Below are 57,671 nucleotides of genomic sequence, written 5' to 3' on the forward strand. Positions count from 1 at the left end.
CGTCTTGTGTTGCTGTTTTATGTTACTGGGTAGGGTTTTTCATCATGCTTAATACTGTATGCCCTCACAGTTAAGTGTGTGATCGTGCGGAACTACAAAGCGGCATAAGTCATTGAAAGAAAAGGATATTAAAGGCAAGTCATTGAAATGGCACTATTAATTAAAGATAACTGTATCAATTGCGACATGTGCGAGCCGGAGTGCCCTAACGGTGCCATTTATTACGGGCCGGAGATCTACGAAATAGATCCGGATCTGTGCACCGAGTGTGTCGGACATTACGATAAACCAACCTGCATCAGCGTCTGCCCCATCGACTGCATCATTAATGACCCGGAGCATCAGGAGACCGAAGAGCAATTGTGGGACAAGTTTGTGATCCTGCATCCTCCGCAATAACAAAACCGGCCATTAAGGCCGGTTTTGTTCGTGCTTACCTGCCGGGCTCGGGCAGAGCTTCATTACTGGGCATCAGGAACCACACCACCAGTCCGGCACAGGCCAGCAACAGCCCTCCCAGCACCGGCTGATTCATTTGTGGCAGCATACCTTGCCCCAGCAGGAACAGGCCTCCTCCCAGATTGGAACAGCCCCCCAGCAGGGCTCCTGCGGTACCGCTGTGCTGCGGAAAAGGAGACACTGCGGCAGACGTGGCCACCGGAAACAGTAATCCGGCACCGGCGAAATAAAGACCGCCGCCGGCCACCAGCCCCACCAGCGCTCCTTCCGCAGAGAAACTACCTGCCAGCACCAGCAGAGCACCACTCAACAGCCCCAGACAGGCCCATCCCTGCATACGCCGTACCGACCAGTTGGACGCCTTGCAGGAGGCCAGCATGGCACCACCAAAATACAGGGGTAGAGGCAAAATAAACAACAGGCTGATCTCGGTGCTGGTCAGCTGATGCTGTGCCGCCAGTACACTGAACACCGCTTCATAAAGGATAAGGCCAGCGAAAGTGGCGATCAGCATGCCGAGCTGACGACGAAAGCTGCCATGATGCAATACATGTTGATAGGCAGGCAGCATGGGTTGCACATGCCGCTGCGCAATGGGCAGGGTCTCTCGAAACCACATCATCATCACCAGCAAAATCACCAGTCCCAGCGTCAGCAGGAAGCCATACATGGATTGCCAGCCATAATGCAGATTGAGCCAGCCACCGGCCAGGGGGGCCAGCAACGGGGCCAGCATGATTCCCATCGACACATAACCGTTGTAACGCACCAGCTCGGCACCGTCAAAGCGGTCGCGCATAAGACTGCGGCACAGGCTGCCGGCCGCCGCCGTGCCCGCGCCTTGCACAAAGCTGCCGACCAGCAACATGGAGTAGACCGGAAACAGCAGGATCAGGGCCGATCCCAGCGCATACACCGATAAGCCGGCCAGCAATACCGGGCGACGACCATGACGATCCGACAGCGGCCCATAGATAAACTGGAACAGACCATACGGCACCAGATAAAACGCCATCACCAGCGGCAAGGCCTGGTCGCTAACCCCCAGGGAATCGGCCATATCACCCATGGCGGGCACATAAAGTGTCTGGGTCATCTGACCCGCAGCCACCATCAACACAGTCAGCAATACCAAGGACAGGCCCGGCATGAACGTTTTCTCCCGAAAAATGAGCAGGCACATGATAAGGCTCACATCATAATTAAGGGACAAATCCACTGGCAATGAAGATTCATACGAGGTTTTATAATGGCCAGACTCAGTTTTTCTAATCGAGCCGGTAGCGATAGCTGATGCCCCAGGTAGTCAGACCGTCATTGGGCTGTTTTAGTCCGGCGTTAGACAGGTGCCAGGCCTCCAGTGCCAGGCTGTGCCGGCCCAGCATCACTCCCAGGCCTGCCCGGCTGTTGAACTGCAACTGGGTAGACAACTCCCGCTCTCCCAGCCGGGTCTGGTTTATCCAGGCCGGTCCCACTCCTGCATACAGCAGCGGGCTCAGCCCCGGACTATCCCACATATACACCAGACCAGGCACCAGGCTGATTTGTGTCAGCTCATCGTCGTCCGAGGTCCAGTAACTGCCATCCAGGTTAAGTGTTATATCAAGCTTTCCCGAACGTATTGTCCGCCATTCCTTCTGCCACTGTATTCCCAGCCCGTAGCGCTCGGCACCATCTCCCCAACCTGCGGAAATCCCCCCTGCCGGAGTTCCTCCCCCCAAAACCGGGAACGGCAGCACCAGCAAAACGGCCCATAGCCAGAACTTGCCCTGATCCATCACGGCTTACCTCATCCTTACCAGTCTGTGTGAATTTTAGACAGCCATTTTAATCCTTGCCTGCCTTGTCGACGCTGGTATAATTCGCGCTCGAATTTTGTTCTTTAACATCAAGTGGGTCTTCTCATATGCATCCGATGCTGAATATTGCGGTGCGCGCAGCGCGTAACGCCGGTCAGGTTATCGTCAAGGGTTTTGCCAATCCGGACAATCTGGAAACTCGCCAAAAAGGCCAGAACGATTTCGTTACCAATGTCGATCTTGACGCGGAAAGTGCCGTAATAAACACCATTCGTAAGTCTTACCCCGAGCACACCATTATTGGTGAAGAGTGCGGTGAGCTGACTGGCAGCAATCCTGACTACCAATGGATTATTGACCCCCTTGATGGCACCACCAATTTCATGAAGGGTGTCCCCCACTTCGCTGTTTCCATCGCCCTGCGGGTGAAAGGCCGCACTGAGCAGGCCGTTATCTACGACCCGATCCGTGATGAACTGTTCACCGCGAGCCGTGGCTCCGGTGCCCAGCTCAACGGCTACCGGATCCGTACCGGCAAGGCCAAAGATCTGACCAACACCGTGCTGGCCACCGGCTTCCCGTTCAAGCAAAAACACCAGGCCGACGCCTATCTGGCCATGTTCAAAGACCTGTTCGTACAGTGTTCCGACATTCGCCGTGCCGGAGCTGCCAGCCTGGATCTGGCCTATGTCGCCGCCGGCCGTGTTGATGGTTACTGGGAGCTGGGTCTCAAGCCCTGGGACACCGCCGCCGGCAGCCTGATTGCCCGTGAAGCCGGTGCCATCGTTACCGACTTTGTGGGTGGCCACAACTTTGACCGCAGCGGCAACGTGGTCTGTGCCAACCCCAAGGTACTGAAAGTAATGCTGTCTACCATTCGTGAGCACCTGCCCGAATCTCTGGCCAACTAAACCCGGCCAGCAGCAAACATGCAAGCCCCGCCCGATGCGGGGCTTTTTTGTACCTGCGAGCCCGGGCAGCCCAGACCAATAACAAGGTTTACCCCCTGCTGAGCCGCCGAATACCTGTCTTTAGCACCGTCATTAGCTGGCAAACGGTTATCAGTATGCAGATAATGCGTCTTTCTTCTCTGCTGTCGCCCACGGGGCCGGTGTCATATGCCATGGCTCTCCGCCTTCGCGGAGATGACCCCCCCTGGCTTCTTGCTCGGGACGTGCCTTGCCTGCCCCTTCGCAGAACAAGGGAATGAGATCAGACCTTTTCCTTGCTCAAGCAATGGCATAGCCTGGGACGATGCCCGGCTAAAACCTGACCTGCATACATACCTTTCCTCTTACAGCGTTCTCCTCATCGACATACAAAAAAGCCCGCCGGGGTCACCGGCGGGCTTTTTATTCAGCGTGGAACGGGCTTAGCCGTTCAGGCGCTTGTCATTACGACGGGGACGGAACTTGCCACGCTCACCGCCACGGTCGTCTTTATTGCGGAACTGGCGACGGGGCAGCGGACCACCTTCGTACTTGGCCAGGTTCAGCGGACGCTGACACACACGTACTTTCTGCAGCACCTGTTGCAGCTCGGACGGAATACCTTCCGGCAGATCCACGGTGGAGAAATCGTCGTGGATCTGGATCTGACCGATAAAGCGGGACTCCAGATCTGCCTCGTTGGCAATGGCGCCTACCAGGTGGCCCGGCTTGACGCCGTGCACCCGACCCACATCCACCCGGAAGGTTTCCATGGCCACACCGGACACATCATCCTTGCCACCACGACGAGGACGCTCGCCACGCTCGGGACGATCACCACGGCCACGAGGTTCACGGGCTTCACGCACGTCCGGACGACGGGCCGCCATCGGCTTGTCTTCCACAAACAGCGGACGATCGCCTTGCAGCAGGCGGGCCAGACCGGCAGCCAGAGCAGCAGTATCCATACCATCAGCCTGCAGCTCGGTCACCATTTCAACAAACGGTGCCAGGGCCTTTTCGTCAGCATCTACGCTGGTGCGAATGCGGGCCTTGAAGCGCTCCGCACGGATCTTGTTGATCTCGTCGGCGGTGGGCATTTTCATTTCTTCAATCGGCTGGCGAGTATGACGCTCCAGGTTGTACAGGCTGCGCTTTTCACGGCCGGTTACAAACAGAATCGCGTCACCTTCACGACCGGCACGACCGGTACGGCCGATACGGTGCACGTAAGATTCGTTGTCGTGGGGCATGTCATAGTTAATAACATGGCTGATACGCTCAACGTCCAGACCACGGGCAACCACATCGGTAGCCACCAGCACGTTCAGGCGACCATTCTTCAGACGATCCACCACTTTTTCCCGCAGCTTCTGGGGAATGTCACCGTGCAGAGCTTCACAGGCATGACCTTCGCGGGTCATCATTTCTGCCACGTCTTCGGCGTCCTTACGGGTACGCACAAATACCAGACAGGCATCCATGTCTTCGGTTTCCACCAGACGGCACAGGGCTTCCTGCTTGGGCATACCACGCACAAACCAGTAACGCTGACGAATGCTGGCGTTGGTACGGGTCTTGTTGGCAATGCGCACTTCCTGCGGGTCTTTCAGGTATTTCTGAGCAACACGCTGAATGGCCGGCGGCATGGTGGCAGAGAACAGGGCAATCTGACGGGTATCCGGGGTGTGCTCCAGGATCCACTCTACGTCATCGATAAAGCCCATACGCAGCATTTCGTCGGCTTCATCCAGTACCAGCGCCTGCAGGCTGTCCAGCTTGAGGGTGCCACGACGCATATGGTCCATCACCCGGCCGGGAGTGCCCACCACGATGTCAACACCGCGCTTGAGCGCACGGATCTGGCTGTCGTAGGCCTGACCACCATAAATGGACACGATACGAATATCTTTCTGATGTTTGGCGTAGTTTTCAAAGGACTCCGCCACCTGAATGGCCAATTCCCGGGTCGGGGCCAGCACCAGCACCTGCGGGTAGGCGTTGCCACCGGTGATACGGCTCAGCATCGGCAGTGCAAAAGCGGCAGTCTTGCCGGTACCGGTCTGGGCCAGGCCCAGCACGTCGCGCCCGGTCAGCAGAGTCGGAATGGCGGCGGCCTGAATGGCAGAAGGCTGCTCATAACCGGCATCGGTCAAAGCTTGAAGAACGGCAGGCGCCAGCCCGAGATCGGCAAAACCGGGTACTACAGAAGAATTTGTCATTTAACAGTTCCGAAAAAATAAGATGTCGGCGGACTGATACAGCAAAAGGCCGGGAACAGCCCTACTCACTCGAAGTGAGGGCTTTCCTTCACACAAAAGGTGTCACACATGAATACACAAGGCTAATCTGGCCGTTTTTGTCTCAACACCGCCATGCTCGACCGGCTGGAATACACCAGACAGCCATACTCGTCATGGATGTCGATCTGCCAGGCTTGTGTCGTCGCGCCCAAAAAAGAGGGGACGTGCGCTGCCTGTTACCAGGCCGCTTCGTTTGGCGCGGACGTGATTTGCATTAGCTTTCTGCTCAACGCAATAAAAACCCGCTTCAACGCACATAATTGGCAGCTACTTAAACCCAGGGTTTCGGCCAACGTGATACTCACGCTGCCATGTAACATGCCAAGAGGCTGGTGAATACGATAACTTACATCAGGAGGCCTGTGCAAAAGTCGTGATTCACTTCACAAAAGGTCATGCCCAGCTGGGCTACGGGCGCATTCTCTGATAAATGGGGACAAGTGTCCAGCGTAAATTCATGTTTCCATATATTTAACTGCTCGGGACCGGGAAGTACCCGGTCCCGAGGCGTTACCGCCGGCCTTTTATTTTTCCCACAATAAAGATCAGCAGCACGGCTCCTGCTACCGACATGATCAGAGACCCGATAATGCCGGTGGCTGTCAGTCCGATAAACCGGAACACAATGCCACCGAGAAAGCCCCCTACCAGACCAACCACGATATTGCCCAGCAGACCGAAGCCTTCTCCTTTCATCAGATTACCGGCAATCCAGCCAGCCAGAGCACCGATAATCAATCCCAAAAGCAGACCCATATGTTTCTCCTTGTTAGATTACGCCAGCAAGCTTAGCAAGGCCTGCACCGGATGGCGAAGCCCTTCCCCTTCGATGCGTTTGACCTGACTGCGGCAGGAAAAACCGGTGGCCAGACAACGCTCTCTGGGCAATTTACTCAGAGGATCGGCCCAGCTCATGGCAAATAGGGTTCGGGAACCTTCGACATGTTCCCGCTCATGGCCATAGGTACCGGCCATGCCACAGCACCCTACTGGCACAGCTTCCATTTTGGCTCCCAGGTGAGCAAAAATACGGCTCCAGTCCTGGTGTGTACTGGGCTTGGCGGTTTTTTCGGTACAGTGAGCAAACAGATGCCAGGGCTCGCCGCTCTGTTCCCGGGACGGCACCTGCTCCAGTACGGTCAGCAGCCATTCCTGAGGCAGCAACACTTCAAAGCTGCCCCGGGCCGGGCCCAGTACCTTGGCATATTCATCCCGGTAACAGAGCACCAACGACGGATCCACCCCCACCATGGGAATGTTTAGCCGGGCCAGCCGGTTAAGGAACTGGGCGCTGTCGGCGGCCATACCGGCGAAGCGGCGCAAAAAGCCCTTTACATGAGCCGGCTTGCCGTTGGGTCTGAACGGCAGCACCACCGGATTAAAGCCCAGTGCCGTGGCCAGGCGCACCAGATCATGCACAACACCGGCATCGTAGAAGGAGGTAAAGGGATCCTGCACCACCAGCAGGGTTTGAGCCCGCTCTGCTTCGCTCATGGCCTGCAGCTGTTCAAGATCGAACTGGGCTGCCGGCCCCTTGCCAAGGCGTTTTTTCAGGCTGGGCTGGCTGAGTGCCGGCATGTCCACCATGCCAAGCAGTGAGGAGGTACTGCCCTGTATCCACTTGTGATTCATGATGGGGTTAAACAGGCCCGGTGCTTTGGCCATCCAGGGGGTATAACTCTCCACCCAGGACACCAGATAGTCTCTTGGCGGGCGCTGGTAACGCTGATAATACAGCTGCAGAAAACGGGCGCGGAAGGTAGGTACATCCACCTTGATCGGGCACTGACTGGAGCAGGCCTTGCACGCCAGACAACCGTCCATGGCCTCTTTGACTTCGTGCGAGAAGTCGTATTCACCCCGGCGCTTATCGAGGGTATGTTTGATACGCAGCACCATGTTCTTGACGCTGGTGCCCCGGCTTTGCACTGCAGCCTCTCCGGCCATGGGATCAAAGCCCTGAGCCGAGAGCTGACGCAGCCATTCCCGTACCAAACCGGCCCGGCCCTTGGGAGAATGGCGGCGGTCGGCGGAAAGTTTCATGGACGGGCACATGGGCGAACGCACATCAAAGTCAAAACACAGGCCATTACCATTGCAGTCCATGGCCTGGGTAAAGCCATCGCGCACATGCACCGGGATCTGACGGTCAAAATAACCACGCTTGGTGGCATCCACCGACACCAGCTGCTCCAGGCTGTCCAGCGGAGTACAGATTTTACCCGGGTTAAGACGGTTAAAGGGATCAAAGGCCGACTTGATGCGACGCAGCTCGGTAAACAGCACCTCGCCGAAAAAGGTAGGGCTGTATTCGGAGCGAAAACCCTTGCCGTGCTCACCCCACATCAGGCCGCCGTATTTGGCAGTAAGCGCATTCACCTTGTCGGAAATACGCCGCAGCATAACCTCCTGCTCCGGATCAGTCATATCCAGGGCCGGACGTACATGCAGCACGCCGGCATCCACATGGCCAAACATGCCGTATTGCAGGCCGTGCTCGTCCAGTAACCGGCGAAACTCCATGATATAGTCGGCAAGATGCTCGGGAGGTACGGCGGTATCCTCCACAAAGGCCACCGGCTTTTTGCGGCCTTTGGCATTACCCAGCAGGCCCACCGCCTTTTTACGCATACCATAGATACGGTTGATTGAGGCCAGATCATCACATACCTGGTAACCAATCACCCCGGCTTCACCCCGTTCAATCAGGCCATCAAGGCGGGCGCACAGCGCCTCAACCTTTTCCCGCTGGGCGGTTTCGTTCTGATCGGCATATTCCACCATATTAAGGCCATCCATGACCTTGCCCGGCACGTCCTGAATCAAATCACTGACCGAGTGCCAGACGATGTCTTCCCGGGCCAGGTTAAGTACCCTGGAATCCACGGTTTCCACCGACAAGGCCTTCGCCTCCACCATCAGGGGGGCATTGCGCAGGGCCGATTCAAAGCTGTTGTATTTGACGTTGACCAGGGTGCGGTATTCGGGAATAGGCGTCAGATCCAGCCAGGCCTCGGTAATAAAGGCCAGAGAGCCTTCCGAGCCGCACAGAATGCGGGTCAGATCCAGAGTGTGGCTGGCCTTGTCGTAGACATGACGCAAATCGTAGCCGGTAAGAAAACGGTTCAGTTTGGGAAAGCGCCGCTCAATTTCCCCGGCGTTACCGGTCACGCTGTGATACACGCAACGGTACAGCTCCCCTTCCCGGCTGTCTTCTTCCAGTTTTTGCTCCAGCGCCTCGCCGGACACCGGGCCGGTTTCAATCAGGGTGCCGTCCACCAGCACGGCCGTCACACCCAGCACATGGTCCGAGGTTTTGCCATACACCAGCGAGCCCTGCCCGGAGGCGTCGGTATTGATCATGCCCCCTACGGTAGCGCGGTTACTGGTAGACAAGTCCGGCGAGAAAAACAGCTTATGGGGGGCCACCAGCTGGTTGAGCCGATCCTTGACCATGCCGGTCTGAATACGTACCCGGCGACCATCGGCGTCCATGGTCACCAGCTGGTTCATGTGACGGGACACATCCACGACAATATTGTCATTCAGCGACTGGCCATTGGTGCCGGTACCGCCGCCCCGGGGTGAAAAGCGAATGTCTTTGTAAGCGTCCTTGGCCGCCAGGGTCAGCATCACGACCAAATCCTGGGAAGAGCGCGGAAACACCACTGCCTGCGGCAGACACTGATATACACTGTTGTCAGTAGCCACCGCCAGCCGGCTGGCATAGCTGCGCTCTATATCGCCGCGAAAACCGCTGTCGGCCAGTGCCTCAAGAAATGAATAATAGGTGGGGGTTGTCTGCTGCTGCAGCGCTAACCTTGGGATCATGACCTGCGTCCCCTTTGTCCTTGTCGATTACGCCCGAAGTGGCGGCCATTATACACCGCCATGACATTTGAGCGAGCGCCTGAAAGGCGTCCGGACTGCTTACTCTTCGGGAAACTCTGGATTCACGGTGATCAGATGATTAAGAAAGCGCGCAAATAATGCCCCCTGAGAGTCTGCCCCCAATTTGGCATATAAGCGTTTACGGTGATTCCGGACCGTGCCGCTGCCAATCCTCAGCTGCTCGGCAATCATATCGTTATCCAGGCCCTGCACCAGCAAAGAGGCTACCTGGCTTTCACGCCGGGTCAGCCGCCCCCGGCCAAAGTTTGCCAGCGCCACGGCTACCTGCTCTGCCATGTTGGCCGGTCCGGGCGGGGACTGCGCCAGTGAGCCTGTCCCCGCCGGCCAATGCCGGCGGCACAGTGCGCTGAGCAAAGGTAACTGCATACGCAGCGCCGTCTGCTCTGCCGGCGTAAACGGCCGGCTCTGCAGACGCCCGAAAAAGATCATCAACCACTGCTCTCCAGCCAGCTGGATCACCAGTCCCAGCTCTTCCTGCCAGCCGGTCTCCTGATAAAAGTCCGCCAGATAATCAGGCGACATGCCCTGTGCCGTGGCCAGAGCACGTAACGAATACACCCCTTCCTGAAGGCCCTGGCTTAATGCCCGGCAGAAGGGATCTTCGGCATAAAGCCCGTTGAGATACTGCTGGAACAGCAATTCACGCCTGTGCTGCAGATTATCAAATAAATAGATCGCAGGACCGCTGTGACGGTAGCTCACCATCAGCAGGCAGTCACAACCGACCCGGGCCTGTAACAACTTCGCCAGCATACGGGGAAAGGCGGGACTTCCGAGTGCATCAATGACCTGTGCCAGCAGAGTCCCGTCCGGTTCTGTCATCATGGTATTTATCAAAGGTCGTCGTGATTATTGCAAACTGTCCCATAAAGGACATACCGATACCAGAATGTTCCGTTCACTATCGGACTTTTATCTGCGGAGCCCTGATGAGTAACACCTCTTTCCTGCTGGACGACTTGCACCGGCGCGGCCTGATTGCCCAGTCATCCGATCCTGCTGCATTAGCGGCCCATCTGACGGAAGGACAACGCACCCTTTATTGCGGCTTTGATCCCACCGCCGGCAGCCTGCATATCGGTCATCTGGTGCCACTGCTGATGTTGCGCCGGTTTAAAAATGCCGGCCACCGGGTGGTCGCCCTGGTCGGTGGCGCCACCGGCATGATTGGCGATCCCAGTTTTAAAGCCGGTGAGCGTTCGCTGAATGAGCCCGATACAGTTGCGGCCTGGGTTAACGAGCTGAGTGCCCAGATAGGCCGGTTACTCAACTCCGGCGACCATACCGAAAGCAAGCTGGTCAATAATGCCGACTGGATGGGTGGCATGGATGTACTGAGCTTTTTGCGGGATATCGGCAAGCATTTTTCGGTGAATGCCATGATGGCACGGGAGTCAGTGCGCCAGCGGCTGGCCCGCCCCGAGCAGGGCATTTCCTTTACCGAGTTTTCCTACTGTCTGCTGCAATCGTACGACTACGTCATGCTCAATCAGCACCACGACTGTACCCTGCAGATTGGCGGCAACGATCAGTGGGGCAATATTACCAGTGGCATAGACCTTACCCGCCGGCTTAACCGTCAGCAGGTATTTGGTCTGACATTGCCGCTGATCACCAAGGCCGACGGCACCAAATTCGGTAAAACCGAAAGCGGCACCGTCTGGCTCGATGCCAGTAAAACCTCGCCCTATGCCTTTTACCAGTTCTGGCTGAATACCAGTGATGAGGATGTTTACCGCTTTCTGCGTTACTACAGTTTTCTGGAGCTGGCAGAGATAGAGGCGCTGGAAGCCAGCGACCGGCAACGTAAAGGAAAGCCCGCGGCACAACGTGTGCTGGCCCGGGAGCTGACCCGGCTGGTACATGGCGAGCAGGCCCTGGCAGCGGCAGAACGTATCAGCCAGGCGCTGTTTTCAGGAGAATTTTCTCACCTGAGCCTGGATGAACTGAAGCAACTGGAGCAGGATGGTATTCCCATGACCCGCATTGACGCCCCGGCATCTGCCGATGACCTCAGTGTCAGCCAGCTGCTTAAGCAGTGCCGCCTGGCTACTTCGTTACGCCAGGCCCGGGAGCTGATCACCAACGGAGCCATTGCCCTGAATGGTACTGTCATCACCGAAGATGACGGCACTCGGCCGTTGCTGCACCAGCGCTACCTGATCCTCCGCCGGGGAAAAAAACAGTTCCATTTACTTAAGTTTGAAGACTGAACCGGCTCAGGCCACTTACCGCCCGTTCTTTTTCGCACCGGTGCGTACTGCAGTGCGGGTACCTGAACGGCCCGCTCCCGCCACTCCCCGGCGCTCCCGTCCGCGGTTTGCCGCCGGCTTGCCACGGGCGGCCGGTGCTTTATCCCTGATACGCGGCCCCTGGCGGGCCGCCTTGGGCTGTTCCAGCACTGAGGCTTCTTCGGTCTTGCTGGAGCCTGCAATCATGCGGTTAATCAAGCCAAGCTCTTCCTCGCTGACATAGCGCCACTGACCCGGTTTCAGGTTGCCAAGGTTAATATTCATGATCCGCACCCGTTTCAGGCTGGTCACCCGATAGTCGAGATATTCCGCCATCCGGCGGATCTGCCGGTTCAGCCCCTGAGTCAGAGTAATATTAATGGTTCTGGGGCCGATTTTGCGCACCTTGCAGGGCTTGGTCACGGTATCAAGAATAGGCACTCCTGCCGACATTTTGGAAACAAAATCATCGGTGATCGGCTTGTCCATGGACACGATATACTCTTTTTCATGCGCATTACCGGCCCGTAATATTTTATTGACGATATCGCCGTCATTGGTCAGCAGGATAAGCCCGCAAGACGGCTTGTCGAGGCGACCGATAGGAAAGATACGGGCATGATAGTTGACCGCATCCACAATGTTTTCAGGCACGGCACTGTCAGTGGTGCAGGTAATGCCAATCGGCTTGTTGTATACCAGGTACACGGCTTTTGGCTTGGCCCGCAGCGGTTTGCCGCGAATGGTGATCTTGTCGGCATCACTCACCCGCACACCCATACCGGCCACCTCACCGTTTACCTTGACTACCCCCTGCTCAATCAGCCGGTCGGCTTCCCGCCGGGAGCAAATACCGGTTTCACTGATGTATTTATTCAGGCGGGTATCAAGATGGGTGGCAGTCATGGAAGCTCCTTACCGGTTATAAAATACAGCCGGGCAAAGATCATGTCAGGCAGGCCAGGCTAAACCGCGCCAGTGTAAGGCCCCACCCTCCCCCCCGCAAGCGCTGGGCTATGCTCCGTGAGAGGAAGCATGTCTCGCTGGTACGTTTGTGCGTATTCGTCGGTTAAAGCGAACAACCACGTTATGGCTTCGCGGTGCGTTCGCTCAGACCATGTCCTGAAAAGTCACAACCAGCGCCTTACCCGGGCACAATAGTCGGTGTAGGATGATCCAAAACGCAGGCTCAGGGCGCGCTCTTCGGCGGCAATCTGCACCCGGTTCATATAGGCAACAAATACCACCAGGCCCAGCAGGGCCGGCACACTTTGCAGCCATAATGCCCAGGCCAGCAGCAGTAATGCATCTCCCAGATAAATGGGATTGCGGGAATACGCAAACACACCCGTGGTCACCAGGCTGCTGGTCCGCTCCGGAGTAAAAGGCAACAGGGTGGTGTTGGCCCGGGACATGGTGACTGCCGCCATCAGCATAATGCCAATGCCGGCCAGCAAGGGCCCAACGGCCAGCCAACGCGGCCAGAAATCGTGTTCCTGTGGCAACAGCCACATCAGGCCGGCTACCAGCACCGCAATGGCCGGCGGCGGCAGCCACAATAAAAAACGGGCCTTGTTCATGCTTCCCCCCTGACCACGTCGGCCACCTCTGTGGTCACCACTGGTGTGTGATAACAGCGGGTCATGCGCAACGCTTCATAAAGGTCGGGGTAAACCAGCACACCTTCTTCACCCACGCGGATACCCGCTTGTTGCAGCCAGTGGGTCATCTGGCTGCGCCTTCCGGCCATCACCATGTGAATGCCTCTGCGTTTCAGCTCTTTATGCAGCTCCCCTACCACGCTCATCACGCTGATATCCTGATGGGTAAAACAGGAAACCGCATCAATGATCAGACAGTTGGGCTGAGCCTTTTCCTCGCCAATCAATGCCAGGACCCGGCGTTTGAAATAGGCTGCATTAAAGTAGGTGAGCGGCGAGTTAAAACGGTAGATCAGCACACCGGCAATGGCCTTGACCTCTTCATTGCGACCAAGGGTATGCACCACGCCTTCCTCATTCATGCCCATCAGCTGATCCGTCGGTCGCATGACATTACGCAAAAACTGAAACAGCCCCAGTAATACGGCCAGCGTAATACCCGGGATCACCCCCATAAACAGCACACTGATAAAGGTAATCCAGGCCAGCCAGAAAGCGGGCATATCGGACTTGCGCAAGTGCCACTGGCCACGCAGATTAATCAGCGACCATGACGCCATTACCAGCACCACACCCAGCGCTGCGGTAGGAATGTACTGCAACGGCTCGGTAAGAAAAAACGTCACCAGCGCAATCGCTCCAGCCGCGACGATCGAGACCATCTGGCTCTTTCCCCCGTTGGCATCGTTCACCGCTGTACGGGAGTCGGCCCCACTGATGGCAAACCCCTGGGAAATCGCCGACGCCAGATTGGCCACGCCCAGCGCACGAAATTCCCGGTCGGCATCAATATCGTAACCATTGCGGGCAGCAAAGCTGCGGGCAGTGAGCATCATGGACACAAAGCTCACCATGGCCAGGTTCAGTGCCGGCAGCACCAGATCCCGCATCAGTCCCGGCGGAAACTCCGGCAACTGAAACTCGGGGAGCCCTTCCGACAGGCTGCCCACCACGGCAATGCTCAGCCGCTCCGGCCCCACATACCACAACAGGCCGGCTACCACCGCCAGTGCCAGCAAACTGCTGGGCCAGAGTGGCCGGTAACGCCGGCACAGCAGCATAATCACCAGCGTCAGCATACTGATCCCCAGAGTTGGCCAATGCACCAGTGCCAGATAATCAGGCGTGGCAACCAGGCGTTCAATCAGTTGGGATTCATCGAAGGTAAAGCCCACGATCCGCGATAGCTGCCCCACCATAATGGTGATGGCCACCCCGTTGAGCAGGCCGAGCAGAATAGGGCGGGACAAAAAATCCGCCAGCACACCAAGGCGAAAATAACTGGCGGCCAGACACCATAGTCCGGTCATGGCGGTCATGGTCATGACCAGCTGCCAGTGGCGGGTAGCATCGCCGGCGGCCAGCGGCGTGACCACGGCGGCAATGACGGCACAAGTGGCGGCATCCGGCCCCACGATCAGCTGGCGGGAAGTGCCAAACAAGGCATAGGCAATCATGGGTAAAATACAGGAATACAATCCTACCACCGCACTCACACCCGCCAGCTCTGCGTAAGCAATGGCCACCGGCAGTGCCACTGCCGCTACCGACACCCCGGCCCGCATATCTGCCGTCAGCCAGTCACGACGGTAATCCAGTAACGCAACCAGACCGGGCACCCACCGTGACAATGTAAAGAAGTCCTGCATATTCCGATATTTTCCTTTGCCCACGAGCCGGTACTCTCTGTGCCCAATATGAGCCAGATGGTACTCATTGGCAATATATTGATATTATTATCAGTAGGTTACAAATTAACCGGCAATAATATGACTGCCTTTATACAGTCATATGACTACCTCACCGTGGTTAAATTAACATTAATCGCTGCTTGCCATGAGTTAAACATTTGGCTGACGGGACAGTTCAGGCGCGGAGTTCAGGCTGTTGATAATAAACAGCCATGTCGGTAGTGAGGATTTTTGAGCCTGCCTCCGTGCAACGTTAGCGGGGCCCGGATTATCGCAGCACCAGCACCGGACTGCGGCGAAAACCAGCACAGCCCGGCACCAAGGCCTGCCAAAAACACTGACTGCCCGGATAGGGCCTGCACTTGGTAAGTAATTAATGGCTTAGTTGAGAATATCTTCCAGTATGTAACGGACATTTTCGGTCGCCAGATCCACCAGCACCGCCTTATTGTCTACACGGCGCCATTCATAACCTTCATAGTAAGGCAGGCGCTCACGAAGACGAGGATCAAAACGCTTGGCAATACCCGGTGGCAACGGTTTTCCCCTGCGCAGATTTTTGGCAATGCCCGGTGGCAGACTGCGTCTGTCTCCGTAATCCAGCCAGTCTCTGTGCTCCCGGAACACACGACGCAACAACAACTCGTCAATACTCAGGTCACGCTCATAGCGGCGATCCCGCTGCTGCCGGTATTCACCCCTGTCTTCACGATGTTCACGCCACTCTTTATGATTGCGGCTGTCTTCACGCTGCCATTGCTGCTCTTTGTGCCGCCCTGGTGCATGATCTGGTCCCTTTCCTTCCGGGGGCTGTGCCTGTACCGGCAATGCCAGTCCGGCCAGCATCATCGACGCGACTATCATCTGTCTGTTCATGGCGACCTCCGCCCGTTTGCTATTTTCTTTAACTTTAGTGCGGATAAGATTGGCTGACTATCGCCCGGAAGCGATGGCGGGACGAATATTGGCGTACCCATAAAAAAGCCCCTTGCAGGGGCTTTGGCGTTACTTTGCGGCGAAGATGGCTCAGGCCAGTTCGACCACATCGAAGTCAACTTTAGTGTCCACATCGGCGTCATAATCCACGCCGTCCAGGCCAAAACCAAACAAGCGCAGGAACTCATCCTTGTAGCCCTGATAGTCGGTGAGCTGGTAAATGTTGTCGTCCTGCACCTGTTTCCAGATCTCGCGACAGGCATTCTGCACTTCGTCGCGTAGTTCCCAGTCATCCAGACGCAGGCGGTTTTGCTCGTCTACCGGTGCCGGCTGACCGCTGTAGAGGCGATCGAAGAACAGACGCTGAATTTGCTCAATGCATCCTTCGTGAATACCCTGCTCTTTCATCACCTTGAAGGCCATGGAAATGTACAGTGGCATGACCGGAATGGCGGCAGAGGCCTGGGTGACCACGGACTTCAGCACTGCCACATGAGCGTTGCCGCCTTTGGCCTTGAGCTTGCTATCGATGGCGTGAGCGGCGCGATCCAGGTCTTCCTTGGCCTTGCCCAGGGTGCCGTGCCAATAGATGGGCCAGGTGAGATCGGTGCCGATGTAGGAATAAGCCACGGACTTGGCACCTTCCGCCAGCACGCCGGCGTCTTCCAGGGCATTCATCCACAGTTCCCAGTCCTGACCGCCCATCACCTGAATAGTGTCGGCAATTTCCTGTTCGTTGGCCGGCTCGACCACGGCTTCCACCAGCACGTCCTTGTTGGTGTCCAGGGCGGTGGACTTGTAGGGCTCGCCGATGGGCTTGAGCGCAGAGCGCACCAGCTCACCGGTGTCGGGCAGCTTGCGCACGGGAGACGCCAGGGAGTAAACCACCAGGTCGATTTCGCCCAGATCCTGTTTGATCAGTTCGATCACTTTTTCACGGCACTCGTTGGAGAAGGCATCGCCGTTGATGCTCTTGGCATACAGGCCTTCTTCCTTGGCGGCCTTGTCAAAGGCGGCGGCGTTGTACCAGCCGGCGGTGCCGGTCTTCTTCTCGGTGCCCGGCTTTTCAAAGAACACGCCAATGGTGGCGGCGCCGCTGCCAAACGCGGCGTTGATGCGGGATGCCAGACCGTAACCGGTTGATGCGCCGATCACCAGCACCTTTTTCGGCCCCTGCGCCAGGGTACCCTTGCCTTTGACGTAGGCGATCTGCTCACGTACATTCGCCTCACAGCCGACCGGATGGGTGGTGGTGCAGATAAAGCCACGAACCTTGGGTTTGATGATCATAGGAATGGTTGCCTCGGTTATTACAAACGATAGGCGCTAAAGATACCTTATTCCGGGGCAAATGTGAGGCCCGAATTGCTGGCCTGCCGCCTGTATCACGATGCAGCGGCAGGGCAAAGGGTGTCTGCTTCGCCACACCCTCTGCACCAGGGCCGAAAATTGCTCCTGCCTGTTCGGCATTCCCGCCGTCCATAGCAGCAGAGCCCCCTATGAGACGAGTTTGCTCGCCGTGACGAGGTATTTCGATCCGACCAAATATTCGGTGAATATTCACAGCGGGTTGAAATAGCACGTGGCATGTCCTTACCGCGTGCCGGCGACGTAGTCCCCTTTGACCGACGATGTGCACTGCCTTGCAGACCAAACGGGCTTCAAGCTTTGGTGAGATAAATGTTTACGTTACGTCCCTATCAGCAGGAGGCGGTTGACCGCACTCTTGACTACTTCCGCCGTCACAGTGAGCCGGGCGTGCTGGTACTGCCCACCGGGGCCGGCAAGAGCCTGGTGATCGCCGAGCTGGCCCGGCTGGCCCGGGGCCGGGTGCTGGTACTGGCCCATGTACGCGAACTGGTGGAGCAAAACCACGCCAAGTATCAGGCCTATGGCGTGGAGGCCGATATTTTCTCCGCCGGGCTCAAACGCCGGGAGAGCAGCCGCCAGGTGGTATTTGGCTCGGTGCAGTCGGTGGCCCGCAACCTGGACGCCTTCAGCGGTTTTAGCCTGGTGATCATCGACGAGTGCCACCGGGTCTCGGACGACGATAGCAGCCAGTACGCTCAGGTTATTCATCATTTACGCCAAAGCAACCCGGCACTCAAGGTACTGGGGCTCACCGCCACCCCCTACCGGCTGGGTCTGGGCTGGATTTACCGCAGTCACCATCATGGCATAGTCCGCAGCCGGGGCCCGCGTTTTTTTGAACACTGTTTGTTTGAGCTGCCGCTACGGCTGATGATCAAGCAAGGCTATCTGTGCCCGCCGGAACTGGTGGACGCCCCCGTGGTGCATTACGATTTCTCCCGGCTGTATGAGCAGGGTCTGTTTACCGAGCAGGCCCTGGAGCGTGAGCTGGCCCGCCAGCCCAGGGTTACTCCCCATGTAGTAGAGCAGATAAAAGACTACGCCGAAGACCGGGAAGGCGTGATGATCTTCGCCGCCACCGTACGCCATGCCACCGAGGTAGCCGGCCTGCTGCCCGCCGAGCACACCGCCCTGGTGACCGGCGACACCCCGGGCGCAGAGCGAGACGCCATTATTGCTCGCTTCAAGGCCCGGGAGCTGAAGTTCCTGGTCAATGTGGCGGTACTCACCACCGGCTTTGATGCTCCCCATGTGGATCTGATTGCCATTTTGCGCCCCACCCAGTCGGTGGCCCTGTATCAGCAGATCATCGGCCGTGGCCTTCGCCTCAGCCCGGGTAAAACCGATTGCCTGGTGCTGGACTACGCCGGCAATAACATGGACATTTTTGCTCCGGAAGTAGGTGAGCCCAAACCCAACCCCGATACCACCCAGGTGCAGGTACCCTGCCCCGCCTGCGGTTTTGCCAATATATTCTGGGGCAAGACCGATGCCGAAGGGCGAGTGCTGGAACATTTTGGCCGCCGTTGCCAGGGACTGTTTGAAGATGACGATGGTGAACGGGAAGAATGCGGCTACCGGTTTCGATTTAAAAGCTGCCCCCGGTGCCTGGCAGAAAACGACATCGCCGCCCGCCAGTGCCACGACTGCGGAGAGGTGCTGGTCGACCCCGATAAAAAACTGAAAGACGCACTGGCACTGAAAGATGCCCTGGTGCTGCGCTGCGCCGGCCTGACGCTTGAAAGCAGCAACGGAAAATACGGTCCGGCGCTGAAAGTCACCTACCACGACGAAGACGGCACCGAGCTGCAGAAATGGTATGCTTTCGACACAAAGGGCCCCAAGGGGCGCTTTTACAAGGAATTTGTACGTCCGCACTGGCCGGCACCGGGCACAGAGCCGGACTTTGCCAGCCTGGAGCAGGTTCTGGCCGTTGCATCCCGCTTGCGCCATCCGGATTTTATCATTGCCCGGGCCCACAAGCGTGGCTGGCAAATACGAGAAACTATTTTTGATTATCAGGGTCGGTTTCGTACCGCCCATGCGTTATAAGAGAGCTTATGAAACTGTTTGCAAATGCCCTGCTGTTATTCTTTAGCGCCAGTGCTGCCGCCATTGAGCCCCCGGCTCATGGCCAGAGCGCCTGGATGCTGGCCGATGTCACCACCGGTAAAGTGGAAATGCGCCATCAGGATGAACTTCTGATGAAACCCGCCTCCACTCAGAAACTGGTCACCGTGCTGGCTGGCGCGCTGGCACTGGGCCCAGACTGGCATTATGAGACCCGCCTGCACTACCGGGGCGACGTGAGTCAGGGACGCCTAACTGGCGACTTATTGATCGATTTCACCGGTGATCCGACCCTCACCAGGGAACAACTGGTCTCCTTATTACGGCGCAGCGGCATTCGTCATATCAGTGGCAAGGTACTGCTAAATCAATACCGTTTTACCGGTTATAACAAAGGTAACGGCTGGTCATGGAACGATTTGGGCGTGTGCTATACCGCCCCCGCCGCCGCACTGATTCTGGATCGCAACTGTGTACAGGGGGCTCTTTATGCCCGCACCGGAAGCCCGGCCCGTGCCACCGTGCCTGCCCATCAGCCCATCAGTGTCAGTGCCGATGTCGCGGTACTGAAACGTGCCGAGCGGGAGCAGAATTTTTGTGAGCTGGAGCTGGAGATGACCCCGGCCAATCATTATCACCTCACTGGCTGTATCGGCCCACGCAAGGAGCCCTGGCCACTGCGCTTTGCCATTCAGGATGTATCCCACTGGGGCAAGCAACTGACCGGCTGGGCACTGAAACAGGCGGGAATTCAGCTTTCAGGCCACATTGAAGACAGCCGGACTGATGCCAGCAGCTGGCCGGCCCTGGCCAGTCACCAGTCACCTCCCTTTACCGAGCTGGCCGAACAAATCCTGGTGCATTCAGACAACCTGTATGCCGACAGCCTGCTGCGCACCCTTGGTGCCCTGCACTTTCAGCAGTCCGGCAGTTTTCGTAACGGCACTCAGGCAGTACGCGAGATCCTGAAAACCCAGGCCAATATCGATCTGGGCCCTTCCTGGCTGGCCGATGGCTCCGGGCTTTCGGCTCATAATCTGCTGCGGGCAAAAGATTTGATGGCGGTACTGCTCACCATCAGCCGGGACCCACGCGCTCAATGGCTGATAGCCCGGTTGCCGGTGAGCGGTGAAAGCGGCACCCTGCGTTATCGTAAAAGCGTGCAAAGCCCGGTACTGAAAGGCCGGGTAATTGCTAAAACCGGTACTATTGCCCATGTGCAGAACCTGGCCGGCTTTATTGACACCACCCATGGTGAGCGCAAGGCCTTTGTGCTGCTGCAAAATGGTCTTTCCATCAGCCCGGAACAATCTGACGCCATGGCTGCTGGCAAGCTGGAATGGCCGGCCCGCCGCTTTGAACGCAGCTGGCTGGAAGGAATAACCGAGCGGACATCCATTGTCAGTACCAATCAATGATTCATAAATTAACGATTTTTGCGGCAGTCCGGCTTGCACTATACTGCCGCTCGTCAACCTAGAAGGAGAACAAGATGTTTGCAGTGATTTTTGGTCGCCCCGGCTGTCCTTTCTGTGTTCGCGCCAAGGAACTGGCAGATAAACTTTCTGCCGAGCGGGACGATTTCAAGTACCGTTATGTCGATATTCATGCTGAGGGAATTTCCAAGGAAGATCTGGAAAAAACCGTAGGCAAACCGGTAGAAACCGTACCGCAAATCTTTCTTGACCAGGCACACATTGGCGGCTTTACCGAGTTTGAAGCCCATGCCAAAGAGCACCTGGGCCTTTACAACTAAGTTTATTGAAAGACGGCCAAGCGCCGTCTTTTTGGTGTGTTTCACGCCAACCTTGCCAAAAAATCACCATTTTCAGCATTTTTTTCGCCCAAAGCCGTGTTCAGCCTCTTTTCATTCGGCAGCCAAAGCTCCATCATGGGCCATTACTTATCAGTACTGCCCACAGCCACTCAGACTCAGCATACCGGTACATACCGGTTTTTTCTGTCCGGGACCTGATCAGGCAGCCGCACGATTCCGAGGCCGTAAATACTCATGCATTCCGTAGAAAAATCCCACAAGCTGGACAACGTCTGTTACGACATTCGCGGGCCGGTTCACAAGGAAGCCCGTCGCCTTGAAGATGAAGGCCACCGCATTCTCAAGCTCAACATCGGCAACCCGGCACCGTTCGGCTTTGAAGCACCGGAAGAGTTGCTCAAAGACGTGATCCTGAACCTGCCTACCAGCCAGGGCTATTGTGATTCCAAGGGGTTGTTTTCTGCCCGTAAGGCAGTAATGCAGTACTACCAGCAGAAAGGTCTGCGTACCACGGATCTGGATGACATCTACATCGGTAACGGCGTATCCGAGCTGATTGTAATGGCCATGCAGGCACTACTGAACAATGGTGACGAAATCCTGGTGCCTTCTCCCGACTATCCGCTGTGGACGGCGGCAGTTACCTTGTCCGGCGGCAAGGCCGTGCACTATATGTGTGACGAGCAAGCCGACTGGTATCCGGATCTGGATGACATCAAATCCAAAATCAGCCCCCGTACCAAGGGTATTGTGCTGATCAACCCCAATAATCCTACCGGGGCCGTCTATGGCAGTGAATTTCTGCTGGAAGTGATTGAAATCGCCCGTCAGAACAAACTGATTATCTTTGCCGACGAAATTTACGACAAAATTCTCTACGATGATGTGGCTCACCATTCGGTCTGTACCCTGTGCGATGACGTGCTGGTGGCGACCTTTAACGGCCTGTCCAAGAGTTACCGCGCTGCCGGTTTCCGTCAGGGCTGGATGATGCTGAGCGGTCCAAAACACCAGGCCAGGGACTACATTGAAGGACTGGAAATGCTTTCCTCCATGCGGCTGTGTGCCAACGTACCCATGCAGCACAGCATTCAGGCGGCACTGGGGGGATACCAGAGCATTAACGAACTGGTGCTGCCCGGTGGCCGGTTGCGTCGCCAGCGCGACCGTGCCTGGGAGCTGCTGAACGAGATCCCCGGAGTGAGTTGCGTCAAGCCCAAGGGGGCCATCTATATGTTCCCCAGGCTGGATCCCAAGGTGTATAACATCAAGGACGATCAGAAGATGGTCTACGACCTGCTGCTGCAGGAAAAGATGCTGATCGTACAGGGAACTGGCTTTAACTGGCCGAAACCGGATCACTTCCGTCTGGTGACACTGCCACGGGTCGACGACATCACCGATGCCGTCGAGCGTATCGCCCGCTTCCTCAAGCATTACCAGCAGTAATCCCCCGATTTGCAGAACCATGCGCTTTCGTCGGACAAAGCGCACTGCGTGAAGGACACGGTGAAACCGACACGCTTCTCCCTCCTCGGGAAGCTCGAAGCGTGTCGGTGGAGCGCAACCGCACTGCTGTTTCAAACTGTCAGCTAAAGCAGCGGGCTCAGCAGATAAAACAGATTCTCCAGCAGACGTTTGCGCAACGGGCGCTTGCGCCACTCCATCCAGGACAGCGGCCGGGCATCCGCTAAATAGCCGTCTGCCAGTTGCAGCAGCTCACCCATCGCCCGGCCATCGTCGATCAGCAGGGTCATCTCAAAGTTCAGCCAGAAACTCCGTTTATCCAGGTTCACCGTTCCCACCAGACCAAACTGATGATCCACCAGCACGCATTTGGTATGCAGCAAACCGGCGGAGTAAAGATGAATTTCCACACCGGCACGTAACAGCTCATCAAAAAAGGCGTTGCAGGCATGATTCACCATGCGTGAATTGTTTTTCTCCGGCAGCACCAGCTGCACTTCCACGCCCCGGTCAGCGGCGGAGCACAACGCCGCCACCAGCGGATCATCCGGCACGAAATAAGGTGTGATCAGTACCAGCCGGCGACGGGCCTGATACACGGCACACAGCAGACTCTGGCTGATGGCATCACCGCCCATAAAAGGACCTGATGGCAACAGCTGTAATTTAAGCTGGTTGTCCAGACAGCGGATGGGGTGATATTCCAGCTGCTCCAGCAGCCGTTCACCGGTTTCCATTTCCCAGTCCCACACAAACAACGACCAGATAATAGGGACAATGGGGCCACGAATACGCAGCATAATATCTACCCACTGACCAACGCCGGCGTTTTGCTTGAAACAGGCGGGATCCACCAGATTCATTGAGCCGGTATAAGCTACATCGTCATCGATCACCACCAGCTTGCGGTGCATACGCAGATCCTGTCGCTCAAACAGTACCCGAAAGGCACCCACCGGCAACACTTCCACGACTTTGATGCCGGCCTCTTGCATACGCCGGGGCCAGCGGCTGCGAAAGAAATCGGCGCTGCCTACCGAATCCAGCAACAGGCGACAATCTACCCCACGCCGGGATGCCGCCATCAGGGCATGAGCCACTTCATCTGCCATGCCGCCGGCATGCCAGATATAAAATTCCATATAGCAAGAGCTGCGGGCCCGTTCGATATCCTCAATAATAGCCCCCAGAATATCCTGTGGCTGCTGCAACAGGGCCATACCGTTACCACTGAGCATAGGCATATTAAAACGGGCCTTGACCAGCTCATAAATAGGCCTGACCTGATCGTTCACCTCAAACTGCTGGCCGGGAAAACGAGCGACCAGCACATTGATCCAGTCAGCATGGGGGCGATACATGGCCCGTGCCCGCTCGGCCCGCTTACGGCCCAGACGCACTTCACCGAACAGGATATAGGTGGCAACACCCAGCACCGGAATAGCATAAATCAGCGCCAGCCAGGCCAGAGAAACTCCCACCGGCCGGCGTTTCATAATGACCCTGAAAGTCACCCCCAACACCAGACTGGTATGCGCGGCAAACAGCAACCAACCTATCAGGGTATAGATATAATCGTTCAAAAACGCCTTGCTCCTTATTGATGAGACGGGGCAGACTGTAGCAAATGACTATTCACATAGTGAGTACAGCTTTATGAAAAGTATACTTTTTCTCCTTCTTTTTGGCGTTTCTGCGGCGCTCTCTGCACAAACCCTGACACTGACCGAGCAACAACTTAACCGTCAGCTGTCGACACAGCTGGGACGGGAATATCCGGTGAACCTGGGTGACTGGCTGAAAGCCGGGGTGCGCCTTGCCGATTTACAGGTCGCCCTGGGCCGGCAGGAGGCCGACAAGGCCCGGGTATCAGGCCGGGGGGTGGTGACTATGGAGCAGGGCGGGGTACGCCGGGACTGGGATATCAGTGGCGATTTCAGTGCCCGCCCCCGTTTCGACAGTGAAGAAGGTGCCCTTTACCTGGATGAATTTGAACTGCTTGGCTATCAGCTGAATAACAGTGACAGCAGTCCACAGGCCGGCTTCGTCATGCCATTATTGCTGCAAAGTCTGGCCGACTACCTGTCCCGTTATCCGGTATACCGGCTGGATGAACAGGATCCACTACAACGACAGCTGAAAGAAAGTGTGCTCGGTATCAGCATCAGTCCGGGGCAGCTGACCCTGCAAGGGCTGGAATAAACCCCGGCACCCGCTCTGCCGGCAACGGCCCAGTGACCAGTTCACCCTGAATCTGCCGGCAGCCGTACTTTTGTAAAAACACAAGCTGGTTTAGCTGTTCAACACCACAGGCTACAGTATCCAGATTAAGCGTACCGGCCAGTGATAATAAAGACCGGACTACCGCATGGTCAAAGCTGTCCATGTCACCAGCCAGCAGACTTCGGTCAAGCTTGATACCATCAACAGGCAGGGTTTTAAGGGTATCAAAACGGAACCGGCCACGACCGACGTTATCGAGATAAATGGCGGTGCCGGCATCGCGAAATGCCGTGAGCACCCTCAGTAATGACTCACTGCGACGCATAATAAAATCGCTGCGCAGCTCCAGCTCAAAATCCGCCGGGCTCACCCCCTGCCGTTGCAAAATATCGAGCAGACGCAAAATACGCAATTGCTCCAGCTCCGGCTCCAGACCGCTCATATTCAGGCTGATACGTCCGTGCCAGCCCTGCTTCTGCCACCGAGAGTGCTGCACCGCAGCTTCAGCGCACACCCATTCCGCCAGTTTTCCCAGTAACCCGGCATCCCTGGCCGCAGGTAAAAATACATTGGGCATCACCACCCCGAGTGCAGGATGGCGCCATCGCAACAAGGCCTCCACGGCTGGCAGAGACACCTTCCCAAGGGTCATGCGGGGCTGATATTCCAGGTACAGCTGGCCCTGCTCCAGTGCCTCCCGAAAGTCCTGCGCCAGACAATTACGCTGTTCCAAGCGGGCAAAGCTTTTGCTGTCAAACAGAGAGATATGAGAACGGCTGCGGCTTTTTGCCTCATACATGGCGGTATCGGCGTAACGCAACAAGGTTTCGATCTCCAGCCCGTGATGAGGGTAAAGGCTGATGCCGATGCTGGCCCCCACGCTCAGCTCATTATTTTTCACCCGTATGGGTACTTCCAGCTGCTCCAGCAGCCTGCCGGCTCGCTCAAACAACACGCTTTCTTCATTAATATCGCGCCATACCAGTACAAACTCATCACCACCAATGCGTGCCACCATTTCATTCGCACCGGCCATTTGCTGCAGCCGGCCGGCCAGCGCCTGCAGCACCCTGTCTCCGATTCCATGACCAAAGCCGTCATTAATGGGCTTGAAACGATCCAAATCGATAAATAACAGTGCCAGCTGTTCATCGGGCTCCAGATCAAAACTGATACGGTTAAACCAGTCTAATAGAAAGGCACGGTTGGCAATGCCGGTCAGGCTGTCGTGGTGAGCGAGGAAACTCAGTCGTTCTTCTGACTGACGAAGCCGGCTGATGTCGTCGAGAATACCGATAATATAGGTAACAAGGCCGGCATCATCACGGATCAGCCGCAACATCAGCCAGTGAGTGGCAACCTCACCATGGCGGGTAACCTGCTCGACTTCCCCCTCCCATTGATCCTGATATTGCAGACGTTTCCAGATGCGGCGGTAATAACTGCCATTGTGCAGCCCCTTGCTCACATGAGTGATATGCCGGCCAAGCAAGGTATCTGCATCCAGCTCGCAATGCAGACAAAAGGCCGGGTTCACTTCCATTACCCGGCCCCGGGCATCCATCACCACAATACCCTCTCGTGTGCATTGCATGATTTGTCGCGTCAGTGCCAGAAAGCCGGCAGGCGGGCTTAACCGATACGCCGTGCCGCTCCCGGACACGGTGGCGTCAGCCCGGTGTAACCAGTTGTTTTTATCCATCGTGTGCTCTTGCTTGATTAAATAGCCTCGTCTTATCCACAAAGCGGGCAAGTGTTTTATTTTTGAGCGGAGACATCATATAGACTCAAACGACAAATAAAAAGCCCGCGTGTCGCGGGCTTTTTATTATGGGATGCAAATAGCAATTTAACCGAGTTGCTTGCGCGCATTGCGGAACATGCGCATCCAGCCACCGTCCTCGCCCCAGTTATCCGGGTGCCAGGAGTTGGCCGCGGTACGGAACACCCGTTCCGGGTGCGGCATCATAATAGTGACCCGGCCGTCTTCGCTGGTCAGGCCGGTAATGCCGTTGGCGGAGCCGTTGGGGTTGAACGGATAACGCTCAGTCGCCTGGCCGTGGTTGTCGACAAAGCGGAGGGCCACGGTACCGCTGGCCTCCAGAGCGGCGATGTCGGCACGCTTGGGCTGTACCCGGCCTTCACCGTGAGACACGGCGATGGGCAGGCGGGAGCCGGCCATGCCGGACAGGAACAGGCTGGGAGACTGCTGCACTTCCACCAGGCTGAAGCGGGCTTCAAAACGCTCGGAGGTATTGCGCACAAAGTCCGGCCAGTGGGCCGCCCCCGGGATCAGATCCCGCAGCTGAGACAGCATCTGACAGCCGTTACACACACCCAGGGCAAAGCTGTCATCACGAAGGAAGAAAGACTCAAACTGAGCACGCAAAGCCTCGTTAAAGAGGATACTTCTGGCCCAGCCGCCGCCGGCACCCAGCACGTCACCGTAGGAGAAACCGCCACAAGCCACCAGGCCGGCAAACTCATCCAGACGCAGGCGACCGCTCTGCAGATCGCTCATGTGCACATCCACAGCGCTGAAACCGGCCCGGTCAAAGGCGGCCGCCATTTCCATGTGAGAGTTGACGCCCTGCTCGCGAAGGATCGCCATTTTCGGATGCACCCCCTTGGCAATAAAGGGCGCGGCAATGTCTTCCTTGGGATCAAAAGTCAGCGACGCAGACAAACCGGGATTGTTTTCCAGTTTGGCCTCGAACTCGGCCTGAGCACACTCGGGGTTATCGCGCAGGGCCTGCATACGGTAGCTGGTTTCAGACCAGAGCCGACGCAGCTCGGTACGGGACTCGGCGTATACTTCACAGCCATCGGCCAGCAGACGCAGGCTGTCATCCTGATTCAGACCGCCAATCACATGAGTGCAGGCAGCCAGGCCGTGTCCAGCCAGACAGGTGAGCACCGCTTCCTTGTCGTCGCGACGCACCTGCAGTACGGCACCCAGCTCTTCACTGAACAGCGCCGCCAGATGATCACTGCCCAGCAGATCCAGTTCCACGGTCAGACCAGTGTTACCGGCAAATGCCATTTCCGCCAGGGTCACAAACAGGCCGCCATCACCCCGGTCGTGGTAAGCCAGCAGCTTTTTCTCTGCCACCAGCGCCTGCATGGCGTTGAAAAAGCCCTTGAGCTGCTCGGCGTCATCCAGATCGGCTGGCTTGTCACCCAGCTGGCGATACACCTGGGCCAGGGCGGACGCACCCAGACGGTTTTTGCCGTTACCCAGGTCGATCAGAATAAGATCGGTGTCGCCCTTATCGGTACGCAGCCACGGCGTGACCGTACTGCGCACATCGGTCACCCGGCCAAAGGCAGAGATCACCAGCGACAGCGGCGCAGTCACGCTGCGGTCTTCGCCATCCTGCTCCCAGCGGGTCTTCATGGACATGGAGTCCTTGCCCACCGGAATGGTGAGACCCAGCACCGGGCACAGCTCTTCACCCACCGCCTTGACCGCGTCATACAGACCGGCGTCTTCCCCCGGGTGACCGGCAGCAGACATCCAGTTGGCAGACAACTTAATGCGGTTCAGCTCACCGATTTCGGTCGCGGCGATGTTGGTAATGGCTTCAGCCACCGCCAGGCGGGCGGAAGCGGCAAAGTCGAGCAATGCTACCGGGGCCCGCTCGCCCATGGACATGGCTTCACCGGCATAGGTGTCGTAGGCGGCGGCGGTGACCGCGCAGTCGGCCACCGGCACCTGCCAGGGACCGACCATCTGATCCCGGGCCACCAAGCCGGTAACGGTACGGTCACCGATGGTGATCAGAAAGCCCTTGTCGGCCACGGTGGGCAGGGTCATCACCCGCTCGGCGGCGTCCTTCAGGTTGATGCCGGACAGATCCAGCGCCGGGCTCTGGTGTTGCTTGCTTTCCACGTCCCGGTGCATTTTGGGCGGCTTGCCCAGCAGCACCTCCAGCGGCATGTCGATGGGCTGATTGTCAAAGTGCTCATCGTGCAGGCTGAGATGACGCTCGGCAGTGGCCTCCCCGATAACGGCATAAGGCGCCCGCTCCCGGCGACAGAAGGCTTCGAACTCGGCCAGCCGGTCGTCGGCCACCGCCAGCACGTAGCGCTCCTGGGATTCGTTACACCAGATCTGCAGCGGGCTCATGCCCGGCTCGTCGTTGGGAATGTCACGCAGGTTGAAGCGGCCACCGCGGTCGCCGTCGTTCACCAGTTCGGGCATGGCGTTGGACAAGCCGCCGGCGCCCACATCGTGAATAAACACGATGGGGTTGTCGTCGCCCATGGCCCAGCAACGGTCGATCACTTCCTGACAGCGACGTTCCATTTCCGGGTTATCGCGCTGTACCGAAGCAAAGTCCAGGTCTTCACTGGACTGGCCGGAAGCCATGGAGGAGGCCGCGCCTCCGCCCAGGCCGATGTTCATGGCCGGGCCACCCAGCACCACCAGCTTGGCACCCACCGGGATCTCGCCTTTTTCCACATGCTCGCCACGAATGTTGCCAAGACCGCCGGCGATCATGATGGGCTTGTGGTAACCGCGCACTTCCTCGCCGTTAAAGCTGGAGACCTGTTCTTCATAGGTACGGAAGTAGCCGAGCAGGGCCGGACGGCCAAACTCGTTGTTAAAGGCTGCACCACCCAGGGGACCGTCAATCATGATGTCGAGGGCGCTGACGATGCGCTCGGGCTTGCCGAAGTCCTGCTCCCAGGGGCGATGGTAGCCGGGGATTTTCAGGTTGGAGACGCTGAAGCCCACCATGCCCGCCTTGGGCTTGGAGCCCCGGCCGGTGGCGCCTTCGTCACGGATTTCACCGCCGGAGCCGGTGGCTGCGCCCGCGTAGGGTGAAATGGCGGTGGGGTGGTTGTGGGTTTCCACCTTCATCAGGATATGAATGTCTTCCTGATGGTAGCGGTATTCACCCGATTCGGGGCTGGGGAAAAAGCGCCCCGCCGGCGAACCGGCCATCACGGCGGCGTTGTCTTTATAAGCGGAGAGCACGTACTCGGGCACCTGCTCAAAGGTATTCTTGATCATCTTGAACAGCGACTTGGGCTGCTCGACGCCATCGATGGTCCAGTCGGCGTTGAAAATCTTGTGCCGACAGTGCTCGGAGTTGGCCTGGGCAAACATATAGAGCTCAATGTCGTTGGGGTTGCGTCCCAGCTTGGTGAAGCCATCGAACAGGTAGTCGATTTCATCATCCGCCAGCGCCAGCCCCATGCGCACGTTGGCCTCAGCCAGGGCCTCGCGCCCTCCACCTAGAATATCAACCGAGGTCAACGGTGCCGGCTCGGCCTCGGCAAACAGACACTCCGCCTCAGCCAGGGTGGCAAAGGTCACTTCGGTCATGCGGTCATGTAGTAAATGACCCACCGCAGCCAGCTCGGCCTCGGTCGGCTCACGCTCAAAGCTCAGGTGGTAGACAATGCCACGCTCAATGCGTTTAACCTGGGACAGGCCGCAGTTACGGGCGATGTCAGTGGCCTTGGACGACCAGGGAGAAAGGGTTCCGGGACGGGGAGTCACCAGCACCAGGCGGCTGCCGGCGGCGGGCGTGATGCCCTCTGCAGGACTGTCGAGCAGCTGGGCCAGGGTTTGCCGGCCAGCGTCGTCAAGTTCCGCGGCCAGGGCGACAAAGTGCACATACTCGGTTTCAATGGCCGACAGCGGCAGCGCCTGTTCCTGGGCACGACGGATGATCGCCTGGGTTCTGAAACCGGATAAGGCCGGTGAGCCTCTCAGTATTTCCATAGTGGCTAATTCTCAAAGCGTGAGTGTATGGGGGGTTCTTGAACTGGCGGTATTATAGGTTTACGCCCCTGCCCTGTCGACGCCCATTTGCCGCAGCACTCACTGCCAGAGTGACGTAAAAACCGGCAATAACCTGACCAAAGCGCCGGCTTTTGCTATAAAATGCCGGAGTTTTCATATCAGGAGTTGCCATTGCTGACCATGCGAATGTTTACCGGAACGGCACTGCTGCTTGCCCTGCTGGCCCTCGGCGGCTGTGATACCGACCAACCCGCCAGCACCCAGCAGGCTCATATTCAAGCTCGGGGAGAGCTGAGGGTCGGCACCCTTTATCACCCGCTTTATTACTTTTTGCGTAATGAGCAGGAAGAAGGGCTGGACTATGAACTGGCCCAGGGCTTTGCCGATCACCTGGGCGTTCGCCTGACCATGGTGCCGGTATACAGCCTGGAAGAGCTGTTTGCCCTGCTTGACCATGGCCGGGTCGATATGCTGGCCGCCGGCCTGGTTGGTACCCTGGTACGGCGTGAGCATTATCGTTTCGGGCCGGCGTTGTATGAAGTCGCGCAGACCCTGGTGTATCGCAAGGGCGAAGCCCGCCCTCAGGAACTGGAACAGCTGAATGGCACCATTAAAGTCATGGCCGGCTCCAGCCAGGCCGAGTGGCTCGGACATCAGCAGGAAAACCAGCCGGAGCTCAGCTGGGAGCCTCTGAAGGATACCGATGCGGAAGATCTGCTCCGCCAGGTAGCGGAAGGCCGTGCCGATTATACCCTGGTGGAAGATACCCTGCTGGCCCGTACTCAGCGTTATTACCCCGGTATTGATGCTGCCTTTAGCCTGCCTGACTCTCAGCCGGTCTCCTGGGTCATGGACCAGCGCGACGACGACAGCTTGCTGGCCGCCATGCTGGACTATTTCTCCGGGCAACGTGAAAACGGTACCCTGGCCCGCTTGAATGAAAAGTACTTTGGTCATATTCAGGACTTTGATTACGTTGACACACGCACCTTTTTACGCCGGGCTGAATCATTGCTGCCGCAGTATCGCCCTCTGTTTGAACGTCATGCCGGCCAGCTGGACTGGCGATTGATAGCAGCAGTGAGTTATCAGGAGTCCCATTGGGAACCGGATGCCCAGTCCTATACCGGCGTACGCGGAATGATGATGCTGACCGAAGACACCGCCCGCCAGGTTGGTGTGGATAACAGGCTGGATCCGGAGCAAAGCATTCGTGGCGGAGCCAGCTACCTGGATTCCCTGATTGAGCGGCTGCCGGAAAGTATTCCGGAAGGCGAGCGAGTCTGGTTTGCGCTGGCGGCCTACAACATTGGTCTGGGACATTTACTGGATGCCCGTCGCATCACCCGGCTGAGAGGTCAGAACCCGGATGCCTGGGCAGAAGTAAAGGAAAACCTGCCGTTACTGCATCAACCGGCCTGGCACCGGAAAACCCGCTATGGCTATGCCCGCGGCCGGGAAGCACAAAAATTTGTAAACAACATACGGCAGTATTATCAAAGCCTGCAATGGCTGTATAAACCGACAACAGACAACAGCCTGACTGCCGCGCAACATGAGAGCCAGCCAACAGAATCGGCGCTTTAACAGGATTGTCACTTTACGCCGTTATCGTCGGCTGATAATACATGAAGTGCCGCCCTGCGGCGGCCATCACAATAAAGGATAACTGTAATGCTGAAGAGAAAACGCAAGCTGCCCAAACAACACAAGCCGGCTGCCGGCTCACGCCGCCGCCTGATGATGCAGGATGTGCGGCGGAAAATATTGCGCAGAAGCACCACCTATTTTCTGACTCAGGCCAGCTTTGAATAACAGATTCAGCGAATAGTGATCACACCACACTTGGCGCTGCTGGCCACCTTGTGTGAGACACTGCCCATTACCAGCCCGGCCAGATCACCCAGCCCGCGCGTACCCAGCACGATAACTTCAACACTCAGGACCTCGGCCTGCTTCAGAATGGTCCGGGCGGGCTCACCCTTTTCCACATGGGTATGAATATTGTTCACGCCCAGTTTTTTGGCCTCGCCTTCGGCACCGGTCATAATACGGTTAGCAAGGACTTCCATTTCCTTCAACTCATCACCGATTGCCACGGCCCCAATGCCCCAGATCAGCGTGGCCTCATGAGGCAATACCTCGGGTACATGTAAAATATGCAGCTCGGCGTTATCCACCTTGGCAAGATGACAGGCCAGTTCCAGCGCCTTACGGCCTGGCCCGGAGCCATCTACCGCCACCAACAAAGACTTGTACATAATTTCCTCCATAGATTAATGGGTCGTTATTTATACCAAGCCTAGGCGGGACTTTGGCAGGGTGCAAAATCATGGCCCATCAGCAGATCCGGCGTTGTGGTTGGGGCCGTGCTTTATGTACTGGATCTCCGCCTGCGTGGAGATGACATCATTATCCGTCACTCCCTCGTAGAAAGGAATCCAGGGCAAACGGCTGAGGAATGACACCACTATTCGTCACTCCCTCGAAGGAGGGAGTCCAGGACAGACGACTGAGGGACCTGTTTTTTGCGGCTCTGCTGATCCTGAGCTGTGATTGAGGGCGGTGCTGTATGTACTGGATCTCCGCCTGCGCGGAGATGACCCTATTATTCGTCACTCCCTCGCAGGAGGGAGTCCAGGGCTGGCGACTGAGGGACCTGTTTTTTGCGGCTCTGCTGATCCTGAGCTGTGATTGAGGGCGGTGCTGCATGTACTGGATCTCCGCCTGCGTGGAGATGACGAGAGCTGAAAACGGCGTCAGAGAAAAATATCCAGTGTAAGGCCTGAAGAATAGGCTTGGCCATCAAACAAAAACGCCGGCTTGGCCGGCGTTTTTTATCACTGTTTATCTTTTCTTGATGTGTTTCATCAGACGCTTGCGCTTGCGCAGCTGGGTGGCGGTCAGCTTGTTCTTCAGACCGGCGTAAGGGTTATCCCCTTCCTGAAACTCCACCCGGATGGGGGTTCCCACTACCTGCAGTGAACGGCGGAAATAGTTAATAAGATAACGCTTGTAAGAATCGGGCAGATCTTTCACCTGATTGCCATGCACAATGATACGCGGCGGGTTATAGCCCCCGGCATGCGCGTACTTGAGCTTGACCCGGCGACCACGCACCAGCGGCGGCTGATGATCATCCTGAGCCATCTGCATAATGCGGGTCAGCATGGAAGTATTCACCCGTTTGGTGGCCGAGGCATAGGCTTCCTTCACCGACTCAAACAGGTTGCCGACACCACTGCCGTGCAGTGCTGAAATAAAGTGCAACCGGGCAAAGTCGATAAAGCCCAGACGCCGGTCCAGTTCTCGCTTGATATCATCGCGCACATCCTGGCTCAGGCCATCCCATTTGTTCACCGCCAGCACAATACTGCGGCCGGCATTCAGCACAAAGCCCAGCAAACTGAGATCCTGATCAGAAATCCCTTCTCGTGCATCCAGCACCAGCAACACCACGTTGGCATCTTCAATGGCTTTCAGGGTCTTGATCACCGAGAACTTTTCTACTGCCTCATGGACCTTGCCGCGGCGACGTACACCTGCCGTGTCGATCAGGACATAATCCTGCTCATCCCGTTGCATGGGAATATACACCGAGTCCCGGGTAGTGCCGGGCATGTCATACACCACCACCCGCTCTTCACCCAGAATGCGGTTGGTCAGGGTCGACTTGCCCACATTGGGACGGCCCACAATCGCCAGCTTGATGGGGGCATCTTCAAAAGGAAGGGCGTCTTCCTCGATCACCTCATCAATGACCGCCATGGCGTCTTCCAGCATGGCATCATCAAATTCCAGCTCGTCTTCGTCGTCGGCCATGGCATCATCTTCGCCATCAGCATCGGCAGACAACTCTTCAAGCTGCGGTGCCAGAGCGGTTTCCAGCAAGGTCAGCACACCCCGGCCGTGCGCGGCGGCGATCTGATAAATATCCCCCAGTCCCAGCTGATAAAATTCACCGATGGCTGAGTCCGCATCGATGCCGTCCGTCTTGTTGGCGACCAGCAGGGTTTTCTTCTGACAGCGACGCAGATGAGCGGCAATCGCTTCGTCGGCAGAGGTCAGGCCAGCGCGGGCATCCACCATAAACAGCACGACATCGGCTTCATCGATGGCAGCCAGTGACTGCGACGCCATTTCCAGTTCAATACCCTGCTCACTGCCGTCGATACCACCGGTATCCACCACGATGTATTCCAGTTCATTAAAACGGGCCTGGCCATATTTCCGATCCCGGGTCAGTCCCGGAAAGTCTGCCACCAGCGCATCGCGGGTGCGGGTAAGGCGGTTAAAAAGAGTGGATTTGCCCACATTGGGGCGGCCCACCAGAGCCACAACTGGCATCATAAAAAACATCTCCAAAAAACAATAACGGCTCCTGATTGTTGGGATCAGGAGCCGAGGGCAATACCGTGGAACTCACTCAGGGGCGGGCTATCGCCATCAGCTCACCATCACGGCTTTGCACATAAAGCGTATCTCCGGCGACCACCGGGGCCGCATACAGGCCAGCACTGTCAACGCGCTCCAGCGACACCAGTCTGCCGGTGCTGCGATCCAGCCAGTAGAGGTAACCTTCCGCATCTCCTGCCACCAGATAATCACCAAATACCGCCGGTGCGGTCAGATGGCGGTTCTCCAGCCCGGTATTAGACCAGACTTCACTGCCACTGCGGGCATCCACCGCAAACACATGGCTGCGGCTGTCAGTGATAAACAGCAGGCGGCCATCGGTACTCAGATCCTCCGACCCCTGATACTGGCGTTTCCACAGTTGCTGGCCGGAAATCAGCTGGTGTGCGGTCAGCTGTCCATTATAAGCGATGCTGAACAAAATATCGCCCAGGATCACCGGTCTGGCGGCCACATCAACCATGCGCTCCAGCTCGGTGGCCCCTTTGGGACTGGCGATACGGGTATCACGTACCGGCTGGCCATTGGCCAGCAGGGCAATACCCAGCCGACCGTCTGCCCGGCCGTACAGCACGGCACCGCCGGCGGTAATCGGCGTCGCCATACTGCGCAAGGTCAGACTGGGCTGCTCGTTGCGCAGCAGCCACTGCTGTTCGCCAGTGGCAGAGTCAAGCGCAACCAGATTGCCGGCGCTGGTGTGTACCACCACCTTACCTTCATCCACTGCCGGCGCGGCCAGCACTTCGCCGGGCACATTCTGCGTCCAGAGCAAGGTGCCGTCAGACTGGGAAAGCGCATATACCACACCATTTTCCGAGCCGAAATAAAGGTTGCCGTAGGCTGCGCTCAGCCCCCCGGCAAGGCGCGGGCTGCGCTGATTTTGATTTATCTCCAGTTCGTCCAGCTCGGCTTCCCAAAGCTCATCACCGTTATCAGCATCAAAGGCCTTGACGACCCCATTGCGTGACGCAGCAAACAGACGGTCGCCTTCAACAACCGGACGCAGCTGGGAATAATAATCCCCAACGCCATTGCCTACCGACGATGACCAGCGGGTATCGATATCAAAGGCATTATCAATATCGGGCAAGGAGCTGGGCGGTGCCACCGGCGTCTGACTGGAGCAGGCTGCCAGGCTCAATGCCAGTGCCAGCGGAAGCAAAGTGTGAAGCGATTTACTCATGCTTATTCTCCCTGAGGCGATGCCGCGGCCAGATTATCGAGTTTCAGGGCAAGGGCCGGGTTTTCCGCTACTCCGCCGGCGGTGCGGGCCTGCTCATAGGCGGTGCGGGCCTGATCGGGCTGGTTCTGCGCCAGATAAAGGTCTCCCTGTACTTCCGCTTTTTGTGCAGTAAAGGCATCGCCGGTTACCTTGTCGAGCTGAGTCTGCGCCAGGCTCAGTTCGTTGGCAGCAATCAGCACCCGGGCCAGGCGCAGCGCAATAGTATTACTCAGCACAGCATCCTTGGTACCCGCCAGAGCTTGCTCCAGCTGAGCTCTGGCCAGGGCCAGATCATCGGCCTTCACCGCTTCCGCCGCCAGCAACATGGCCGCCAGCTCGCCGTAGTTATTGCCCTGATTCTCACTGACAAAAGCAGCGGCACGGTCAAAAGCCGCACTGCCCTGCGTGGCCAGATCCCGGCTTACCTGTTCAAAGGCCTCTGCACCGGCAGAACGGTTTTCCATCTGATGAGACTGGTAATAACGCCAGCCAAACAGGCCCGCCAGGCCAATGGCAGAGCCCAGAATAATGGCCTTGCCGTATTCGTGCCACCAGCGCTTGATGGCTTCAATCTGTTGTTCTTCTGTGCTGTAAATATCCAACTCAAATCCCCTTCTGTTCGAGTAGTTTAACCAGCTCACTCTGGGCAAGGGTCTGTTGTTCACCCTGCCCGCGCAGATATTTCACCGTGACCTGACCATTGGCGACTTCATCCTCTCCGAGGATCAATGCCACGGCAGCACCGCTTTTGTCGGCCCGCTTGAGTTGTTTTTTAAAGTTGCCACCGCCACAGTGACTCATCACCCGCAGGCCGGGTAATGAGTCGCGCAGCAACTCGGCCAGGGCAAAGCCTGCCACCCGTGTGCTGTCTCCCATCATGGCCACATACACATCGGCCTGGGCCGGCTCCTCCGGTACCAGGTTCAGCGTTTCCAGCAACAGCACCAGCCGCTCCATTCCCATGGCAAATCCCACCGCCGGCGTGGCCTGACCGCCCAGCTGCTCAACCAGGCCATCGTAACGGCCGCCGCCACAGACGGTGCCCTGAGCACCCAGACTTTCGGTCACCCACTCAAATACGGTGAGGTTGTAGTAGTCCAGGCCGCGCACCAGCCGTGGGTTGATTTCAAAGCCGATGCCGGCCGCTCTCAGCAACGCCTGCAGCCCTTCGAAATGCGCCTTTGTCTCTTCGCCGAAATAGTCGGACAGCACAGGGGCGTCAGTCAGCAATGCCTGTACTTCAGGGTTCTTGCTGTCGAGTACCCGCAGCGGGTTGGTGTGCATCCGCCGGCGGCAGTCTTCATCCAGGCGGTCTTCATGCTGCAGCAGAAAGTCTACCAGTGCCTGCCGGTATTTCGCCCGTTCATCGGGCTGCCCCAGGCTGTTTAGCTGCAGGGTCAGATGCTCGCTCACGCCCAGCGCCTTCCAGAAACGGGCGGTGAGTGTAATCAGCTCGGCATCAATGTCCGGACCATGCAGACCAAACACTTCCACACCAAACTGATGAAACTGCCGATAGCGGCCTTTTTGCGGACGCTCATAGCGGAACATGGGGCCCATATACCACATGCGTCGCTCCTGGTTGTACAGCAGGCCATGTTCAATGCCGGCACGTACACAACCCGCCGTTCCTTCGGGCCGCAGGGTCAGGCTGTCGCCGCTACGGTCTTCAAAGGTATACATTTCCTTTTCTACCACATCGGTGACTTCGCCGATGGCGCGCTGAAACAGGCCGGTCACTTCCATAATGGGCAGGCGAATTTCGCTGTAACCGTAGGCGCTCATGGTGTTGCGCAGCACGGCTTCCGCCTGTTGCCAGGCCGGAGTCTGCTCCGGCAGGCAGTCGTTCATTCCTCGGATTGCTTGAATTTGTTTGGCCACAAAAAAGTTCTCTGTGTTAAATCAATTGAGTAAAAAGCGTGGTTCAGTCTTTGTCCTGCACAGGTATGCGGGCAGCGGGATCCATCATGGCAACCTTGGCGCGAATGCGTGCTTCCAGAGCATCGACCAACCCGGTGTTATCAAGCCGTCCTACCCGCTCGCCACCCTCGTAAAAGGCGCTTTTGCGCTGCGCACCAGCCAGTCCCAGATCAGAAATCAACGCTTCTCCCGGACCATTGACCACACAGCCGATAATGGACACATCCATGGGAGTAATAATGTCCTCCAGCCGGTTTTCCAGGGCATTCACGGTGCCGATAACATCAAACTCCTGACGCGAACAGGACGGACATGCGATAAAGTTAATGCCACGGGCGCGGATCCGCAGGGACTTAAGAATATCAAAGCCAACCTTGATCTCTTCCACCGGATCGGCAGCCAGGGAAATACGTAGCGTATCGCCAATCCCTTCCGACAGCAGCATGCCCAGGCCGATGGCAGACTTCACTGCACCGCTGCGAAAACCACCGGCTTCAGTAATGCCCAAGTGCAGCGGCTGCTCAATCTGACGGGCCAGCTCGCGATAGGCCCCCACAGCCAGAAACACGTCCGAGGCTTTCACACTGACCTTGAATTGATCAAAGTTGAGTCGATCCAGAATCTCGACATGGCGCAAAGCTGACTCCACCAGCGCCTGGGGGGTCGGCTCACCGTACTTTTCCTGCAAATCCTTTTCCAGCGAGCCACCGTTGACTCCGATACGAATGGGAATGCCCTTGTCACGGGCACAGTCCACCACAGCCCGAACGCGATCCTCCCGACCAATATTGCCCGGATTGATACGCAGGCAGTCAGCACCGTATTCGGCTACCTGCAACGCAATGCGGTAGTCAAAATGAATGTCGGCCACCAACGGTATGCTGGTGCCGGCACGAATCACTTTAAAGGCTTCGGCCGCCTCCATGGTGGGCACAGATACTCGTACAATATCGGCACCGGCTTTTTCTACCGCCCGGATCTGGGCCAGCGTGGCTTCTATATCCGTGGTTAAGGTGTTGGTCATGGTCTGCACACTGATGGGGGCGTCGCCTCCCACCAGCACGGAGCCGACACGAATTTGCTTGGACTTGCGGCGGATAATGGGAGATTCGTGTTGGGACATGGTTCGCTCTTGTTCGTTACATCAGGATTGCGGCACGGTCAGGCGGGCAACCCGTCCGGCGCGAAAAGAAGACAGATCCACTACCTTGTTAAGGTATTCGACACTGGCCGCCTGCGGTGCACCCAGCACCAGCCGGAACGGCGGTTTGCCCTTGAGCTCGAGGCGGTCGCTGGCGGTTTTCACCCCTTCAGATAACACCCGGCCTTCAGCATCAGTAATTTTTATCCAGCAGTCGGCACTAAAGCCCAGCACCAGCAGCTCGGGATCCGCCTCAGGGGTGATTTCGTCTACGGCCGGCACCTGCTCCACAGGCTCTGCAGACACTTCATCGGCAACCGGCTCTTCGTTAACGGCAACAGGAGAAGAAACCGTCTCTGCGTTCTCAATCTCAGCTCCGGCAATAGGTGCCTGGTCTGCGCCGGCTTCCGGCAATGCCTCTGCCACCGGCTCGGCAGAATCAGCAACCGGGGCTTGCGTTAACGCCGGCTCGTCTGCAATAGAAGCCGACTCCCTGAAGTCATAACCGGCACCGCTGTTTTGCCACCACCAGAATACCAGTGAGGCCACCAGCCCCAGTACCACCAGCCAGCTGATGAGTTTCAGCCACTTATCACTGGCCTGCTGGCGGGTCTTTTTAGAAAAGCTTTGCATCGGAGCCGGCCCGGCACTGCGCAACTGCGCCATCCCGGCCATACCGTCAAAGGCAGCCAGTGTCTGTTGCTCGTTTACGCCCACCAGCTTGGCATAGGCTTTTACATAGCCCCGCAAGAAGGTCAGTGCCACACCAGCTTTATAGTGGTCCTGATCGATAGACTCAATAACGGCCAGGCGCAGGTTCAGCCGGCGAGCCACTTCCTGCTGGCTCCAACCTCGGGCTTCACGCGCTTCCCGCAGCATGTTGCCGGGGCCGGTACCACTGTTATTTTGTTCTTCTCCCGAAGGAAACTGTTCTTGATTATTCGTTGTCATGTGTCAGGAATCGCTCGGCTTGTTCTGAATCCGGAAATAAACGTACCAGCTCGGCCCCCGTCTCTCGGGACTGCGCTCTCAGGCCCAGCGCATTTGCACTCTGCACCATCAGCCATAAACTTTGCGCACTGGGTGCATGTTGCTGCTGGTAACGTTCAAGATAAACCCGGGCCATCGCCGGCTCATTACGCTCGAGCTCCAGTCCGGCAAGACCAAGCAACACCTGTTGCCTGTCAGGACTATACTCCAGCGCCCGGCGATAGTATTCCCGTGCAGCGCTTTCACGACCATTTTTAACCGCACACAAAGCGGCGTTCTCAAGGGTGTCAGCGACTCTGGCATAGCCTGATGCGGCCATTGCCCTGCTGAACATGACATCAGCCCGGGCAAATTGTTCCCGAGCACACAAAAAAGCACCGTAATTGTTCAGTCCGTCACCATGCTGAGGGTCCAGCCGCAACACCTGCTGATAGTGCTGCTCTGCCTTGTCATATTCCGCCACCGTCTGGTAAAAGTAGGCCAGCGCCAGATAAACATCAGGATTGCTGTCATCCTGCTCCAGTGCACGCTCAAGATTAAATTTGGCCTGGCCGGTATTTCCCTGACGCAAGTAAGCCAGGCCAAGGTTCATACGGGCCTGTGCCGCCTGAGCTGGTTCGAAGGTCACATCTGCCACCTGCCGGCCCTGACTCAGGTTAACCGTTTCACTGACACAGCCGGCCAGCGTGCTTGCCACCAGTACCGCCGGCAACAGAAGGGCCCTTTCCATTCCTCTTCCGCCCGTGTTCTTTGAAGTTAAACCATTGTGACGGATATACTTTGTTCCTGCATCCGTTTTTTCATGGTGCGCTTGGTACGGTCGATCACATCCCCTACCAGCTGACCACAGGCCGCGTCAATGTCGTCTCCGCGGGTCTTGCGAATGGTCACGGTATTGCCATACTGCATCAGCACCTTGTTGAAGCGATCAATGCGGCTGTTGCTGGGTTTGCCGTAGGGGTTACCCGGGAAGGGGTTGAACGGGATCAGATTGATCTTGCAGGGCAAGTCCTTGAGCAGCTCGGCCAGCTCATGGGCGTGCTGCATGTCGTCATTCACATGATCGAGCAGCACATATTCAATGGTCACTTTGCCGTGGTTGGCGTTGGACACCGCCAAGTAACGACGAATACTGGCAATCAGCTCGGCAATATTATATTTGTCGTTGATCGGCATGATCTCGGAGCGCAGCTTGTCGTTAGGGGCATGCAACGATACCGCCAGCGCCACATCGATCATGTCGGCCATTTTGTCGAGAGCCGGAACCACGCCGGAAGTAGACAGGGTAACGCGGCGCTTGGACAGACCAAAACCATAGTCTTCCAGCATCAGCCGCATGGCCGGCACCACATTATTAAGGTTAAGCAAAGGCTCGCCCATGCCCATCATCACCACATTGGTAATGGGCTTGCGACCAGAGTCTCGCACAAACCCTACCCGGCTGGCCGCACGCCAGACCTGGCCGATAATTTCCGACACTTTCAAATTACGGTTAAATCCCTGCTGGGCAGTAGAGCAGAACTTGCAGTCCAGCGCACAACCCACCTGAGACGACACGCACAGCGTGGCACGGTCGCCATCGGGAATATACACCGTCTCTACTTCCTGATCGCCCACCATCATGGCCCACTTGATGGTGCCATCGGCCGACTTTTTCTCGACACTGATCTCAGGTGCGCGAATTTCGGCACGCGCTTTCAGCTTGCCACGCAATACCTTGTTGATATTGGTCATCTGATCAAAGTCATCGCAACCGAAATGATAAATCCACTTCATCACCTGATCGGCACGGAAAGGTTTCTCTCCCATCTCCTGAAAGAGTGCTCGCATGCCGTCACGATCCAGATCCAGCAGATTAATTTTGGTTTCACTCATCGGTTGCCTCACGCGTTTTGACCAGAGCCCACAGGGCGCGAAATTGTACAGAGTTTAGCATCGGGTTGCCAGTGGCAAGCGAAACCGGGTCCGTCTGATACCAATCAAAGCTCCTCAAGTCTCAGTTCATCCGAACCGGATATAAAAAAAGGCGCCGAAGCGCCTTTTTATGCCCTTTACTCGCGATTAGCGAGTACGCGGACAAACTTCTTCGTCGCTGAAGAAGTAAGCGATTTCGCGGGCAGCAGACTCGGGAGCATCGGAGCCGTGCACAGCGTTTTCGTCGATGCTGTCGGCGTAGTCGGCACGCAGAGTACCAGCCAGCGCATCGGCAGGGTTGGTAGCACCCATGATTTCACGGTTGCGACGAACGGCATCTTCACCTTCCAGTACCTGAACCATCACAGGACCAGAAGTCATGAAGTCAACCAGCGCCTTGAAGAAAGGACGCTCGCTGTGCTCAGCGTAGAAGCCTTCAGCCTGCTCGCGGCTCAGGTGAACCATTTTGGAAGCAACGATTTTCAGACCAGCAGACTCAAAACGGCCATAGATGGCGCCGATCAGGTTTTTGGCAACAGCGTCGGGCTTGACGATAGAAAAGGTACGTTCGATAGCCATAGGGGTATCCTTTAAATCAACAGGTTCTGTTTTCGATAGTAAAAACGCGCGGATTATACGAAAAGCGGCGGCGAGTTAACACCGCCCGCAACGATTTTTATTCTGCCTGCGCCCCGGACACCTGCGCCAGCATGGCGGCAATGGTACGCACCCCATGCCCCTTACCACCGGCAGCCCAGAGATCATTGGGCACTTTCTGATAAGAGCCAGAAAGATCCATATGCACCCAATTGCAGCCATTATCCGGCACAAACCGGGACAGGAACGCGGCCGCCGTGGATGCGCCGGCCTGACCTTCCCCGGCATGCACATTGGCCATATCCGCAAAGGCAGAAGGCAACAGGCCCTGATGGAACGGCTCCAGCGGCAATGACCAGGCTTTCTCGCCCTCCGCTTTCGCTGCCTGCACCGTTTGCAGCGCCAGCTCTTCATTCATACTGAACACCGCATTATAATCCCGGCCCAGAGCCATTTTGGCTGCCCCGGTGAGCGTGGCGGCATCCAGAATAAAAGGCGCACCGGTAGCAGAGGCGGCCAGCAGACCGTCGGCCAGAACCAGCCGGCCTTCCGCATCGGTATTCAGAATTTCTACGCTCAGGCCATTTCGGTAGGTCAGAATATCGCCCAGCTTAAAGGCGTGACCCGATACCAGGTTTTCGGCACAACACAGAAACAGTTTTACCCGCTGGCTCAGACCACGGGCAATGGCCAGCGCCAGTGCACCGGTTACGGTGGCGGCCCCGCCCATGTCGGATTTCATCACCGACATGCCGTCTGAAGGTTTTATGCTGTAACCGCCGGAGTCAAAGGTAATCCCCTTACCTACCAGGCAGGCCGCCACAGGGGCCTCGGCATTGTCACCAGGGTTAAAATCCAGCTCCAGCAGTGTGGGCGGGCGGCTGCTGCCCCGGCCCACTTCATAAATACCGGTATAACCCAGATCTTTGAGCTGTTCACCGCTGTAAATCCGGTAGGTCACCGCCTCCGGGGCCAGGGACTGAATAAACTTGCCCGCTTCGGTCGCCAGCGATGCCGGATAGATATCTTCGGGCGTACCGTTGATCATTTCCCGCACCCAGTTGATGGCCGTGCTGCGGGCATTAAACTCCGCCAGATCGTCAGCGCTCAGCTCCGCCAGTTCAAGCTGCTGGCCGCCCTTGGCATTGTAGAAACCCTGCGCAAAAGCCCAGCTGTTTTCAAGGGTCCAGTCGTCACCACAAAGCGCCACATCCTTGATCCCCATGCCGTCGAGCTTGCGGCCGGCCTGTTGTACCCGGCGCGCCGGCTCACCATGGCCATCCAGGTGCACCCGCACCTCGTCATTCTGAAAGCTGAGTAACGCTTTGTCGCCCCAGCAAGCTGGGGCTGCGTCGGTAGTCAGCATCACCTTCATGGTTGCAGACATCATGACTCCTTGTTATTCGATAAACATCGTTTGTTCGGATCAAAAAAGCCACAGTATCACTGTGGCTCTTAATAAAGCTATATGCAGTCAGCAGACTGGCGCTTACGGCTTAAAGCTGACAGCGTTCAGTTAATCGTATTCATCCATCCAGGCGAGAATGATCGCTTCCAGAATACGCTCATTGGAGTGCTCCGGCTCATCGTCAAACTCGTCCAGATCACAAATCCACCGGTGCAAATCAGTAAAGCGTACGGTTTTAGGATCCACCTCGGGGTAATCTTCCAGCAATGCCAGGGCAATGTCCTGACTGTCGGTCCATTTAAGGCTCATATTGGCTCCTTATTATCCCCGTTATGCTTACCGGATCAGTGGCTTTCCGACACCATGTTGACAGTATACAGCGGAATCTCCACCACCAGATCTTCGTTGTCAACGACCGCCTGACAGCCCAGCCTTGATTCCGGCTCAAGACCCCAGGCCTTGTCCAGCATATCGTCTTCCAGCTCGGTGCTTTCTTCCAGCGAGTCAAAACCTTCCCGCACGATCACATGGCAAGTGGTGCAGGCACAGGATTTTTCGCAGGCATGCTCAATATCAATACCATTACGCAGTGCCACATCAAGTACGGTTTCACCGTTCTGGGCATCGACGGCCGCCCCTTCGGGGCAAAGCTCGGCATGAGGCAAAAAAACAATTTTCGGCATGGTTACACCTTGTCCACTCGTTGACCAGCCAGCGCCTTGCGAATGGAAGCATCCATTCGGCGGGCGGCAAAATCGGCCGTTTGTTTGTCGGTTTGTTCAATGGCAGCTTTAATGGCGTCCGCATTATCACCCTGAGCCGCCTGTTGCAACGCCTCCAGCGAGGCAATCACCGCAGCCTGCTCCTGCTCGCTGAGCAGTTCATCACCATCGGCCTGCAGCGCACTGATGATGTTTTCCACCACCCGGGCCGCTTCTACTTTCTGCTCCGCCAGCATACGTGCAGCGATGTCTTCTTCGGCATGCTCAAAAGAAGCCTTAAGCATGCTGGAAATATCTTCTTCCTTCAGGCCATAAGAGGGTTTGACCTCAATGCTGGCCTGCACCCCGGACGATTTTTCCAGGGCACTGACAGACAAGAGCCCATCGGCATCAACCTGAAACATCACCCGGATATGAGCGGCACCGGCCGCCATCGGCGGAATACCGGTCAGTTCAAAGCGGGCCAGAGAGCGGCAATCAGCCACCAGCTCGCGCTCTCCCTGCACCACATGAATGGCCATCGCCGTCTGACCATCCTTAAAGGTGGTAAACTCCTGCGCCCGGGCCACGGGAATAGTGGTATTGCGGGGAATGACCTTTTCCACCAGGCCACCCATGGTTTCAAGACCTAGCGACAGCGGAATGACATCCAGCAGCAGCATGTCGCTGTCAGGCTTGTTACCAATCAGAATGTCGGCCTGAATGCTGGCACCAATGGCCACCACCTTGTCGGGATCGATGCTGGTCAGCGGCTCGCGGGCAAAGAACTCACCCACTCGCGTCCGCACCAGCGGCACCCGGGTGGAGCCCCCCACCATCACCACATTCTGTACTTCATCCTGTGTCACCCCGGCGTCTTTCAGTGCACGGCGGCAAGCCATCAGGGTTTTGTTAACCCAGGGCTGAATAAGCGCGTTGAACTGCTCCCGGGTCAGCTCACCCTGCCACTCCTGCCAGCACACGGTAACCGTGTCGCTGTCGGTCAGGGCAATTTTGGCCGCGCTGGCGGCATCCAGCAGGTTACGCTGCTGTGCCGGTGTCAGCTCGGTCACGCCGGCCTGAGCCTGAATCCAGTCGGCCAGGGCGTGATCAAAGTCATCTCCGCCAAGGGCAGAATCACCGCCCGTGGCCAGTACCTCAAACACCCCTTTGTGCAGACGCAGAACGGAAATGTCGAAGGTGCCGCCGCCCAGGTCAAAGACCGCAATCACCCCTTCCTGCCCGGAATCCAGGCCATAGGCGATGGCGGCAGCGGTCGGCTCATTAAGCAGGCGCAGTACATTCAGCCCCGCCAGCTGAGCCGCATCTTTGGTGCCCTGACGCTGAGCGTCGTCAAAATAGGCCGGCACCGTGATCACCGCCCCTTCCACCGGGTTGCCCAGCGCTTGCACCGCTCTGTCATTCAGCTCAGCCAGAATATCCGCAGATACCTGCACCGGGTTCTTCACGCCCTGGGGCGTATTCAGCTCAATAATGCCGGCACCGGTGTCACGAAAATCATAAGGCAGCTTGTGCACCGGCACATCGGCCAGAGCCTTACCCAGCAATCGTTTCACCGAGACAATGGTGTTTTGCGGATCCAGCTCTGCTTCGTGCTTGGCGTTGTAGCCAACACGTTTCTCATCCTGGGTGTAGTGCACCACCGAAGGGAGCAGCTCCCTGCCCTGTTCATCGGCCAGGGTTTCAGCCAGGCCACTGCGCACCACGGCAACCAGCGAGTTGGTCGTGCCCAGATCGATGCCAATGGCCCACTTATGCTCGTGCGGAGCCGCGCTCTGGCCCGGCTCGGAAATTTGTAACAATGCCATGAGATTCAGAATTCCTGCTGCGCGTCTTCTACCCGCTCAAGTTCGGCGTGCAGTTTGGCCATAAATTTCAGTTTGCGGACCGTGTCGGCGGCCGGCTCCCAATCACCGGTGTTCAGCTGTCGTTCCAGCTCACCGTAATAATCGTCAGAAGCCTGCTTCAGCTCCCGATCAAACGCCATGATGGCAGCAAACACGTCGCCGGCAGCAGGAATATCTTCCAGCTGCTCACGCCATTCCATTTGCTGCATCAGAAACATGGGGTCTTTCAGGGTTTGCTGCTCGCCCCGAATATCCACGCCTTGCAGCGATAACAGATATTCGGCCCGGCCGAGGGGATTTTTCAGGGTAGAAAAAGCGTCGTTGATGCGGGCGGCCTGTTGTACCGCCTGCAGGCGCTCCCGCTCAGGGCGGGAGGCGAATTTATCAGGATGGAACCGGGTCTGCAGCTGACGGTAGGCCTGTGCCAGCGCCTCACCGTCAAGCCGGAACTGTGCCGGCAGGCCAAACAGCTCAAAGTAGTTCATGCTGTCTTCCTTAAACGTTAAAGCTCTCGCCGCAGCCACATTCCCCGGTAGTGTTGGGGTTGTTGAACTTGAAGCCTTCGTTCAGTCCTTCTTTAACAAAGTCCAGTTCGGTGCCATCCAGGTAAACCAGGCTCTTGCTGTCGACGATCACCTTGACCTCGCCATGCTCGAACACCTGATCGCCTTCGGACAGCTCATCCACAAACTCCAGCACATAAGCAAGCCCGGAGCAGCCGGAAGTTTTCACCCCCAACCTCAGGCCAATGCCTTTGCCTCTGTTGTTAATAAAAGCCTGCACCCGCTGGGCGGCCGAGTCGGTAATGGTGATCGCCATAATAACTCCGTTACGCCAGGTTCTTTTTCTTTTTGTAATCGTCAATGGCCGCTTTGATCGCGTCCTCTGCCAGAATGGAGCAGTGGATCTTCACCGGCGGCAATGCCAGCTCTTCGGCAATATCGGTGTTCTTGATGCTGGCAGCTTCGTCCAGGCTCTTGCCTTTTACCCATTCGGTGATCAGCGAGCTGGAGGCAATGGCCGAACCACAGCCGTACGTTTTGAACTTGGCATCTTCAATAATGCCTTCTTCAGTGATTTTCAGCTGCAGTTTCATCACGTCGCCACAGGCGGGCGCGCCAACCATACCCGTCGCAATGCTGGGGTCGTTTTTGTCAAAACCGCCGACGTTACGGGGGTTTTCGTAGTGATCAATTACTTTTTCGCTGTAAGCCATGATTCAATTCCTCTCGCAATCCGTTAACACCTTAATGGTGTGCCCATTCTACTTTGTCCAGGTCTACACCATCTTTGAACATCTCCCACAGCGGAGACATTTCGCGCAGGCGCCCGATGGACTCATTCACCAAACGAATGGCGTAATCAATTTCTTCTTCCGTGGTAAAACGGCCGATGCTGAAGCGAATGGAGCTGTGCGCCAGTTCGTCGTTCAGTCCCAGGGCCCGCAGTACATAAGACGGCTCCAGGCTGGCAGAGGTACAGGCTGAACCGGAGGATACCGCCAGATCTTTCAGAGCCATCATCAGTGATTCACCTTCTACGTAGGCGAAACTGATATTAAGAAGGCCGGGTACCCGCTGTTCCAGGTCACCATTGACATGCACTTCTTCAATGTCTTTCAGGCCATTGAACAGGCGCTGACGCAAAGCCAGAATGTGCTCGCCTTCGGCCTGCATTTCTTCTTTGGCAATGCGGAAGGCTTCGCCCATACCAACAATCTGGTGGGTTGCAAGGGTGCCGGAGCGCATACCGCGCTCATGCCCGCCACCGTGCATCTGGGCTTCCAGACGAACCCGCGGTTTGCGGCAGACATAAAGGGCGCCAATACCCTTGGGACCATAAATTTTGTGGGCCGACATGGACAACAGATCGATATTCATGTCCTGCACGTCCAGCGGAATTTTACCGGCACTCTGGGCACCATCCACATGGAACATAATCTTGCGGCTGCGGCACAGTTCACCAATGGCCTTCACATCCTGAATAACACCGGTTTCGTTATTCACATGCATGATGCTCACCAGCACGGTATCGTCGCGCAGGGCACCTTCAATCTGCTCAAGAGTGAACAAACCATTGGGCTGAGGCTCCAGGTAGGTAACCTCATAGCCTTCCCGCTCCAGCTGACGGCAGGGATCCAGCACCGCTTTGTGTTCGGTTTTGGAGGTAACAATGTGTTTGCCCTTTTTGCCATAGAAATGGGCAATTCCCTTGATGGCCAGGTTGTCAGACTCGGTCGCACCGGAGGTAAATACGATTTCCCGCGGGTCGGCGTTGATCAAATCAGCAATCTGGTTACGGGCGATATCTACCGCCTCTTCCGCCTGCCAGCCAAACCGGTGGGAGCGGGAAGCCGGGTTACCAAAAAAGCCATCCGGCGTCAGGTATTGCATCATTTTTTCGGCAACGCGCGGATCTACCGGGCAGGTAGCCGCATAGTCGAGATAAATGGGCAGTTTCATCATATTCTCCGTTACAACGCTGCCCTTTTCGGCAGTCTTGTCATCGACATTTTAAAGTTGAACTTTAACGCTCACAGCCTGTTCCTGGCTATCTCCCAGGTTCAGCATGCTCAGGTGTTTGTCTTGCTGTCCGGATATGCGCCGGACTTCGTTCTGGCTGACCAACTCCGCCAGGGTAATGGCATCAAGAAAATTGCTGATCCGTTCACTCAGGGCACACCACAGTGAGTGGGTCAGGCACTGATTGCCGCTCTGACAATCACCTTTGCCCTGGCACTTGGTGGCATCAACCGACTCATCCACGGCGGCAATCACGGCACCCACGGAAATATCACCGGCCTCCAGACCCAGCAGATACCCCCCACCCGGGCCTCGTACACTGCTTACCAGTCCTTGCTTGCGCAGGCGGGAAAACAGCTGTTCAAGGTAAGAGAGGGAAATGCCCTGCCGCTCGGAAATATCGGCCAGGGATACCGGGCCGTCATTGGCATGCAAAGCCACATCCAGCATGGCGGTCACTGCATAACGCCCTTTCGATGTCAGTCTCATGAAATTAAACCGTTTTCGAACATGGCGTCAGGTTGTCATACCCGAGTGTTTCAGTCAAGTATTTAACCGAGTGAAATGGTGGGTTATTCCGCATTTTTACGATGTCCCAGCCGTTGGACCGAGGTGAGAATGCCGCGCAAAATATTGAGTTCATGATCTTCCGGCCTCGCCCGGTTAAACAGCCGGCGCAGTTTGGTCATCACCTGTCCCGGGTGCGGCTTGATAATAAAGCCGGTGTCGAGCAGGGTCTGTTCCAGATGCCCGTAAAACCGTTCCAGATCCGACGCCAGCGGGTAATCTTCCACCACCGGCTGCTCCTGGGTTCCGGCCAGCCAGGCCATGCGTACTTCATAGCTCAGGGTCTGTACCGCCATCGCCAGATTGAGTGAGCTGTACTCCGGATTGGCAGGAATGGCCACATGATAGTGGCATTGCTGCAACTCTTCGTTGGTCAGCCCGGTGCGCTCCCGGCCAAATACCAGAGCCACCTTGTGCTTGGATGCTTCCACCATCGCTTTCTCTCCCGCTTCGCGGGCATTGAGCATGGGCCAGGACCAGGTGCGGGAACGGGCACTGGTGCCAATCACCAGGCCGCAATCAGCCACGGCCTCAGCCAGCGTAGACACGGTGCGGGCATTGGCCAGAATATCACTGGCACCGGCAGCGAGGGCGACCGACTGACCATCAGGCGGGGTGACAGGATCGACCAGGCAGAGATCGCTCAGGCCCATGGTTTTCATGGCCCGGGCGGCGGAGCCGATGTTGCCGGTATGGGAGGTATTTACCAGCACGATACGTACTTGCTCAAGCATGTTGACTTTGTTTCCGTTGCGCTTAAGGCGCAGGATTTTAACACAGTCATGTAAGAGGGTCAGGTTTTATCCTTACGCCCACCGCCCTTACCATCGAGCTGGCGTTCAGCCTGCTATAGTACCTTGGCCATCCCCTCCAGCAGCTGGCGACACCAGTGCGGCTGACACGAAGGTTCCAGCCGATCGAGCAGGTTTTGCCGAAGCGGAAAATACGGGGACTTGGCAGCTCGGCTCCCGCTAGTTACTGGAACCAGCAGCCCGGCATGGAATGGCTGCCGTCACCCGCTGCCCTGGACGTCAACGGATAACCCCGCGCCGGGGTTCTGGTTATCAGCGGGTAAGTCGGGCCTGCTGGCCAATAAGATCAAGCTCCAGCAGGGCATAACGGTGCTCGACAAAATCGTAGATATTGGTGGCCAGAGCCAGTTTAAGGTAAACCTCGGCTTGCTCCGGCTGGTCGTGATACTGGGCTTGCTTGGCCAGGTAAAAGTAGGCCTCACACAGCATTTCCGCCAACTCCTGATTATCCTGGCTCTGCTCCGCAATGCGGTTAAGCAGCGCCTCCGGTGTCAGCCGGCCAAGGTAAACATCCACAATGTCCCAGGCCCACTCCTCGGTACCATATTGTTCACGGTATTGCGCCAGCTCTTCCAGCGCCTGGCCGGCGTTCACGCTTTGCCGGGCCAGATACCACCACAACAACCGGTAAGGGTCCGTCGGCTCTGCATCAAGAAACACTTTCAGATCCCGCGCGGCCAGCTCCGGCCGGCCACCGTAATAGAGGGCAATGCCCCGGTTCAGGTTGGCATACACGTAGTCCGGTGCCAGTTCCAGCGCGGAATCAAAAGATTCATAGGCCTCATCGAATTCCTGATTCTGGGTCAGGTAAACCCCGCTCAGGTTATAAGCGTCGGCAAAATCTGGCTGCTCACGCAACGCCCGGTTAAAATCAAGCCGGGCCATGGCCCGCAAGCCCACTCTATCAAACACCACACCGCGCTGAAAAAACAGCTCGGCCCTTTGCTCCGGGGTCAGACCCGGCGCATTCAGCATCTGCCCCAACCGGGCAATACCCAATTCGCTCTGATAGGAAACCTGCATAGGCACCGGTAACACCAGCGTTGGTGTTACCACCTTGGGCGTACTGCAACCGGTCAGCACCAACCCCAGCAGGGCCATCGCACCGGGCAAGAATCTGTGTTTCAAGTAGGCTCCGAACTTGTCTTTTTCTATCCCACCATGTTATGCAGCTGCAGCGCGTTTGTCATGCTGCAAATGCAATCAATCACGATAAAGGGCTTAAAAACAAAAAAGGAGCCCGAAGGCTCCTTTTTGATATGTGGCATTTACATCAGGGATTCCTGATCCGCCCCTTCTTTATCCACCGGAGGCGGGAGCATATGCTCCCGCGTCACCCCGAGCAGCATGGCCCAGGCACTGGCGATATAAATGGACGAATAGGTACCGAAACCAATACCCAGCAGCAGTGCCGTGGCAAAACCGTGGATCAGGGCTCCGCCCTTCATAAACAGCGCCACCACTACCACCAGCGTCGTAGCCGAGGTGATAAGGGTCCGGCTCAGCGTATCGGTAATCGCCTCGTCAAATACCCTGGCCGTGGTGGTCTCACGTACCCGGCGAAAGTTTTCCCGCACCCGGTCAAACACCACTATGGTATCGTTGAGCGAGTAACCCACTACCGTCAGCAATGCCGCGACAATGGTGAGATCCACTTCAATCTGCAGCCAGGAAAATACGCCCAGGGTGATGATGACATCGTGAGCCAGTGACAGCACAGCACCTGACGCCAGTCGCCACTCAAACCGTATCCCCACGTAAATGAGAATACACAGCAGCGCTACCAAAATGGCCAGCCCCCCCTGCTCAGCCAGCTCTTTGCCGATAGACGGGCCGACAAACTCCAGCCGCTTCATCTCGGCATCCGCTGACAGCTGCTGCATGGCGGCAATTACCGCATCGCCCTGTTGCTGAACATTGGCGCCATCCTGAGGCGGCATGCGGATAAGCAAGTCGCGGCTGGTGCCGAAATGCTGCACAGTGGCACCATTCAGGCCGGCCCCATCCAGCTGACCACGCACCTCATCCAGCTCTACCACCTGTTCAAACGCCACTTCCACCACGGTGCCACCGGTAAAATCCAGGCCCCAATTCAGGCCACGGGTAGCCAGACTGAAAAAGCACAGGGCAATCAGCACCAGCGAGAACGCAGTGGCTCCCTTGGAGAAGCGCATAAACGGCAGCGGCTCTTTGGTCTTGAGGATTTCAAACATCGCTCAATCTCCTCATATCGACAGCTTGTTGAGACGCTTACCGCCCCAAAACAGGTTGACCAGGGCCCGGGTACCGACAATGGCGGTAAACATAGAGGCCAGAATGCCAATCATCAGGGTGACGGCAAAGCCCTTGATGGGGCCAGTGCCCACCGCAAACAGAATGATGGCGGTCAGGAAGGTCGTGATATTGGCATCGGCAATGGTACCAACGGCCTTTTCATAACCCATATGAATCGCCTGTTGAACACTGCGACCGTCTCGCAATTCTTCGCGAATACGTTCAAAGATCAACACGTTGGCATCCACTGACATACCAATGGTAAGCACGATACCGGCAATACCCGGCAGCGTCATGGTTGCCCCCGGCACCATCGACATCACACCGATGATGATCACCAGGTTGGCCAGCAACGCCAGGTTGGCGACCAGGCCAAACTTGCGATAGTAAATGCTCATAAACAGCACCACCGCCAGCAGTCCGTAGATCATGGCCATCAGACCGTTTTCCACGTTTTGCTGGCCCAGGCTCGGGCCAATGGTCCGCTCTTCCACAATCTGAATGGGCGCAATCAGCGCGCCGGCCCGCAGCAGCAGCGCCAGGTTCTGTGCTTCGGCCATGGAGTCAATACCAGTGATGCGGAAGCTACGCCCCAGTCGGGACTGAATCGTAGCCACGTTGATCACTTCCTGCTCTTTACGCAGGGCTGGCTTGCCATCCTTGCCAGGCTCATCAGCAGGCTTGTATTCGGTGAATACGGTTGCCATCGCTCTGCCCACATTATCTTTGGTAAAGTCAGCCATACGGCTGCCACCCGGGGCATCCAGACTGATGTTCACCTGGGGACGACTGAATTCATCCATACCGGAGTTGGCATCAACGATATGCTCGCCGGTCAGAATCACGCGCTTTTGCAATACCACGGCGCGGCCATCACGATCACTGAACAACTCGCTCCCCGGGGGGACCCGGCCAGCCGCTGCCGCAGCGGCATCGGCACGTTCATCCACCAGACGGAACTCCAGCGTCGCGGTGGCACCCAGAATCTCTTTGGCGCGGGCAGTGTCCTGAATACCGGGCAATTGCACCACAATACGGTCTGCACCCTGACGCTGTACCAGCGGCTCAGCTACACCCAGCTCATTCACCCGGTTACGGATAATGGTGATGTTCTGCTGCAGGGCGTATTCCTTTACTTCCTTCAGCCGCTGTTCACTCATCACCGCCTGCAGGCCAAAGCTGTCACCGTTGTCTTTGGTGGTAAACTCCAGCTCCGGATAACGCTGGCGCAAATGGCTGATGGCCTTATTGCGGGTATCAGCATCGCGGAACATGACCAGAGTGCCACCGTCACGATTCAGCACACCGGTATAGCGCAACCGCTCCTGGCGTAGCTCGGTACGGAAATCCTGCACCGTCTGCTCCTGCACACGGCTTAATGCTTCGTCCATATCCACTTCCATCAGGAAGTGCACACCACCGCGCAGATCCAGACCCAATTTGAGCGGACCGGCACCAATGGCTTCCAGCCAGGCGGGAGTAGAGGGAGCCAGGTTCAGGGCGGTAATATAATCATCACCCAGGGCCTCACCCACCAAATCCTTGCCTTTCAGCTGATCATCAGTATTACGGAAACGAATAAGAAGCTGGTCATTTTCCAGGGCGGCACTTTTGACATCAATGCCAGCCTGGCTGAGGCTTTGTTGGGCCTTGACCAGAATATCGGAAGAAACCTGAGTACCACGGCTGCCGGACACCTGAAGCGCCGGATCTTCACCAAACAGGTTGGGTGCTGCATAAAGAAAACTGATGGTGATCACGAAGACCACCATCAAGTATTTCCACAGCGGATATCGATTCAACACGCTGTGCTCCTCGACAGGAAAGAATTAGAGGGACTGAATGGAGCCCTTAGGCAGGACGGCAGTAATGAAGTCCTTCTTGATGGTCACCTGGCTTTGCTCGCTCAGGCTCAGAACCACGTAATCGTTGTCGGCAGAGATCTTGGCAATTTTACCTACCAGACCGCCGTTGGTCAGCACTTCGTCACCTTTGCTCAGGGAAGACATCAGGTTCTTGTGCTCTTTGACCCGTTTGGACTGGGGGCGGAAAATCATAAAGTAGAAAATCAGGCCGAATACAACCAGCATGATAATCATTTCCATACCGCCACCGGCGGCACCGCCACCCTGGGCGTAAGCACTGGAGATAATATCCATTCTTGCAGTTTCCTCGTTTATGGTTAAAAACTGTTACTGTTCTTCGCCGTGTTCCGTATCGCTGTTATCAAGCGATGGCACGGGTTTACCCTGCCGGCGATAAAACTCTGCTACAAAGTCGTCTAATTTACCCTGCTCAATGGCTCCCCGTAAACCTTCCATCACCCGCTGGTAAAAACGCAGGTTGTGAATGGTGTTTAAACGCGCACCCAGAATCTCGTTACACTTGTCGAGATGATACAGGTAAGCGCGGGAGTAATTCTTGCAGGTATAGCAATCGCAATCGGCATCCAACGGGCCGGTGTCGGTCTTGTGTTTGGCATTACGGATCTTCACCACGCCATCGGTGGTAAACAGATGGCCGTTACGTGCGTTACGGGTAGGCATTACGCAGTCAAACATATCCACCCCCCGGCGCACTCCTTCCACCAGATCCTCCGGCTTACCCACGCCCATCAGATAACGGGGTTTGTCGGCAGGAATTTTCGGGCAGGTATGCTCCAGCACCTTGTGCATTTCATGCTTGGGTTCGCCCACCGCCAGGCCACCCACGGCGTAGCCGTCAAAGCCGATGTCCAGCAGCCCTTCCAGAGACTGATCGCGCAGGTCTTCATATACCGAGCCCTGAATAATGCCGAACAGGGCGTTCTTGTTGCCCTGCTTGTCGAAATGATCCCGGGATCGTTTGGCCCAGCGCAGAGACATTTCCATCGACTTTTTGGCTTCTTCCCAGGTCGCCGGGTACGGAGTGCACTCGTCCATGATCATCACGATATCGGAGCCCAGATCATACTGGATCTCCATGGACACTTCGGGAGACAGAAAGATTTTGTCGCCATTAACCGGGTTGCGGAAATGCACGCCTTCTTCGGTGATCTTGCGGATATCACCCAAGCTGAATACCTGAAAGCCGCCGGAATCCGTGAGAATGGGGCCCTGCCAGTTCATAAAGTCGTGCAGATCACCGTGCATTTTCATCACTTCCTGACCCGGACGAATCCACAGGTGGAAGGTATTGCCCAGCAGAATATGGGCACCGGTGGCGGCAACTTCTTCCGGAGTCATGCCTTTAACAGTGCCATAGGTACCCACCGGCATAAACGCCGGTGTTTCTACCACGCCCCGATCAAAGATCAGCCGGCCCCGGCGGGCGCGGCCATCTGTGGTATCCAGTTCAAATTTCATCATTTACCTCACTGGCCGGAGAAACAGTCCGACGCTGACTTGATTCGACCGGGGTTCAGGACCCGTCCCTCTGCCCAGGTCGCAGTTAAGCTTGTTGCTTAGTAATAAACATGGCGTCACCGTAACTGAAAAAACGATAACGTTCGGCCACCGCCTGGCGGTAGGCCTCCATAATATGATCCTGTCCGGCAAAGGCGCTGACCAGCATGATCAGGGTCGACTCCGGCAGATGGAAGTTGGTGACCATGGCGTCCACCAGCTGAAAGCGGTAGCCAGGGTAAATAAAGATATTGGTGTCACCGTAGAAAGGAGCCAGTGCTTTACCTTCAGCCAGACTGGCCTGAGCCGCGCTTTCCAGTGAACGTACCGAAGTAGTGCCCACGGCAATCACCCTGCCGCCACGGGTCCGGGTCGCTTCAATCTGTGCCACCACATCGGCGGGAACTTCGATATATTCCGCGTGCATTTTATGTTCAAGCACATTATCAACCCGTACCGGCTGAAACGTGCCAGCGCCCACATGCAGCGTGATAAAGGCAAGATCAGCCCCTTTTTCCTTTAACCGGGCCAGCAATGGCTCGTCAAAGTGAAGACCGGCCGTGGGGGCCGCCACCGCACCGGGCTTTTCGTTATACACGGTCTGGTAGCGTTCCTTGTCAGCATCCGTATCGGGCCGGTCAATATAAGGCGGCAGCGGCATATGGCCGACGCTTTCCAGGATCTCCAGTACGGTACGCGCATCGTCAAATTCGATTTCAAACAACGCATCATGACGGGCCACCATGGTGGCCTTGACGTCAGGCTCCAGAATCAGCTCAGTCCCGGGCTTAGGGGCCTTTGAGGCACGCACATGAGCCAGCACCCGCTTATCGTCGAGCATACGCTCTACCAGTACTTCCAGCTTGCCGCCGCTGGCTTTGCGGCCAAACAGCCGTGCCGGGATCACTCTGGTATTGTTAAACACCAGCAGGTCGCCGGGATTAATCAGATCCAGAATATCGCCAAAGCTGCCGTGAACCAGGTTCCCGGTGTTACCGTCCAGCTGCAGCAATCGGCTGGCGGTACGTTCGGCCATAGGGTGACGGGCAATAAGTTCATCGGGAAGCTCAAAGGAAAAATCTTGGACCTGCATAACTACCTCTGTGTCAGACGAGCGCTAGTCTAGTGAGCGCATCCCGAGGGATCAAGGCAATTCGACGTTGAACTAATCCGGCAACCGGATACGACACCCGACAATCTTTGCCTCTGACGTGATCCTGGTCAGGTTACTCACGCACCGGGTTGAGCTATCTTGATATAAAAAGAGGAGAGCAACTATGCCCGCTATTGTTTCCGAGATCATGTCATCCCGCGTTCTGGGGCTGTCTCCTTCCGCCAGCCTGGCCGAA

General features: G+C 56.8%; 51 protein-coding genes (1 of these 51 only partly in view). 11 read left to right on the top strand and 40 right to left on the bottom strand.

The features are described from left to right. The first annotated feature begins 147 nt into the window (after window positions 1-147). Window positions 148-399, top strand: coding sequence for a YfhL family 4Fe-4S dicluster ferredoxin (locus B6S09_RS01110; protein ID WP_094276650.1), 252 nt, complete (start codon window positions 148-150; stop codon window positions 397-399). A gap of 34 nt (window positions 400-433) precedes the next feature. Here B6S09_RS01110 and B6S09_RS01115 read toward each other — a convergent pair whose 3' ends face one another. Together B6S09_RS01115 and B6S09_RS01120 are read right to left on the bottom strand one after the other, a co-directional pair. Next, entirely contained in the window at window positions 434-1,609 is a 1,176-nt protein-coding gene (locus B6S09_RS01115; RefSeq protein ID WP_166670249.1) for an MFS transporter, read from the bottom strand. Window positions 1,610-1,727: 118 nt separating this feature from the next. After that, the gene (locus B6S09_RS01120) at window positions 1,728-2,237 is read right to left on the bottom strand and encodes an acyloxyacyl hydrolase (protein ID WP_094276652.1); all 510 of its coding nucleotides are present in this window, start codon (window positions 2,235-2,237) and stop codon (window positions 1,728-1,730) included. Window positions 2,238-2,365: 128 nt separating this feature from the next. Between B6S09_RS01120 and suhB the strand changes: the two genes are divergently transcribed. Further along, entirely contained in the window at window positions 2,366-3,169 is an 804-nt protein-coding gene (gene suhB, locus B6S09_RS01125) for an inositol-1-monophosphatase (RefSeq protein WP_094276653.1), read from the top strand. Between the two features lie 461 nt (window positions 3,170-3,630). Here the strand turns inward: suhB and B6S09_RS01130 are convergent, their stop codons facing one another. The 4 genes from B6S09_RS01130 to B6S09_RS01150 all read right to left on the bottom strand — a co-directional run bounded on the left by B6S09_RS01130 (window position 3,631) and on the right by B6S09_RS01150 (window position 10,227). Further along, on the bottom strand, window positions 3,631-5,409 hold the full coding sequence (locus B6S09_RS01130; RefSeq protein WP_094276654.1) for a DEAD/DEAH box helicase: 1,779 nt from the start codon (window positions 5,407-5,409) through the stop codon (window positions 3,631-3,633). Between the two features lie 591 nt (window positions 5,410-6,000). Continuing rightward, window positions 6,001-6,246, bottom strand: a complete 246-nt coding sequence (locus tag B6S09_RS01140) for a GlsB/YeaQ/YmgE family stress response membrane protein (protein WP_094276655.1) — start codon at window positions 6,244-6,246, stop codon at window positions 6,001-6,003. A gap of 18 nt (window positions 6,247-6,264) precedes the next feature. Further along, entirely contained in the window at window positions 6,265-9,321 is a 3,057-nt protein-coding gene (gene ydiJ / locus B6S09_RS01145) for a D-2-hydroxyglutarate dehydrogenase YdiJ (protein WP_094276656.1), read from the bottom strand. A gap of 99 nt (window positions 9,322-9,420) precedes the next feature. Next, window positions 9,421-10,227, bottom strand: coding sequence for a helix-turn-helix transcriptional regulator (locus tag B6S09_RS01150; RefSeq protein ID WP_243832746.1), 807 nt, complete (start codon window positions 10,225-10,227; stop codon window positions 9,421-9,423). 104 nt (window positions 10,228-10,331) lie between these two features. Here B6S09_RS01150 and tyrS point away from each other — a divergent pair, with 104 nt between their 5' ends. Beyond that, window positions 10,332-11,615 carry a tyrosine--tRNA ligase gene (gene tyrS / locus B6S09_RS01155; protein ID WP_094276657.1) on the top strand — a complete coding sequence of 428 codons (1,284 nt, stop codon included), beginning with the start codon at window positions 10,332-10,334 and terminating at the stop codon, window positions 11,613-11,615. Between the two features lie 15 nt (window positions 11,616-11,630). Here the strand turns inward: tyrS and rluF are convergent, their stop codons facing one another. From rluF to fabV, 5 genes are all read right to left on the bottom strand, one after another. After that, complete coding sequence (gene rluF / locus B6S09_RS01160) at window positions 11,631-12,539, bottom strand: 23S rRNA pseudouridine(2604) synthase RluF (protein ID WP_094276658.1); 909 nt, start codon at window positions 12,537-12,539, stop codon at window positions 11,631-11,633. A gap of 224 nt (window positions 12,540-12,763) precedes the next feature. Then, on the bottom strand, window positions 12,764-13,213 hold the full coding sequence (locus B6S09_RS01165; protein ID WP_094276659.1) for a methyltransferase family protein: 450 nt from the start codon (window positions 13,211-13,213) through the stop codon (window positions 12,764-12,766). Then, window positions 13,210-14,943: a SulP family inorganic anion transporter gene (locus tag B6S09_RS01170; protein ID WP_094276660.1), complete on the bottom strand. Its 1,734-nt coding sequence runs from the start codon at window positions 14,941-14,943 to the stop codon at window positions 13,210-13,212. Before B6S09_RS01170 ends, B6S09_RS01165 begins: the two co-directional genes overlap by 4 nt. Before the next feature lie 423 nt (window positions 14,944-15,366). Then, complete coding sequence (locus B6S09_RS01175; RefSeq protein WP_094276661.1) at window positions 15,367-15,861, bottom strand: anti-virulence regulator CigR family protein; 495 nt, start codon at window positions 15,859-15,861, stop codon at window positions 15,367-15,369. A gap of 150 nt (window positions 15,862-16,011) precedes the next feature. Continuing rightward, complete coding sequence (gene fabV / locus B6S09_RS01180) at window positions 16,012-17,211, bottom strand: enoyl-ACP reductase FabV (RefSeq protein WP_094276662.1); 1,200 nt, start codon at window positions 17,209-17,211, stop codon at window positions 16,012-16,014. Between the two features lie 390 nt (window positions 17,212-17,601). Between fabV and radD the strand changes: the two genes are divergently transcribed. The 4 genes from radD to B6S09_RS01205 all read left to right on the top strand — a co-directional run bounded on the left by radD (window position 17,602) and on the right by B6S09_RS01205 (window position 22,588). Further along, window positions 17,602-19,344 carry a DNA repair helicase RadD gene (radD, locus tag B6S09_RS01185; protein WP_094276663.1) on the top strand — a complete coding sequence of 581 codons (1,743 nt, stop codon included), beginning with the start codon at window positions 17,602-17,604 and terminating at the stop codon, window positions 19,342-19,344. A gap of 8 nt (window positions 19,345-19,352) precedes the next feature. Continuing rightward, window positions 19,353-20,780 carry a D-alanyl-D-alanine carboxypeptidase/D-alanyl-D-alanine endopeptidase gene (gene dacB / locus B6S09_RS01190; RefSeq protein ID WP_094276664.1) on the top strand — a complete coding sequence of 476 codons (1,428 nt, stop codon included), beginning with the start codon at window positions 19,353-19,355 and terminating at the stop codon, window positions 20,778-20,780. A 74-nt stretch (window positions 20,781-20,854) separates the two neighbouring features. Next, window positions 20,855-21,118 carry a GrxA family glutaredoxin gene (locus tag B6S09_RS01195; protein WP_094276665.1) on the top strand — a complete coding sequence of 88 codons (264 nt, stop codon included), beginning with the start codon at window positions 20,855-20,857 and terminating at the stop codon, window positions 21,116-21,118. A 255-nt stretch (window positions 21,119-21,373) separates the two neighbouring features. After that, on the top strand, window positions 21,374-22,588 hold the full coding sequence (locus B6S09_RS01205) for a pyridoxal phosphate-dependent aminotransferase (RefSeq protein ID WP_094276667.1): 1,215 nt from the start codon (window positions 21,374-21,376) through the stop codon (window positions 22,586-22,588). Window positions 22,589-22,731: 143 nt separating this feature from the next. Here B6S09_RS01205 and cls read toward each other — a convergent pair whose 3' ends face one another. Then, window positions 22,732-24,189 carry a cardiolipin synthase gene (gene cls / locus B6S09_RS01210; protein WP_094276668.1) on the bottom strand — a complete coding sequence of 486 codons (1,458 nt, stop codon included), beginning with the start codon at window positions 24,187-24,189 and terminating at the stop codon, window positions 22,732-22,734. A 73-nt stretch (window positions 24,190-24,262) separates the two neighbouring features. Here cls and B6S09_RS01215 point away from each other — a divergent pair, with 73 nt between their 5' ends. After that, on the top strand, window positions 24,263-24,808 hold the full coding sequence (locus B6S09_RS01215; protein ID WP_094276669.1) for a YceB family lipoprotein: 546 nt from the start codon (window positions 24,263-24,265) through the stop codon (window positions 24,806-24,808). Here the strand turns inward: B6S09_RS01215 and B6S09_RS01220 are convergent. After that, a complete protein-coding gene (locus tag B6S09_RS01220; protein ID WP_094276670.1) occupies window positions 24,771-26,531 on the bottom strand; it encodes a putative bifunctional diguanylate cyclase/phosphodiesterase in 1,761 nt (586 codons plus the stop codon). The two genes, B6S09_RS01215 and B6S09_RS01220, sit on opposite strands and share 38 nt — an antisense overlap. A gap of 147 nt (window positions 26,532-26,678) precedes the next feature. Beyond that, the gene (purL, locus tag B6S09_RS01225; RefSeq protein WP_094276671.1) at window positions 26,679-30,566 is read right to left on the bottom strand and encodes a phosphoribosylformylglycinamidine synthase; all 3,888 of its coding nucleotides are present in this window, start codon (window positions 30,564-30,566) and stop codon (window positions 26,679-26,681) included. A 201-nt stretch (window positions 30,567-30,767) separates the two neighbouring features. On the opposite strand from purL, the gene mltF reads away from it, so the two are divergent. Both mltF and B6S09_RS18400 read left to right on the top strand, forming a co-directional pair. Next, window positions 30,768-32,174 carry a membrane-bound lytic murein transglycosylase MltF gene (gene mltF / locus B6S09_RS01230; protein WP_243832766.1) on the top strand — a complete coding sequence of 469 codons (1,407 nt, stop codon included), beginning with the start codon at window positions 30,768-30,770 and terminating at the stop codon, window positions 32,172-32,174. A gap of 87 nt (window positions 32,175-32,261) precedes the next feature. Further along, window positions 32,262-32,402 carry a hypothetical protein gene (locus B6S09_RS18400; protein ID WP_166670248.1) on the top strand — a complete coding sequence of 47 codons (141 nt, stop codon included), beginning with the start codon at window positions 32,262-32,264 and terminating at the stop codon, window positions 32,400-32,402. A gap of 5 nt (window positions 32,403-32,407) precedes the next feature. Here the strand turns inward: B6S09_RS18400 and B6S09_RS01235 are convergent, their stop codons facing one another. The 26 genes from B6S09_RS01235 to queA form a co-directional block, all read right to left on the bottom strand. After that, the gene (locus tag B6S09_RS01235) at window positions 32,408-32,848 is read right to left on the bottom strand and encodes a universal stress protein (RefSeq protein ID WP_094276673.1); all 441 of its coding nucleotides are present in this window, start codon (window positions 32,846-32,848) and stop codon (window positions 32,408-32,410) included. Between the two features lie 586 nt (window positions 32,849-33,434). After that, on the bottom strand, window positions 33,435-34,937 hold the full coding sequence (der, locus tag B6S09_RS01240) for a ribosome biogenesis GTPase Der (RefSeq protein ID WP_094276836.1): 1,503 nt from the start codon (window positions 34,935-34,937) through the stop codon (window positions 33,435-33,437). A 76-nt stretch (window positions 34,938-35,013) separates the two neighbouring features. Further along, window positions 35,014-36,186, bottom strand: a complete 1,173-nt coding sequence (gene bamB, locus B6S09_RS01245; RefSeq protein ID WP_094276674.1) for an outer membrane protein assembly factor BamB — start codon at window positions 36,184-36,186, stop codon at window positions 35,014-35,016. A 2-nt stretch (window positions 36,187-36,188) separates the two neighbouring features. Then, the gene (locus B6S09_RS01250) at window positions 36,189-36,827 is read right to left on the bottom strand and encodes a YfgM family protein (protein ID WP_094276675.1); all 639 of its coding nucleotides are present in this window, start codon (window positions 36,825-36,827) and stop codon (window positions 36,189-36,191) included. 1 nt (window position 36,828) lies between these two features. Further along, window positions 36,829-38,106 (bottom strand): histidine--tRNA ligase, encoded by a 1,278-nt coding sequence (hisS, locus tag B6S09_RS01255; RefSeq protein WP_094276676.1) that lies wholly within the window; start codon window positions 38,104-38,106, stop codon window positions 36,829-36,831. 43 nt (window positions 38,107-38,149) lie between these two features. Next, window positions 38,150-39,268 (bottom strand): flavodoxin-dependent (E)-4-hydroxy-3-methylbut-2-enyl-diphosphate synthase, encoded by a 1,119-nt coding sequence (gene ispG, locus B6S09_RS01260; protein WP_094276677.1) that lies wholly within the window; start codon window positions 39,266-39,268, stop codon window positions 38,150-38,152. Between the two features lie 21 nt (window positions 39,269-39,289). Then, entirely contained in the window at window positions 39,290-40,237 is a 948-nt protein-coding gene (locus B6S09_RS01265) for a RodZ domain-containing protein (RefSeq protein WP_094276678.1), read from the bottom strand. Then, entirely contained in the window at window positions 40,224-41,006 is a 783-nt protein-coding gene (gene pilW / locus B6S09_RS01270; protein ID WP_094276679.1) for a type IV pilus biogenesis/stability protein PilW, read from the bottom strand. The genes B6S09_RS01265 and pilW overlap by 14 nt, the downstream gene beginning before the upstream one ends. A 26-nt stretch (window positions 41,007-41,032) precedes the next feature. Further along, window positions 41,033-42,151, bottom strand: a complete 1,119-nt coding sequence (gene rlmN / locus B6S09_RS01275) for a dual-specificity RNA methyltransferase RlmN (protein ID WP_094276680.1) — start codon at window positions 42,149-42,151, stop codon at window positions 41,033-41,035. 186 nt (window positions 42,152-42,337) lie between these two features. Continuing rightward, window positions 42,338-42,769 (bottom strand): nucleoside-diphosphate kinase, encoded by a 432-nt coding sequence (gene ndk / locus B6S09_RS01280; RefSeq protein WP_094276681.1) that lies wholly within the window; start codon window positions 42,767-42,769, stop codon window positions 42,338-42,340. A 97-nt stretch (window positions 42,770-42,866) separates the two neighbouring features. Further along, window positions 42,867-44,174, bottom strand: coding sequence for an aminopeptidase PepB (gene pepB, locus B6S09_RS01285; protein WP_094276682.1), 1,308 nt, complete (start codon window positions 44,172-44,174; stop codon window positions 42,867-42,869). Between the two features lie 129 nt (window positions 44,175-44,303). Beyond that, the gene (gene iscX / locus B6S09_RS01290) at window positions 44,304-44,504 is read right to left on the bottom strand and encodes a Fe-S cluster assembly protein IscX (RefSeq protein ID WP_094276683.1); all 201 of its coding nucleotides are present in this window, start codon (window positions 44,502-44,504) and stop codon (window positions 44,304-44,306) included. A gap of 35 nt (window positions 44,505-44,539) precedes the next feature. Then, window positions 44,540-44,878 carry an ISC system 2Fe-2S type ferredoxin gene (gene fdx, locus B6S09_RS01295; RefSeq protein WP_094276684.1) on the bottom strand — a complete coding sequence of 113 codons (339 nt, stop codon included), beginning with the start codon at window positions 44,876-44,878 and terminating at the stop codon, window positions 44,540-44,542. Window positions 44,879-44,880: 2 nt separating this feature from the next. Beyond that, a complete protein-coding gene (gene hscA, locus B6S09_RS01300; RefSeq protein ID WP_094276685.1) occupies window positions 44,881-46,725 on the bottom strand; it encodes a Fe-S protein assembly chaperone HscA in 1,845 nt (614 codons plus the stop codon). Window positions 46,726-46,730: 5 nt separating this feature from the next. Continuing rightward, on the bottom strand, window positions 46,731-47,249 hold the full coding sequence (gene hscB, locus B6S09_RS01305; RefSeq protein WP_094276686.1) for a co-chaperone HscB: 519 nt from the start codon (window positions 47,247-47,249) through the stop codon (window positions 46,731-46,733). A 10-nt stretch (window positions 47,250-47,259) separates the two neighbouring features. Then, the gene (gene iscA, locus B6S09_RS01310; RefSeq protein ID WP_094276687.1) at window positions 47,260-47,583 is read right to left on the bottom strand and encodes an iron-sulfur cluster assembly protein IscA; all 324 of its coding nucleotides are present in this window, start codon (window positions 47,581-47,583) and stop codon (window positions 47,260-47,262) included. A gap of 10 nt (window positions 47,584-47,593) precedes the next feature. After that, on the bottom strand, window positions 47,594-47,980 hold the full coding sequence (gene iscU / locus B6S09_RS01315; protein WP_094276688.1) for a Fe-S cluster assembly scaffold IscU: 387 nt from the start codon (window positions 47,978-47,980) through the stop codon (window positions 47,594-47,596). A gap of 31 nt (window positions 47,981-48,011) precedes the next feature. Then, a complete protein-coding gene (locus B6S09_RS01320) occupies window positions 48,012-49,226 on the bottom strand; it encodes an IscS subfamily cysteine desulfurase (protein WP_094276689.1) in 1,215 nt (404 codons plus the stop codon). A gap of 51 nt (window positions 49,227-49,277) precedes the next feature. Further along, window positions 49,278-49,775: a Fe-S cluster assembly transcriptional regulator IscR gene (gene iscR / locus B6S09_RS01325; RefSeq protein ID WP_094276690.1), complete on the bottom strand. Its 498-nt coding sequence runs from the start codon at window positions 49,773-49,775 to the stop codon at window positions 49,278-49,280. An 83-nt stretch (window positions 49,776-49,858) separates the two neighbouring features. Further along, entirely contained in the window at window positions 49,859-50,587 is a 729-nt protein-coding gene (trmJ, locus tag B6S09_RS01330) for a tRNA (cytosine(32)/uridine(32)-2'-O)-methyltransferase TrmJ (protein ID WP_094276691.1), read from the bottom strand. A 330-nt stretch (window positions 50,588-50,917) separates the two neighbouring features. After that, window positions 50,918-51,793 (bottom strand): lipoprotein NlpI, encoded by an 876-nt coding sequence (gene nlpI, locus B6S09_RS01335; RefSeq protein WP_280522710.1) that lies wholly within the window; start codon window positions 51,791-51,793, stop codon window positions 50,918-50,920. Between the two features lie 140 nt (window positions 51,794-51,933). Next, window positions 51,934-52,878, bottom strand: a complete 945-nt coding sequence (secF, locus tag B6S09_RS01340; protein WP_094276693.1) for a protein translocase subunit SecF — start codon at window positions 52,876-52,878, stop codon at window positions 51,934-51,936. A gap of 12 nt (window positions 52,879-52,890) precedes the next feature. Further along, the gene (secD, locus tag B6S09_RS01345; RefSeq protein WP_094276694.1) at window positions 52,891-54,744 is read right to left on the bottom strand and encodes a protein translocase subunit SecD; all 1,854 of its coding nucleotides are present in this window, start codon (window positions 54,742-54,744) and stop codon (window positions 52,891-52,893) included. A gap of 24 nt (window positions 54,745-54,768) precedes the next feature. Further along, complete coding sequence (yajC, locus tag B6S09_RS01350) at window positions 54,769-55,098, bottom strand: preprotein translocase subunit YajC (protein WP_094276695.1); 330 nt, start codon at window positions 55,096-55,098, stop codon at window positions 54,769-54,771. Between the two features lie 33 nt (window positions 55,099-55,131). After that, complete coding sequence (gene tgt / locus B6S09_RS01355; protein WP_094276696.1) at window positions 55,132-56,283, bottom strand: tRNA guanosine(34) transglycosylase Tgt; 1,152 nt, start codon at window positions 56,281-56,283, stop codon at window positions 55,132-55,134. A gap of 85 nt (window positions 56,284-56,368) precedes the next feature. Beyond that, on the bottom strand, window positions 56,369-57,415 hold the full coding sequence (gene queA, locus B6S09_RS01360) for a tRNA preQ1(34) S-adenosylmethionine ribosyltransferase-isomerase QueA (RefSeq protein ID WP_094276697.1): 1,047 nt from the start codon (window positions 57,413-57,415) through the stop codon (window positions 56,369-56,371). Between the two features lie 184 nt (window positions 57,416-57,599). On the opposite strand from queA, the gene B6S09_RS01365 reads away from it, so the two are divergent. Then, window positions 57,600-57,671 carry the 5' portion of a CBS domain-containing protein gene (locus B6S09_RS01365; RefSeq protein WP_094276698.1) on the top strand. 441 nt of this gene lie beyond the right edge of the window, so the window shows 72 of its 513 coding nt (coding positions 1-72); it begins with the start codon at window positions 57,600-57,602; its stop codon lies beyond the right edge, outside the window.

The organism is Oceanimonas baumannii, assembly GCF_002245495.1.
GTDB classification, from domain to species: Bacteria; Pseudomonadota; Gammaproteobacteria; order Enterobacterales; family Aeromonadaceae; genus Oceanimonas; species Oceanimonas baumannii.

Coding starts and splice junctions, on each gene's coding strand:
- B6S09_RS01110 (WP_094276650.1), top strand. CDS start 148: ATGGCACTATTAATTAAAGATAACTGTATCAATTGCGACATGTGCGAG.
- B6S09_RS01115 (WP_166670249.1), bottom strand. CDS start 1,609: ATGCCGGGCCTGTCCTTGGTATTGCTGACTGTGTTGATGGTGGCTGCG.
- B6S09_RS01120 (WP_094276652.1), bottom strand. CDS start 2,237: ATGGATCAGGGCAAGTTCTGGCTATGGGCCGTTTTGCTGGTGCTGCCG.
- suhB (WP_094276653.1), top strand. CDS start 2,366: ATGCATCCGATGCTGAATATTGCGGTGCGCGCAGCGCGTAACGCCGGT.
- B6S09_RS01130 (WP_094276654.1), bottom strand. CDS start 5,409: ATGACAAATTCTTCTGTAGTACCCGGTTTTGCCGATCTCGGGCTGGCG.
- B6S09_RS01140 (WP_094276655.1), bottom strand. CDS start 6,246: ATGGGTCTGCTTTTGGGATTGATTATCGGTGCTCTGGCTGGCTGGATT.
- ydiJ (WP_094276656.1), bottom strand. CDS start 9,321: ATGATCCCAAGGTTAGCGCTGCAGCAGCAGACAACCCCCACCTATTAT.
- B6S09_RS01150 (WP_243832746.1), bottom strand. CDS start 10,227: ATGATGACAGAACCGGACGGGACTCTGCTGGCACAGGTCATTGATGCA.
- tyrS (WP_094276657.1), top strand. CDS start 10,332: ATGAGTAACACCTCTTTCCTGCTGGACGACTTGCACCGGCGCGGCCTG.
- rluF (WP_094276658.1), bottom strand. CDS start 12,539: ATGACTGCCACCCATCTTGATACCCGCCTGAATAAATACATCAGTGAA.
- B6S09_RS01165 (WP_094276659.1), bottom strand. CDS start 13,213: ATGAACAAGGCCCGTTTTTTATTGTGGCTGCCGCCGCCGGCCATTGCG.
- B6S09_RS01170 (WP_094276660.1), bottom strand. CDS start 14,943: ATGCAGGACTTCTTTACATTGTCACGGTGGGTGCCCGGTCTGGTTGCG.
- B6S09_RS01175 (WP_094276661.1), bottom strand. CDS start 15,861: ATGAACAGACAGATGATAGTCGCGTCGATGATGCTGGCCGGACTGGCA.
- fabV (WP_094276662.1), bottom strand. CDS start 17,211: ATGATCATCAAACCCAAGGTTCGTGGCTTTATCTGCACCACCACCCAT.
- radD (WP_094276663.1), top strand. CDS start 17,602: ATGTTTACGTTACGTCCCTATCAGCAGGAGGCGGTTGACCGCACTCTT.
- dacB (WP_094276664.1), top strand. CDS start 19,353: ATGAAACTGTTTGCAAATGCCCTGCTGTTATTCTTTAGCGCCAGTGCT.
- B6S09_RS01195 (WP_094276665.1), top strand. CDS start 20,855: ATGTTTGCAGTGATTTTTGGTCGCCCCGGCTGTCCTTTCTGTGTTCGC.
- B6S09_RS01205 (WP_094276667.1), top strand. CDS start 21,374: ATGCATTCCGTAGAAAAATCCCACAAGCTGGACAACGTCTGTTACGAC.
- B6S09_RS01215 (WP_094276669.1), top strand. CDS start 24,263: ATGAAAAGTATACTTTTTCTCCTTCTTTTTGGCGTTTCTGCGGCGCTC.
- B6S09_RS01220 (WP_094276670.1), bottom strand. CDS start 26,531: ATGGATAAAAACAACTGGTTACACCGGGCTGACGCCACCGTGTCCGGG.
- purL (WP_094276671.1), bottom strand. CDS start 30,566: ATGGAAATACTGAGAGGCTCACCGGCCTTATCCGGTTTCAGAACCCAG.
- mltF (WP_243832766.1), top strand. CDS start 30,768: ATGCGAATGTTTACCGGAACGGCACTGCTGCTTGCCCTGCTGGCCCTC.
- B6S09_RS18400 (WP_166670248.1), top strand. CDS start 32,262: ATGCTGAAGAGAAAACGCAAGCTGCCCAAACAACACAAGCCGGCTGCC.
- B6S09_RS01235 (WP_094276673.1), bottom strand. CDS start 32,848: ATGTACAAGTCTTTGTTGGTGGCGGTAGATGGCTCCGGGCCAGGCCGT.
- der (WP_094276836.1), bottom strand. CDS start 34,937: ATGATGCCAGTTGTGGCTCTGGTGGGCCGCCCCAATGTGGGCAAATCC.
- bamB (WP_094276674.1), bottom strand. CDS start 36,186: ATGAGTAAATCGCTTCACACTTTGCTTCCGCTGGCACTGGCATTGAGC.
- ispG (WP_094276677.1), bottom strand. CDS start 39,268: ATGTCCCAACACGAATCTCCCATTATCCGCCGCAAGTCCAAGCAAATT.
- B6S09_RS01265 (WP_094276678.1), bottom strand. CDS start 40,237: ATGACAACGAATAATCAAGAACAGTTTCCTTCGGGAGAAGAACAAAAT.
- pilW (WP_094276679.1), bottom strand. CDS start 41,006: ATGGAAAGGGCCCTTCTGTTGCCGGCGGTACTGGTGGCAAGCACGCTG.
- rlmN (WP_094276680.1), bottom strand. CDS start 42,151: ATGAGTGAAACCAAAATTAATCTGCTGGATCTGGATCGTGACGGCATG.
- ndk (WP_094276681.1), bottom strand. CDS start 42,769: ATGGCTATCGAACGTACCTTTTCTATCGTCAAGCCCGACGCTGTTGCC.
- pepB (WP_094276682.1), bottom strand. CDS start 44,174: ATGTCTGCAACCATGAAGGTGATGCTGACTACCGACGCAGCCCCAGCT.
- iscX (WP_094276683.1), bottom strand. CDS start 44,504: ATGAGCCTTAAATGGACCGACAGTCAGGACATTGCCCTGGCATTGCTG.
- fdx (WP_094276684.1), bottom strand. CDS start 44,878: ATGCCGAAAATTGTTTTTTTGCCTCATGCCGAGCTTTGCCCCGAAGGG.
- hscA (WP_094276685.1), bottom strand. CDS start 46,725: ATGGCATTGTTACAAATTTCCGAGCCGGGCCAGAGCGCGGCTCCGCAC.
- hscB (WP_094276686.1), bottom strand. CDS start 47,249: ATGAACTACTTTGAGCTGTTTGGCCTGCCGGCACAGTTCCGGCTTGAC.
- iscA (WP_094276687.1), bottom strand. CDS start 47,583: ATGGCGATCACCATTACCGACTCGGCCGCCCAGCGGGTGCAGGCTTTT.
- iscU (WP_094276688.1), bottom strand. CDS start 47,980: ATGGCTTACAGCGAAAAAGTAATTGATCACTACGAAAACCCCCGTAAC.
- B6S09_RS01320 (WP_094276689.1), bottom strand. CDS start 49,226: ATGAAACTGCCCATTTATCTCGACTATGCGGCTACCTGCCCGGTAGAT.
- iscR (WP_094276690.1), bottom strand. CDS start 49,775: ATGAGACTGACATCGAAAGGGCGTTATGCAGTGACCGCCATGCTGGAT.
- trmJ (WP_094276691.1), bottom strand. CDS start 50,587: ATGCTTGAGCAAGTACGTATCGTGCTGGTAAATACCTCCCATACCGGC.
- secF (WP_094276693.1), bottom strand. CDS start 52,878: ATGTTTGAAATCCTCAAGACCAAAGAGCCGCTGCCGTTTATGCGCTTC.
- yajC (WP_094276695.1), bottom strand. CDS start 55,098: ATGGATATTATCTCCAGTGCTTACGCCCAGGGTGGCGGTGCCGCCGGT.
- tgt (WP_094276696.1), bottom strand. CDS start 56,283: ATGAAATTTGAACTGGATACCACAGATGGCCGCGCCCGCCGGGGCCGG.
- queA (WP_094276697.1), bottom strand. CDS start 57,415: ATGCAGGTCCAAGATTTTTCCTTTGAGCTTCCCGATGAACTTATTGCC.